General features: G+C 67.7%; 49 protein-coding genes and 1 pseudogene (2 of these 50 only partly in view). 22 read left to right on the top strand and 28 right to left on the bottom strand.

Annotation, left to right across the window (positions count from 1 at the left end):
• From ASE31_RS17555 to ASE31_RS17540, 4 genes are all read left to right on the top strand, one after another.
• A protein-coding gene (locus ASE31_RS17555; RefSeq protein WP_057203105.1) for a tripartite tricarboxylate transporter substrate binding protein crosses the window boundary here: on the top strand, positions 1–94 show its end. 884 nt of this gene lie to the left of the window's left edge; only the last 94 of its 978 coding nucleotides appear in the window; the start codon falls outside the window, past its left edge; its stop codon occupies positions 92–94.
• Between the two features lie 41 nt (positions 95–135).
• On the top strand, positions 136–801 hold the full coding sequence (locus ASE31_RS17550; RefSeq protein ID WP_007857476.1) for a GntR family transcriptional regulator: 666 nt from the start codon (positions 136–138) through the stop codon (positions 799–801).
• 177 nt (positions 802–978) lie between these two features.
• The gene (locus tag ASE31_RS17545) at positions 979–1,959 is read left to right on the top strand and encodes a tripartite tricarboxylate transporter substrate binding protein (protein WP_057203264.1); all 981 of its coding nucleotides are present in this window, start codon (positions 979–981) and stop codon (positions 1,957–1,959) included.
• 102 nt (positions 1,960–2,061) lie between these two features.
• The gene (locus ASE31_RS17540; protein WP_057203104.1) at positions 2,062–3,435 is read left to right on the top strand and encodes an MmgE/PrpD family protein; all 1,374 of its coding nucleotides are present in this window, start codon (positions 2,062–2,064) and stop codon (positions 3,433–3,435) included.
• Positions 3,436–3,459: 24 nt separating this feature from the next.
• Here the strand turns inward: ASE31_RS17540 and ASE31_RS17535 are convergent, their stop codons facing one another.
• The 14 genes from ASE31_RS17535 to atzF are packed head-to-tail and all read right to left on the bottom strand — an operon-like array spanning position 3,460 to position 16,971.
• The gene (locus ASE31_RS17535) at positions 3,460–4,206 is read right to left on the bottom strand and encodes a GntR family transcriptional regulator (RefSeq protein ID WP_057203103.1); all 747 of its coding nucleotides are present in this window, start codon (positions 4,204–4,206) and stop codon (positions 3,460–3,462) included.
• 16 nt (positions 4,207–4,222) lie between these two features.
• Complete coding sequence (locus ASE31_RS17530) at positions 4,223–4,909, bottom strand: cysteine hydrolase family protein (protein WP_057203102.1); 687 nt, start codon at positions 4,907–4,909, stop codon at positions 4,223–4,225.
• Complete coding sequence (locus ASE31_RS17525; protein ID WP_057203101.1) at positions 4,906–6,522, bottom strand: ABC transporter ATP-binding protein; 1,617 nt, start codon at positions 6,520–6,522, stop codon at positions 4,906–4,908. The genes ASE31_RS17530 and ASE31_RS17525 overlap by 4 nt, the downstream gene beginning before the upstream one ends.
• A 17-nt stretch (positions 6,523–6,539) precedes the next feature.
• Entirely contained in the window at positions 6,540–7,241 is a 702-nt protein-coding gene (locus tag ASE31_RS17520) for a cysteine hydrolase family protein (RefSeq protein ID WP_057203100.1), read from the bottom strand.
• A 21-nt stretch (positions 7,242–7,262) separates the two neighbouring features.
• A complete protein-coding gene (locus tag ASE31_RS17515; RefSeq protein WP_057203099.1) occupies positions 7,263–8,183 on the bottom strand; it encodes an ABC transporter permease in 921 nt (306 codons plus the stop codon).
• On the bottom strand, positions 8,180–9,280 hold the full coding sequence (locus ASE31_RS17510; protein ID WP_057203098.1) for an ABC transporter permease: 1,101 nt from the start codon (positions 9,278–9,280) through the stop codon (positions 8,180–8,182). Before ASE31_RS17510 ends, ASE31_RS17515 begins: the two co-directional genes overlap by 4 nt.
• A 13-nt stretch (positions 9,281–9,293) precedes the next feature.
• The gene (locus ASE31_RS17505) at positions 9,294–10,433 is read right to left on the bottom strand and encodes a BMP family ABC transporter substrate-binding protein (RefSeq protein ID WP_369819467.1); all 1,140 of its coding nucleotides are present in this window, start codon (positions 10,431–10,433) and stop codon (positions 9,294–9,296) included.
• Between the two features lie 49 nt (positions 10,434–10,482).
• Entirely contained in the window at positions 10,483–10,863 is a 381-nt protein-coding gene (gene hpxZ, locus ASE31_RS17500) for an oxalurate catabolism protein HpxZ (RefSeq protein ID WP_057203096.1), read from the bottom strand.
• Positions 10,864–10,876: 13 nt separating this feature from the next.
• On the bottom strand, positions 10,877–12,295 hold the full coding sequence (locus tag ASE31_RS17495; protein ID WP_057203095.1) for an AtzE family amidohydrolase: 1,419 nt from the start codon (positions 12,293–12,295) through the stop codon (positions 10,877–10,879).
• A complete protein-coding gene (locus ASE31_RS17490) occupies positions 12,292–12,501 on the bottom strand; it encodes a DUF4089 domain-containing protein (protein ID WP_057203094.1) in 210 nt (69 codons plus the stop codon). The genes ASE31_RS17495 and ASE31_RS17490 overlap by 4 nt, the downstream gene beginning before the upstream one ends.
• Positions 12,498–13,319, bottom strand: coding sequence for an ABC transporter ATP-binding protein (locus ASE31_RS17485; protein WP_057203093.1), 822 nt, complete (start codon positions 13,317–13,319; stop codon positions 12,498–12,500). The genes ASE31_RS17490 and ASE31_RS17485 overlap by 4 nt, the downstream gene beginning before the upstream one ends.
• Positions 13,316–14,146 (bottom strand): ABC transporter permease, encoded by an 831-nt coding sequence (locus ASE31_RS17480; RefSeq protein ID WP_057203092.1) that lies wholly within the window; start codon positions 14,144–14,146, stop codon positions 13,316–13,318. The genes ASE31_RS17485 and ASE31_RS17480 overlap by 4 nt, the downstream gene beginning before the upstream one ends.
• An 11-nt stretch (positions 14,147–14,157) precedes the next feature.
• Positions 14,158–15,177 carry an ABC transporter substrate-binding protein gene (locus tag ASE31_RS17475; protein WP_057203091.1) on the bottom strand — a complete coding sequence of 340 codons (1,020 nt, stop codon included), beginning with the start codon at positions 15,175–15,177 and terminating at the stop codon, positions 14,158–14,160.
• A 51-nt stretch (positions 15,178–15,228) separates the two neighbouring features.
• Complete coding sequence (atzF, locus tag ASE31_RS17470; protein WP_157412539.1) at positions 15,229–16,971, bottom strand: allophanate hydrolase; 1,743 nt, start codon at positions 16,969–16,971, stop codon at positions 15,229–15,231.
• Positions 16,972–17,322: 351 nt separating this feature from the next.
• Between atzF and ASE31_RS17465 the strand changes: the two genes are divergently transcribed.
• The 5 genes and pseudogenes from ASE31_RS17465 to ASE31_RS17445 all read left to right on the top strand — a co-directional run bounded on the left by ASE31_RS17465 (position 17,323) and on the right by ASE31_RS17445 (position 20,638).
• Entirely contained in the window at positions 17,323–18,369 is a 1,047-nt protein-coding gene (locus tag ASE31_RS17465) for a histone deacetylase family protein (RefSeq protein ID WP_057203090.1), read from the top strand.
• A pseudogene (locus ASE31_RS17460) lies at positions 18,366–19,389 on the top strand (NAD(P)/FAD-dependent oxidoreductase). The gene ASE31_RS17465 and the pseudogene ASE31_RS17460 overlap by 4 nt, the downstream one beginning before the upstream one ends.
• A 156-nt stretch (positions 19,390–19,545) precedes the next feature.
• Positions 19,546–19,851 (top strand): DUF883 family protein, encoded by a 306-nt coding sequence (locus ASE31_RS17455; protein WP_057203089.1) that lies wholly within the window; start codon positions 19,546–19,548, stop codon positions 19,849–19,851.
• Between the two features lie 65 nt (positions 19,852–19,916).
• Positions 19,917–20,312, top strand: a complete 396-nt coding sequence (locus tag ASE31_RS17450) for a phage holin family protein (protein ID WP_057203088.1) — start codon at positions 19,917–19,919, stop codon at positions 20,310–20,312.
• A complete protein-coding gene (locus ASE31_RS17445; RefSeq protein WP_057203087.1) occupies positions 20,312–20,638 on the top strand; it encodes a hypothetical protein in 327 nt (108 codons plus the stop codon). Before ASE31_RS17450 ends, ASE31_RS17445 begins: the two co-directional genes overlap by 1 nt.
• A 48-nt stretch (positions 20,639–20,686) precedes the next feature.
• On the opposite strand, the gene ASE31_RS17440 is transcribed toward ASE31_RS17445, so the two are convergent.
• The gene (locus ASE31_RS17440) at positions 20,687–26,266 is read right to left on the bottom strand and encodes an alpha/beta fold hydrolase (RefSeq protein ID WP_082604220.1); all 5,580 of its coding nucleotides are present in this window, start codon (positions 26,264–26,266) and stop codon (positions 20,687–20,689) included.
• Positions 26,267–26,364: 98 nt separating this feature from the next.
• Between ASE31_RS17440 and ASE31_RS17435 the strand changes: the two genes are divergently transcribed.
• Complete coding sequence (locus ASE31_RS17435; RefSeq protein WP_057203085.1) at positions 26,365–28,107, top strand: hybrid sensor histidine kinase/response regulator; 1,743 nt, start codon at positions 26,365–26,367, stop codon at positions 28,105–28,107.
• A 15-nt stretch (positions 28,108–28,122) separates the two neighbouring features.
• Here ASE31_RS17435 and ASE31_RS17430 read toward each other — a convergent pair whose 3' ends face one another.
• Together ASE31_RS17430 and ASE31_RS17425 are read right to left on the bottom strand one after the other, a co-directional pair.
• Positions 28,123–28,773: a response regulator transcription factor gene (locus tag ASE31_RS17430; protein ID WP_057203084.1), complete on the bottom strand. Its 651-nt coding sequence runs from the start codon at positions 28,771–28,773 to the stop codon at positions 28,123–28,125.
• A 184-nt stretch (positions 28,774–28,957) separates the two neighbouring features.
• Positions 28,958–30,013, bottom strand: a complete 1,056-nt coding sequence (locus ASE31_RS17425; RefSeq protein WP_057203083.1) for a quinone-dependent dihydroorotate dehydrogenase — start codon at positions 30,011–30,013, stop codon at positions 28,958–28,960.
• Positions 30,014–30,060: 47 nt separating this feature from the next.
• Here ASE31_RS17425 and rpiA point away from each other — a divergent pair, with 47 nt between their 5' ends.
• On the top strand, positions 30,061–30,750 hold the full coding sequence (gene rpiA / locus ASE31_RS17420) for a ribose-5-phosphate isomerase RpiA (protein WP_057203082.1): 690 nt from the start codon (positions 30,061–30,063) through the stop codon (positions 30,748–30,750).
• Positions 30,751–30,826: 76 nt separating this feature from the next.
• On the opposite strand, the gene ASE31_RS17415 is transcribed toward rpiA, so the two are convergent.
• The 5 genes from ASE31_RS17415 to ASE31_RS17395 form a co-directional block, all read right to left on the bottom strand.
• Positions 30,827–31,477 carry a glutaredoxin domain-containing protein gene (locus ASE31_RS17415; RefSeq protein ID WP_057203081.1) on the bottom strand — a complete coding sequence of 217 codons (651 nt, stop codon included), beginning with the start codon at positions 31,475–31,477 and terminating at the stop codon, positions 30,827–30,829.
• Between the two features lie 37 nt (positions 31,478–31,514).
• A complete protein-coding gene (locus ASE31_RS17410) occupies positions 31,515–33,560 on the bottom strand; it encodes a M3 family metallopeptidase (RefSeq protein WP_057203080.1) in 2,046 nt (681 codons plus the stop codon).
• A 41-nt stretch (positions 33,561–33,601) separates the two neighbouring features.
• Complete coding sequence (folD, locus tag ASE31_RS17405; protein ID WP_057203079.1) at positions 33,602–34,456, bottom strand: bifunctional methylenetetrahydrofolate dehydrogenase/methenyltetrahydrofolate cyclohydrolase FolD; 855 nt, start codon at positions 34,454–34,456, stop codon at positions 33,602–33,604.
• Between the two features lie 66 nt (positions 34,457–34,522).
• The gene (locus ASE31_RS17400; protein ID WP_007848524.1) at positions 34,523–35,149 is read right to left on the bottom strand and encodes a response regulator transcription factor; all 627 of its coding nucleotides are present in this window, start codon (positions 35,147–35,149) and stop codon (positions 34,523–34,525) included.
• On the bottom strand, positions 35,146–37,707 hold the full coding sequence (locus ASE31_RS17395; RefSeq protein WP_057203078.1) for a PAS domain S-box protein: 2,562 nt from the start codon (positions 37,705–37,707) through the stop codon (positions 35,146–35,148). The genes ASE31_RS17400 and ASE31_RS17395 overlap by 4 nt, the downstream gene beginning before the upstream one ends.
• 239 nt (positions 37,708–37,946) lie before the next feature.
• Here ASE31_RS17395 and aceE point away from each other — a divergent pair, with 239 nt between their 5' ends.
• The 5 genes from aceE to ASE31_RS17370 all read left to right on the top strand — a co-directional run bounded on the left by aceE (position 37,947) and on the right by ASE31_RS17370 (position 46,186).
• Positions 37,947–40,664, top strand: coding sequence for a pyruvate dehydrogenase (acetyl-transferring), homodimeric type (gene aceE, locus ASE31_RS17390; protein WP_057203077.1), 2,718 nt, complete (start codon positions 37,947–37,949; stop codon positions 40,662–40,664).
• A gap of 17 nt (positions 40,665–40,681) precedes the next feature.
• Positions 40,682–42,361 (top strand): dihydrolipoyllysine-residue acetyltransferase, encoded by a 1,680-nt coding sequence (gene aceF / locus ASE31_RS17385; RefSeq protein WP_057203076.1) that lies wholly within the window; start codon positions 40,682–40,684, stop codon positions 42,359–42,361.
• 15 nt (positions 42,362–42,376) lie between these two features.
• Complete coding sequence (lpdA, locus tag ASE31_RS17380; protein WP_057203075.1) at positions 42,377–44,215, top strand: dihydrolipoyl dehydrogenase; 1,839 nt, start codon at positions 42,377–42,379, stop codon at positions 44,213–44,215.
• A gap of 235 nt (positions 44,216–44,450) precedes the next feature.
• Positions 44,451–45,650 (top strand): hypothetical protein, encoded by a 1,200-nt coding sequence (locus tag ASE31_RS17375; RefSeq protein WP_057203074.1) that lies wholly within the window; start codon positions 44,451–44,453, stop codon positions 45,648–45,650.
• 17 nt (positions 45,651–45,667) lie between these two features.
• Positions 45,668–46,186 carry a DUF4274 domain-containing protein gene (locus ASE31_RS17370; protein WP_057203073.1) on the top strand — a complete coding sequence of 173 codons (519 nt, stop codon included), beginning with the start codon at positions 45,668–45,670 and terminating at the stop codon, positions 46,184–46,186.
• A 14-nt stretch (positions 46,187–46,200) separates the two neighbouring features.
• On the opposite strand, the gene ASE31_RS17365 is transcribed toward ASE31_RS17370, so the two are convergent.
• The 3 genes from ASE31_RS17365 to ASE31_RS17355 all read right to left on the bottom strand — a co-directional run bounded on the left by ASE31_RS17365 (position 46,201) and on the right by ASE31_RS17355 (position 49,209).
• Positions 46,201–46,977, bottom strand: a complete 777-nt coding sequence (locus ASE31_RS17365; RefSeq protein WP_057203072.1) for a hypothetical protein — start codon at positions 46,975–46,977, stop codon at positions 46,201–46,203.
• A gap of 125 nt (positions 46,978–47,102) precedes the next feature.
• Positions 47,103–48,077 (bottom strand): tripartite tricarboxylate transporter substrate binding protein, encoded by a 975-nt coding sequence (locus tag ASE31_RS17360; protein ID WP_057203071.1) that lies wholly within the window; start codon positions 48,075–48,077, stop codon positions 47,103–47,105.
• A 19-nt stretch (positions 48,078–48,096) separates the two neighbouring features.
• Entirely contained in the window at positions 48,097–49,209 is a 1,113-nt protein-coding gene (locus tag ASE31_RS17355) for an ABC transporter substrate-binding protein (RefSeq protein ID WP_162261405.1), read from the bottom strand.
• A 92-nt stretch (positions 49,210–49,301) separates the two neighbouring features.
• Here ASE31_RS17355 and ASE31_RS17350 point away from each other — a divergent pair, with 92 nt between their 5' ends.
• On the top strand, positions 49,302–49,817 hold the full coding sequence (locus tag ASE31_RS17350) for a MarR family winged helix-turn-helix transcriptional regulator (protein WP_057203069.1): 516 nt from the start codon (positions 49,302–49,304) through the stop codon (positions 49,815–49,817).
• Positions 49,818–49,838: 21 nt separating this feature from the next.
• On the opposite strand, the gene ASE31_RS17345 is transcribed toward ASE31_RS17350, so the two are convergent.
• Complete coding sequence (locus ASE31_RS17345) at positions 49,839–50,813, bottom strand: DMT family transporter (RefSeq protein ID WP_057203068.1); 975 nt, start codon at positions 50,811–50,813, stop codon at positions 49,839–49,841.
• A 169-nt stretch (positions 50,814–50,982) separates the two neighbouring features.
• Between ASE31_RS17345 and ASE31_RS17340 the strand changes: the two genes are divergently transcribed.
• Both ASE31_RS17340 and ASE31_RS17335 read left to right on the top strand, forming a co-directional pair.
• Positions 50,983–51,888, top strand: coding sequence for a LysR substrate-binding domain-containing protein (locus ASE31_RS17340; protein ID WP_057203262.1), 906 nt, complete (start codon positions 50,983–50,985; stop codon positions 51,886–51,888).
• Positions 51,889–52,001: 113 nt separating this feature from the next.
• Positions 52,002–52,181 carry a CsbD family protein gene (locus ASE31_RS17335; RefSeq protein ID WP_057203067.1) on the top strand — a complete coding sequence of 60 codons (180 nt, stop codon included), beginning with the start codon at positions 52,002–52,004 and terminating at the stop codon, positions 52,179–52,181.
• 81 nt (positions 52,182–52,262) lie between these two features.
• On the opposite strand, the gene ASE31_RS17330 is transcribed toward ASE31_RS17335, so the two are convergent.
• The gene (locus tag ASE31_RS17330) at positions 52,263–53,021 is read right to left on the bottom strand and encodes a DeoR/GlpR family DNA-binding transcription regulator (RefSeq protein ID WP_057203066.1); all 759 of its coding nucleotides are present in this window, start codon (positions 53,019–53,021) and stop codon (positions 52,263–52,265) included.
• Positions 53,022–53,090: 69 nt separating this feature from the next.
• Here ASE31_RS17330 and ASE31_RS17325 point away from each other — a divergent pair, with 69 nt between their 5' ends.
• A complete protein-coding gene (locus tag ASE31_RS17325; protein WP_057203065.1) occupies positions 53,091–53,498 on the top strand; it encodes a hypothetical protein in 408 nt (135 codons plus the stop codon).
• On the top strand, positions 53,495–54,115 hold the full coding sequence (locus ASE31_RS17320) for an NUDIX domain-containing protein (RefSeq protein ID WP_082604215.1): 621 nt from the start codon (positions 53,495–53,497) through the stop codon (positions 54,113–54,115). The genes ASE31_RS17325 and ASE31_RS17320 overlap by 4 nt, the downstream gene beginning before the upstream one ends.
• A 9-nt stretch (positions 54,116–54,124) precedes the next feature.
• Here the strand turns inward: ASE31_RS17320 and ASE31_RS17315 are convergent, their stop codons facing one another.
• On the bottom strand, positions 54,125–54,616 hold the full coding sequence (locus ASE31_RS17315; protein ID WP_057203063.1) for an EVE domain-containing protein: 492 nt from the start codon (positions 54,614–54,616) through the stop codon (positions 54,125–54,127).
• An 88-nt stretch (positions 54,617–54,704) separates the two neighbouring features.
• On the opposite strand from ASE31_RS17315, the gene ASE31_RS17310 reads away from it, so the two are divergent.
• Positions 54,705–56,198, top strand: partial view of a DUF3592 domain-containing protein gene (locus tag ASE31_RS17310; protein ID WP_057203062.1) — the 5' portion only. 312 nt of this gene lie beyond the right edge of the window; the window shows 1,494 of its 1,806 coding nt (coding positions 1–1,494); its start codon is at positions 54,705–54,707; the stop codon falls past the right edge of the window.

The raw sequence follows: 56,198 nt of genomic DNA, 5'->3' as shown, positions 1-56,198 counted from the left end.
GTCCGGCTCGCCGGCGGACTTCGGCCGGTTCCTCGAAGAGGACGGCAAGTTCTGGGTCGGCCTGGTCAAGAGCGCCAATGTGAAGGTCGAATGAGCGCACGGTCTCCGCAACGGGCGCAGGTACGATCCACCCCCATGACGACATCCCCTTCGGTCCCCCGCGGCGCAGGCCTTTCGAACTCCATCGTGGAGCAGCTCAAGCAGCTGATCTACACGGGGGAGTTCAAGCCGGGCGACCGCCTCAACGAGGCGGCGCTGGCCCTGCGCATGGGCACCAGCCGCGGCCCCATCCGCGAAGCCGTGCGGGTGCTGGCCGGGCTGGGCATCGTCACCGCAGTTCCGAACAAAGGCGTGTACGTGCGCCAGCTCACGCTGCGCGAAGCGCTGGAACTGTACGAACTGCGCGCCCTGGTGTTCGGCTATGCGGCCGAGCGCGCATGCGACCACATGACCGAAGAACACCGCCAGCGCTGCGAGGCGCTGCTGGCGGGCATGGACCAGGCCTGCGAGGCAGGGGAGGGCACCGTCTACTACGAGCTCAACCTGCAGTTCCACGCGCTGATCATGCAGCTGTCGAACAACCGGCGTGCGCAGCAGGCCTATGACGACTATGTCAAGGAGTTGCACCTGGTGCGGCGCCGCTACTTCAATGCGCCGGGCAACATGCGGCGCTCCAACGTCGAGCACCGCGCGATCTTCGACGCCATCGCGGCCAACAACGCCGCGCGGGCCCGCGCCGCTGCCGAGCGCCATGTGCAGGCGGGGCGCGTGCGGCTGATGGCCTTCTTCGAAGACAGCTGATGGAGCCAGGTGCCTGGCGCGCCACGCGGCGTGCCAGGGCCTCTGGTGGATGGAAAGAAAAGGTGCTGCCTGTTCGGGCACCTCGGCGACGCACGGGCTGAGGGCACAGCCTCCCCGCGATGGCAGTCTGCCCTGCAAGGCCGCCACGCAGAACCACCACAGGAGACAGACATGAGCATGCAACGACGGCGCATTCTGCAGGCGGCCCCTGCCTTGATCGTCCCGGCCGGGCTGGGCTGGCAGGCCGCGCGGGCACAGGCCTACCCGGACAAGCCCATCCGCTACATCGTGCCCGTGGCGGCCGGTGGCGGCAGCGACCTGATCGGCCGCACCGTCACCGAGCGCTGGGGCCGCTCGCTCGGGCAGCAGTTCGTGGTGGAGAACGTCGGCGGTGGCGGCGGCGTCATCGCCTGCCAGAACACGGCGCGCGCGCCCGCCGACGGCTACACGCTGATGCAGGGCTACGTCGCCACCCACGGCACCAGCCCTGCCACGCGCAAGCTGCCGTACGACCCGGTCAAGGACTTCACGGCCATCGGCATGATCGGCGCCACCCCGAACGTGCTGATCGTGGATGCCAACCTGCCGGTGAAGGACTTCAAGGGCTTCGTCGACTACCTCAAGGACAACCGCGGCAAGGTGAGCTACGGCTCGGCAGGTGCCGGCTCGCTCACCCACCTGACCATGGAGCTGCTGACCCAGCAGCTCGGCACGCCGCTGACCCACGTGCCCTACCGCGGCGTGGCGCCCGCCATCACCGACGTGATCGGTGGCCAGACGCAGGCCTGCTTTCCGGGCCTGGCCGCCGCACTGCCGCACCTGCGCTCGGGCCGGGTGCGGGCCATCGCCGTCACCGGGCTGGCGCGGGCGCAGCAGATCAAGGACATTCCCACCTTCGAGGAACTGGGCTTGAAGAACCTGGATGCCGTGCAGTGGTACGGCGTGGTCGGCCCCGCAGGCCTGCCCCCGGCCATCGTCGCCCGGCTCAACGAGACCCTGGGCGCCGTGCTGCGCGCCCCCGAAATGCTCGACAAGCTGGCTGGCGAGGCCGTGGAGCCATCGCCCATGGGATCCGCAGAGTTCACCGCCTACATCCGCAACGACGTGGCGCGCTGGACGGCCCTGGCCAGGGAACGCAAGATTTCGCTGGACGCATGAGCAGCGCTTCCGGCTGCGACTGCCTGCGGGAACCCGGCTTATGCCGCTGAGTGCCTGGCGCACCGGCCCCGTTTTTTCATCCAATCCCAAGTCACACATACCATGGCACGCAATACCCAGGTCGCCGCCGACCACAACGCCCCTCCCATCACCCGCATCCTGGCCGAGTACGTCGCGCAGCATCCCTCGCGCGGCTGGAGCGACGCCGTGGAACACGAAGCGCACCGCACCTTCCTGAACTGGCTGGGCTGCGCCATCGGTGCTGCGCGCCACGAAACCGCCGACATGGCGCTGGCCGCCATCGCCGTGCTGCAGCCCGCGCCCCAGGCCACGGTGGCCGGGCGCAGCGAGCGCGTGGACATCGCCAGCGCGGCGCTGGTCAACGGCATCACCTCGCACACCTTCGACTTCGACGATACGCACCTCAAGACCATCATCCACCCGGCAGGCCCGGTGGCTTCTGCGGCGTTTGCGCTGGCAGAGCACACCGGTGCCAGCGGCCGCCAGCTGATCGACGCACTGGTGCTCGGCATCGACGTGGCCTGCCGCGTGGGCAACACCATCTACCCGGACCACTACGACCGCGGCTGGCACATCACCGGCTCCACCGGCATGCTGGGGGCCGCTGCGGCCTGTGCCCGCCTGCTGGGGCTGGACGTGCGCCAGACCCAGATGGCCCTGGGCATCGCCGCCTCCCAGCCCGTGGGCCTGCGCGAGCAGTTCGGCACCATGACCAAGCCGTTCCACCCAGGCGCCGCAGCGCGCGCGGGCCTGATGTCGGCGCTGCTGGCGCAGCAGGGCTTCACCGCCAGCGCGCGGGCGCTGGAGGCACCGCGCGGCTTCGTGCAGGTGATCTCGCCCAAGGCCACCTGGTCGGAAGTGACCGACGAACTGGGCCAGCGCTTCGAGATCTCGTTCAACGCCTACAAGCCGTTTGCCTGCGGCATCGTGATCCACCCCAGCATCGACGCCTGCGTGCAGTTGCGCGCCCAGGGCGTGCGGGCAGCCGACGTTGAACGCATCGAGCTGAGCGTGCATTCGCTGGTGCTGGAGCTCACCGGCAAGAAGGAGCCGGCCGACGGCCTGGCTGCCAAGTTCAGCGTATACCACGGCTGCGCGGCCGGGCTGCTCTTCGGCAAGGCCGGCGAGGGCGAGTACGACGACGCCATCGTCAACCGTGAGGACGTGGTGGCGCTGCGCCGCAAGGTGCTGGCCACCGTGGACGACTCCATCGACGAGGCTGCGGCGGACGTGACGGCGGTGCTGCGGGATGGCCGCCGCGTGCATGTGCGCGTCGACCATGCCATTGGCTCGCTGCAGCGGCCCATGACCGATGGTGACCTCGAAGCCAAATTCAATGAGCTGGCCGCTGCCGTCATCGGCGCGCAGCGCTCGGTTCAGTTGATCGCTTCGTGCTGGCAGCTCGGCCATCTGGCGGATGTGCGCGGGCTGGCGCAGAGCGCCCGGCCGGCATAGGCCGGGCGGACGCCGCAGGCCCGTCTAACCTGCGGCGAGCGGGGCGTTGCGCGCCATGTGCACCTGGTGCAGCGTGATCTTGCGCACCTCGGCCTGGCTGGTCTGGATGTGGGCGCGCAGCAGCATGGCGGCCTGGTCGCCGCGGTGCGCGCGGATGGCCTTGAGGATGGTGGCGTGTTCGTCGTAGGTGGCATCGATGCGCGCCTGCTGCGTGAAGTCGAGCCGGCGGATGATGCGGATGCGCTCGGTCACGTCGCGGTGCACGCGCGTCATCTCGGCATTGCCGGCGGCGCGCACCAGCGCGCAGTGGAAGGCCTCGTCCCAGGCCGCCACCTGCAGGGTGTCGGTGCTGCGCTGGTCCGGCGGCACGAGCCAGATGGTGTTGAGCTCGTCGAGCAACCGGTGGTCGACCTGGATGGACTTGAGCGCCCCTGTGCCTTCGTCGCACAGGCGGTGCACGGCGGTGGTCTCCAGCACCATGCGCAGGTCGTAGAGCTGCTCAAACTGGTCGAAGTCGAAGGGCAGCACGCGCCAGCCGCTGCGAAACAGCACCTCCACGTACCCCTCCTGCTGCAGCCGCACCAGGGCCTGGCGCACGGGCGTGCGCGAGACGCCCAGGCGTTCGCAGATCTCGTTCTCGGTGAAGCGGTCGCCCGGCACCAGCTTGAACTCGCCCACGTCGCGCTTGAGCTGGGCGTACACATCGTCGGCGCGCGAGCTGCGCACCGGCTTGGGCTTGGAAGGAGGGGAGGCGGGGCGGGGGGTCTGCACAAGGCGACTTTAGCAACTACGGGGCCAGTACCGCGTCGGCCAATGCCGACAGCAGCGCGGCCGATGGCGCGGTCCACCCGACGATGGCGCCCTGGGCGCGCAGCATCTCGATGGCAGCTGCCTTGAAATGGGGGAAATAGCTCTCGGTGCAGTCTTCGAGCAGCAGGCCATCATACCCGCGGTCATTCGCCTCGCGCATGCTGGTCTGCACGCAGACCTCGGTGGTCACGCCCATGAAGACCAGGTGGGTGATGCCGCGCGCCTGCAGCGTTTCGTGCAGCCCCGTGGCGTAGAACATGCCCTTGCCAGGCTTGTCGACCACGATTTCGCCATCGACCGGGGCCAGCGCGGGGATGATCTGGTTGCCTGGCTCGCCCGCTACCAGGATGCGGCCCATGGGCCCCGCGTCGCCGATGCGCAGCTGCGGGTTGCCGCGCAGGCGCTTGGCGGGCGGGCAGTCGGAGAGGTCGGGCCGGTGCGATTCGCGCGTGTGCACCACCAGGCCGCCCGCAGTGCGCCAGGCGCTCAGCACAGCCTGGCAGGCCGGCACGATGGCTTCGAGCAGGGACACATCGTTGCCCAGCGTCTCGCCAAAGCCGCCGGGCTCGATGAAGTCGCGCTGCATGTCGATGATCACCAGCGCGGTGTGCGCCAGCGCGAAGCGAAAGGCGAAAGGGTTGGCGTGGATGGTCGTCAGGCTCATGCCGCTTCCTGGTGGGGTGTGTGATCGTGCCCGCCGCCCATGTAGGCGCCCAGCACATGGCGCTCGGCGATGGCGGCCGGGGTCTCGTGGACGATGCGGCCTTCGCTCATGACGACGATGCGGTCCGCCAGCTCCAGCAATTCGTCCAGGTCTTCGCTGATGAGCAGCACGGCGCCGCCGCGCTCGCGTACGCCGAGGATGCGGCTGTGGATCTCGGCCACGGCGGCGAAGTCCAGGCCGAACACCGGGTTGGCGGCGATCAGCACATTGATCTCGCCCGCCAGCTCGCGCGCCAGCACCGCGCGCTGCACGTTGCCGCCCGACAGGCTGCGGATGGGCGCGCCCTCGCCCTGGGTCTTGACGCCGTAGCCGGCGATCCACTCGCGCGCCCGGCTGCGCCAGGCCGAAAAACGCAGCACGCCGCCCCGCGACAGCGGCGGCTGGTCGAAGTCGCGCAGGGCCATGTTCTCGGCCACCGAGAGGTCGCCCACGCAGGCATTGCGCAGCGGCTCCTCGGGCAGGCTGCGCACCTTGAGCTCACGGTTCTGTGCGCGGGTGGCCGTGTAGTCCCGGCCCAGCACCTGCACCCGGCCCGTCAGGCGCGGGCGCTGGCCCACCAGCGCCTCGACCAGTTCGCGCTGGCCGTTGCCCGAGACGCCGGCCACGCCCAGCACCTCGCCCTTGCGCACCGACAGCGCGAGGCCATGCAGGGCGAGGGTGCCACGGTCGCCCAGGGCCTGCAGGCCTTCCACCTGCAGCGCCACCTCGCCGGGCGGCACGGGTTCAGTCGCTGCCGGCGCCGCCCCTGGTACGGGAGCGTCCTGCCTTTGCGTGGGAGCGCCTGGCGGCGCAGCGCTGTCTCCCATCATGGCCTGGGCCAGCGCCTGCGGGCCGGTGTCGGAAACCCGGCAGTGGTGCACGGCCTGGCCACGGCGCAGCACGGTCACCGCGTCGGCATAGGCCATCACCTCGCGGAACTTGTGGGTGATGATGACCACGCTGCACTGGCCGCTGCGCGCAAAGGCTCGCACATGGCCCAGCACCTCGTCAGCCTCCTGCGGGGTCAGCACCGAGGTGGGTTCGTCCAGGATCAACAGGCGCGGGCGCAGGTACAGCTGCTTGAGCAGCTCGAGCTTCTGCTTTTCGCCGGCGGCCAGCTCCGAGGGGCGTGCGTCCAGTTCCAGCTGGAAGGGCGTGGTGGCCAGGAAGGCCTGCAGTTCGGCGCGCTTGGCGCGCCAGTCGATCAGTGCGGGGGTCTGGCCGCCGGCCAGCAGCAGGTTCTCGGCCACCGTCATGCCCGGGGCCAGCGTGAAGTGCTGGTAGACCATGCCGATGCCCAGGCTGCGTGCGACGATGGGGTTGGCGATGGCCTGCTCGCGCCCGTCCAGCAGGATGGCGCCTTCCTCGGCCCTCTGGAAGCCCGCCACGCACTTGACCAGGGTGCTCTTGCCCGCGCCGTTCTCGCCCAGCAGGGCGTGCACGCTGCCGGGCTCCACGCGCATGTTCACGCGGTCCATGGCGGTGAAGCTGCCAAAGCGCTTGGTCAGGTTCCAGGTCTCCAGCGCCAATGCACCTTTGCCTGTGGGCAGTGCGCCTATGGGTTGTTCGGACATGGGAGCTTCCTTTTCCTTCAGGCCAATGCGGCCAGCAGCGCGCTGGAGGGCGCATGCGCGCCGAACACTCCGCCCTGCATGGTCACCATGTTCAATGCGGCCTGGTGGTTGGCCGGGTCGGTTGCAGCCGTGCAGTCGGACAGCAGCAGGCACTCGTAGCCGCGGTCGTTGGCCTCGCGCATGGTGGTGTGCACGCAGACATCGGTGGTGATGCCGGCGAGGATCAGGTTCTGCACACCCGCCAGGCCGAGCACCATGTCCAGGTCGGTGGCGTAGAACGAGCCCTTGCCGGGCTTGTCGATCACTACCTCGCCGGGCAGCGGCGCCAGTTCCGGGACCAGCTCCCAGCCGGGCTCGCCGCGCACCAGGATGCGCCCGCACGGCCCGGCGTCGCCGATGCCCAGGCCCTCCTTGCCGATCTGGCGCGAGCGCCAGCGCTTGTTGGCCGGCAGGTCGGCGAGATCAGGCCGGTGCCCTTCGCGGGTGTGGATGACGCGGTAGCCCTGCGCGCGCAGGGCCGGCAGCAGGCGCTGCAGCGGGGCGATGGGCGCGCGCGTGAGGGCGATGTCGTAGCCCATCACGTCCACATAGCCGCCGATGCCGCAGAAGTCGGTCTGCATGTCGATCACGATCAGCGCGGTGTTGTCCGGGCGCAGGTCGCCGTTGTAGGGCCAGGCATAGGGGTTGGCCTGCACATGGCGGGTGGTTGGGGTGGTCACGAGGGCGGTTCCTTCGGAGGGTTATTTGCTGGAAGAGAGTTCGCCCGGGCTGCCAGCGGCCACGCTGCCGGGCTTGCAGGTCAGCACCAGGATCAGCAGGGTCAGCACATACGGCACGGTGTTGAACAGGTGGTAGCCCCAGCCCACACCCACCGACTGCAGCGCCGGGCCGATGGCGCCGGCCCCGCCGAAAAGCATGGCGGCGACCATGCAGCGCAGCGGGTTCCAGCGCGCGAAGATCACCAGTGCGACGGCGATCAGGCCCTGGCCGCTGGAGATGCCCTCGTTCCAGCTGCCGGGGTAGAACAGGGTGAGCGAGGCGCCGCCCAGCCCGGCGATGAAGCCGCCCGCCGCCGTGGCCGCGATGCGGATGCCGGGCACCGAATAGCCGAGCGCGCGCGTGGCGTTGGCCGAGTCGCCCGCCAGCCGCACCAGCAGGCCCCAGCGCGTGCGCGCAAAGGCCCACCACAGGACCACGGCCAGCACCATGCCCAGCGGCAGCAGGGCGTTGACCTGCAGGGCCGACTGCACCACGGGCGAGTCGCTCCAGCCGCCCAGCGGCAGCGCGGGGATCTGCGGGGCCTGGGGCTGGATCAGCGGCTTGCCCAAGTAGAAAGCCAGGCCCGTGCCCAGCAGCATCAGCGCAATGCCGGTGGCCACGTCGTTCACGCGGGGCAGCGAACACAGCACGCCGTGCAGCGTGGCCAGCAGGGCGCCCGCCGTGGCCCCTGCCAACACGCCCAGCCAGGGCGAGCCGGTCAGGTAGGCGCCGCCGAAGGCTGCCATCGCCGAAAGCACCAGCACCCCCTCCAGCCCGAGGTTGATGCGGCCGGATTTTTCGGTGAGGCACTCGCCCAGGCTCACGAAAAGGAAGGGCGCGCCCACGCGCAGGGCCCCGCCCACGATGCCGGCCACCAGGGCAATCCATTGGTCTGCGGTCATATGGGCTCCACATTCGCGGTGGGAGGGGCGCTTGGAGTCGTCGTCTCGGCGGGCCGGCTGCGCCGCTGGGCCCACAGGGCCCGCCAGTCCACGTCACGCAGCGCCTCGCTGGCCAGTATCAGCACGAAGGCAATGCCCTGCAGCACCATCACCGAGGCATCGGGCAGGCCCAGGCGGCGCTGCAGCAGGCTGCCCGCCGCGCCGAAGCCGCCGAACAGGATGGCCACCGGAATGATGGCGATCGGGTTGTGCCGCGCGATGAATGCCACGAGGATGCCGGCGTAGCCGTAGCCCGCGATCAGCGCGCCGTTGGCATTGGTGTGCACCGCCGCCACCTCCACGGCACCGGCGAGGCCTGCCGCCGCGCCGCCCAGGGCGCAGGCCACCAGGATCAGGCGCGTGGCCGGCAGGCCCACAAGTTGCGCGGCGCGCGGGTTGCCGCCCACCACGCGGATCGAGAAGCCCGAAGCCGTCCAGTGCAGCCACAGGCCCAGCGCCACGCAGGCCAGCACGCCCAGCACCAGGCCCCAGTGCACGTCCGAGCCGGCGATGCCACCGATCAGCAGGCCCGGATCGAGGCTGGGCGTGGCCGGCTTGTTCAGGCTGGCAGGGTCGCGCAGGGTGCCCTCCACGAAGTGCTTGAACAGGCCGATGGCCACGTACGACAGCAGCAGGCTGCTGATGGTCTCGTTGATGCCGCGGTACTGGCGCAGCCAGCCCGCCAGCATGATCCACAGCGCACCGGCCACGGCGCCTGCGGCGCAGGCCAGCGCCGTGCCCGCCACATTGTCGGGCAAGGCCACGGCCATGGGCAGCGCCGCGGCGGCCAGGCCGCCGAGCACCAGTGCGCCCTCGCCCCCGATGATGGTCAGCCCCGCCCGCGCGGGCAGGGCCACGCACAGGGCCGTGAGCATGAGTGGTGCGGAGCGCTGCAGGGTGTTCTGCCACGAGAACCAGTCGCCGAACGCACCCTTGAACAGCGTGGTCCACACGTCAATCGGGTTCACGCCCGCAAAGCCGACGAAGCCGCCGAACAGCAGCAGAGCCAGCCCGATGGCGACAACGGGCAAGAGGACGTCCTTGGCGGCCGAATGCATGGCAGTCCCTTGCTTAGAACGAGCCGAGGACGCCTTCGACCAGGTAGTCCATCTTTTCCAGCTCCAGGTCGGTCTGCTTGAACGACTTGCCGCTGGCGATGACCTCCTTGCCCTTGTTGTTCTTGAGCGGGCCCTTGAAGATGTCGAAGCCGCCCGCGATCATCTTGGCCTTGGTGTCGTCGGCCTGCTTCCTGGCGGCTTCGCTCACGGCCGGGCCGTAGGCGGACATCTTCACAAAGCCTTCCTTCAAGCCCCCGCGCAGGAAGTTGGGGTGCGGCTTGCCGGTGCGGGCCGCCTCGATGATGGTGGTGTAGGCCGTGAGCCAGTTCCATTCGGCCCCCGTCAGGTAGGCCTGGGGCGCCAGCTTGGCCTGGCTGGCGTGGTAGCCGCAGACCATCTTGCCGCGCTTGGCCGCGGTCTCGACAATGACCTTGGGCCCGTCCACGTGCATGGTGAACACGTCGCAGCCCTGGTCGGCCAGGCTGTTGGTGGCCTCGGCTTCCTTCACGGCCATGGACCAGTCGCCCGTGAAGATGACGCTGCAGGTGACGCCCGGCTTGACCGAGCGCGCCCCCAGCGTGAAGGCATTGATGTTGCGCAGCACCTGCGGGATGGGCTTGGCGGCGATGAAGGCGATCTTGCCGCTCTTGCTCATGTGGCCGGCCACCACGCCGTTGAGGAACTGGCATTCGTCGATGTAGCCGAAGAAGCTGCCCGCGTTCTTGGGGTGCTTGCCTTCGGTCCACATGCCGCCGCAGTGCGAAAAGCGCACCTCGGGGTACTTGGCGGCCAGTGCCAGCAGGTGCGGGTCGAAGTAGCCGAACGAGGTCGGGAACAGCAGCTTGGCGCCGTCCTGCGCGATCATGCCGGTCATGGTCTTTTGCACGGCGGCGGTCTCGGGTACGTTCTCTTCTTCCACCACCTTGATGCCGGGCATCTTCTTGAGCTCGGCCGCGGCCTGGGCATGGGCCTGGTTGTAGCCGTAGTCGTCGCGCGGGCCGACGTAGATCACGCCCACGGTGAGCGGGGCCTGCGCGTTGGCTTGCATTGCCCACCCGCCCAGGGTGCCTGCAGCGCCCAGCGCCGCAAGGGCTTGCAGGGATTCGCGGCGGTTCGGGTTGGCAAGGCGGGACATGGGTTTCTCGTGTTTCATGGCGGTCCTTTCGGCAGGGTGGTTTTGCAAGGGGGAAAGAGGATCGGGGTCAGTCGAGCAGGCTCACGTGGGCTGCGACAACGCGCCAGCCGGCCTCGGTGCGCAGCCAGGTCTGGCTCTGGCGGCCGGTGCGGGCGCTGCCCTCGCGCTGGAACTCGGCATTGGCGGTGGCGAAGTCGCGGCCATAGGTGGTGATCACGGTCCTGAGCAGGCGCCGCTGCAGCCCCTGGGCCGGGCGCCCGGCGCGAAAGGCCTGTATCTGCGCGTAGCCGTAGAGGTTCTCGGTGGCGCCGTAGCGCAGGGTGTGGGGGTTGTCCCAGAAGAGTTCGTCGAGCACCTGCACCTTGTTGTGCACGAGGGCATGTTCGTAGCGGGCGAACACGGCCTCGACCTCGGCGAGCACCTCGGGCTGGTTGATGGTGTAGGGCATGAAAAGATGGCTTTCACAAAGTGGCGATGGGCGCGCGGCAGATGCCCGCAGCCTCCAGCACGGCGGCGGCGCGCAGCGCAAGGTCTTCGCGCCAGGGCGCAGCGATGATCTGCACGCCGATGGGAAGGCTTGCGTGCGCGCCCCACACCGGCACGGCGCACACCGGCAGGCCGATGCACGAGAGGGGCTGGGCCAGCAGGCCCATGTTGGGGCGCAGCGGCAGGTCGCGCCCATTCAGGTCGAAATGCTCGGTGCCGATGGGCGTGGCCGCGCAGGGCGTGGCGGGGGCCAGCAGCAGGTCGTAGCGCGACAGCACCCGTGCGGCTTCGTGGGCATAGCGGCTGCGCACGCGCTGCGCGCGTGCCACCCAGGCGGCAGGGATCAGCGCGCCGGCCAGGAAGCGGTCGCGCGACAGCGGCTCGAAGTCGGCTGCGCGCGTGCGCAGGTTATCGAGGTGCAGGGCCCCGGCCTCCGCGTTGGTGATGAGGAACGCCGCCGCACGGCCGGCCTCCACCAGCGGCAGCTCCACCGGTTCGGCCTGTGCGCCCAGCGCCTGCGCCACCCGGGCCACGGCGGCGCGCGCTTCAGGCAGGGCATTGTCGGCAAAGTAGCCACCCAGCACGCCAATGCGCAGGCCGGTGATTCCCTTGTCCAGGTCGCGGGCCACCGGCTGGGCCGGCCGCTGCGCGCAGCCGGCATCGGTGTGTGCGGCAGGTGCTTCGGGGCCCTGCATGGCGTCATAGGCCAGCGCCAGGTCGCGCACACTGCGTGCCATGGGGCCCAGGTGGTCCAGGCTGGAGATGAAGGGAAAGCTGCCCGTGCGCGGCAGCCGCCCGAAGGTGGGCTTGAGGCCGAACACGCCGCACAGCGAAGAGGGCACGCGGATCGAGCCATTGGTGTCCGATCCGAGCGTGATGGGCACCTGGCCCGCAGCCACGGCAGCGCCGGAGCCGCCCGAGGAGCCACCCGCGATGCGGCCGAGGTCGTGTGGGTTGTGGCAGGCGCCCTCGTGGCTGTTCTCGGTCGTGAAGCCGTAGGCGTACTCGTCCATGTTGAGCGCGCCCACGAGGATGGCGCCCGCAGCCTCCAGGCGCTGCACCAGCAGGGCATCGGCCCTGGCGGGAGGGTGCTCGCGTTCGATCTTCGAGCCGGCCAGGGTGGTGAGGCCCGCCACGTCGAACAGGTTCTTCACGGCAAAAGGCACGCCCAGCAGGGGCAGGGCGGCCTGCGTCCCCGCAGCCAGACCGGCATCGATGCGGGCGGCGCGCGCCAGGGCCCGTGCCCGCAGCACGGCGGTGAAGGCGTTGACGCGGGCGTCGGTGTGCTCGATGCGGTCCAGGCTGGCCGTCACCAGCGCGGTGGCGGTCACGTCGCGCGCCGCCACGGCCTGTGCCATGCCGGCTGCGTCCTGTTGCCACCAGGGCGCCGTCATGCGCGGCCTCCCTCGGCCGGCAGCACCGGGACGAAGGCAATGGCGGGCTCGTCCGTCGCGTCCAGCGGCACGGCGTTGACGGTGTCGGCAAAACCGCTGGCCAGCGCCAGGTAGCCGAGCACGGCCGCGCGGTGCTCGGCCGCGATGGGCAGGCCGACGGCCGTGGCCGCGGCGTCGAGGTAGCGTTCGAGCTCGGCCGCGTTCATCGGCGCACCTCGCGCTGAAAGATCTCCAGGCTGAGCTTCTTCATGGCCACGAAACTGGGCTCGCTGAGCGTGGCCAGCGTGCGCGGGCGGGCATCGTCGTAGTGCAGGATCTCGGCCACGCGGGTGGGGCGCTTGGTCAGCAGCAGCACCTCGTCGGCCAGGTAAACGGCTTCTTCGAGGTCGTGCGAGACCAGCAGCATGGTGGTGCCGGTCTGCGTGAAGACCTCCTGCAGCTTCTCGCGGATGAACAGCGTCATCTCGAAGTCGAGTGCCGAGAACGGCTCGTCGAGGAACAGCACCTCGGGGTTGGGTGCCAGCGCCCGCATGATGGAGGCGGTCTGCTGCTGCCCGCCCGAGAGTTCGTAGGGGTAGCGGTTGAGGTCGAACTTCACGTCGAACGAGGCCACCAGCTCGGCCATGCGGCGGTCCACCTCGGCCTTGCTCTTGCCTTCGAGCTTGAGCGGGTAGGCGATGTTGTCGATGGTGCGCATCCACGGGAACATCGCTTCGCGGTAGTTCTGAAAGACATAGCCGATCTTGGTGTCCTTGAGGCTTTTGCCGTCGAACAGGATCTCGCCGCTGTCGATGGGCACGAGGCCGGCGATCATGTTGATCAGCGTGCTCTTGCCGCAGCCGTTGGGGCCGAAGACCGAGACGATCTTGTGCTTGGGGATGTCGAGGTCGAAGTCCTCGTACAGCGGCCAGCCGGCGAAGTACTTGGTCAGCCCGCGGATGGTGATGTGGGTGCCTGCCGGGCCGGGTGTGAAAACACGCTTGGGCACATCGGCATACACGGCGCCATTGACGACGGTGTTCATCGGCCGCTCCAGTGAACGATCCTGCGTTCGGCGACGAGGAACAGGATGTTGAGGGCATAGCCCAGGGCGCCTGCAGCCAGGATGGCGGCGTACATGCTCTTGACGTTGAGCACCTGCTGCGCATCGATGATGCGATGGCCCAGGCCGTTATCGGAGCCGATGAACATCTCGGCCACGATCACGATGACCAGCGCCATCGACACGGCCGAGCGCAGGCCGACGAAGGTGGGCTGCAGGCTCTCCCAGACCAGCACGTCCTTGAAGATCTGCCAGCGCGACGCCCCCATGACCCGCGCCGCCATCACGCGCTGCTTGCGGGCATTGATCACGCCGTAGGCGCTGTTGAAGATCACGATCAAAAAGGCGCCGAACGCGGCGATGGCCACCTTGTTCACGTCCGACACGCCGAAGATCAGGAGGAACAGCGGGATCAGTGCCGACGAGGGCGTGGAGCGGAAGAAGTCGATCAAGAACTCCACGCTGCGGTAGGCGCGCTCGTTGCTGCCCAGCAGCACCCCGAGCGGCACGCCGATCACGGCCGCGATCAGGAAGGCCTGCACCGTGCGCCAGACGGTCACCGCGAAGTCCAGCAGCAGCGGCCCGCCCGCCAGGCCGGTGACCAGCGTGAGCACGGTGGCGCCGGGTGGTGGCAGCAGGATGGGCTTGATGAAGCCCAGCCGCACCACCAGGTCCCAAAGGATGAACAGGGCCAGGGGGCCGACGAAGGGAAGCAGCTTGTCCCAGGCGGGCGTCTTGGGCGCAGCGGATGCCGCCTTGCCTGCGGGCGGCGACCAGGCGCCGGCGGTGGTGGAGGTGGTTTCGGCCATGGCGCGCCCCTTCAGGCCTTGTAGATCAGGCTGTCGACCACGACCTTCTTCTCGAAGATGCCCTTTTCGGTGAACAGGTCGTAGAACTTCTGGAAGTACGCCAGGTCGCTGGGCTTGAACTCGTTGTGCAGCATGTACGAGGCCAGCGGCACCTCGGCCGTGAGCGCGCCCTCGATGGCGGTGTAGCCCTTCATGAACTGCCGCGCCTCGTCGGGCTTGGTGCGCACCAGCTCGATGCCGCGGGCGTAGGCGGCGATGAACTTCTTGGCCACCTCGGGGTTCTTCTTGATGAATTCGCTGGTCAGGCTGGCTGCGCCGCCGTGCCAGGGCGCCATCGCGTCGCCCAGGATGTATTTGGCGACCACGCCCGATTCGATGATGCGCGTGGTGCCGTTCATGCGGCCGATGGTGCCCGTGGGCTCCAGGGTGTAGCAGGCGTCGACCTGGCCGGCGACGATGGAGGCGATGTGCTGGCCAATGGGCAGCTCGGTCACGGTGGCACCCGTCGCGCCGGCACGTTCCAGCATGGTCTTGCACAGCGTCATGTTCTGGATGCCGGGGCCCGAGGCGACCTTCTTGCCTTTGAGGTCGGCCATGGTCTTGATGGCGCTGTCCTTGCCGGTGATGAACTGGTCGAGCACGAATGTGGCGTTGCTCGGGTTCGTCGCGAAGATCTTGAACAGGCCGGGCTGGGCGATTTCGCCGATGGCCAGGTTGGCCGAACCCGTGCCGTTGGAGCTGCCGTCGGAGCGGCCCGAGAGCATGGCCTCCATCACCTGTTGGGCGCCCGCGAACTTGAGCGCTTCCACGTCCAGGCCAGCCTCCTTGAAATAGCCTTTCTCCACCGCTGCGAAGAAGGGCAGCCCGGCCGCCACGGGCCAGAAGCCGATGCGGACCTTGGGGCCGGACTGGGCGCGCACCAGGGCAGGGGCTGCGAGCATGCCCAGCGTGGCGGCCGAGGCGGTGAGGACGCGGCGGCGCGAAGTGCTGGTGATAGTGCCGGTGGAGGGGATGGAACTGTGGGATGTCATGGCAGGCTCCTGCAGCAAGGTTGAAAGATGAGGGGATGGAAGGGGCATGGGTCAGTTGCCGGCCTTGAGGGACGCGATGTACGCCCGCCAGCCGCCGAAGCCGCTGATGTCGCGCGCACCGGCCAGCGCCAGCGGCTCGCAGATGAAGCCCTGCACGCTGCTGCCGTCGGCCAGGGTGAGCGTGCCTATGCCCAGCGGCTGCGGGATCAGCGCGACGAAGCTGCCGTAGTGCGCGGCGGGCATGCGCCAGACTTCGACGGCGATGCGCGTGCCCTGGCTCGGCGCCACGCGCAGCAGGCCGGGCTTGGGCGGCACGGTGCCGGGCAGGGCGTAGAGCTGGTAGTCGGCGGCTGTCTCGGTCGCCAGCTCCAGCGTGGCGCCGCGTTCGGTGAGCTGGCCGTTGAGCGGCATGCCGCTCAGGTGGGCTCCGACCACGGCGACCCTTACGGTGGCGGGCGCCTGCATCCCCGCGATGGGCTGGGGCGCGGGCAAGGGCGTGCTGCCGGCGGCCTGGGGCAGGCCGGTGGCGTGGTGGTAGCGCTGGCCCAGGTCGGCCAACTGCCAGTCGCTGCCGCAGGGGCCGATGAGGGTGATGCCGAAGGGCAGGCCATCGGCGCGCAGGCTGCTGGGCACCGAGATGGCGGCGTAGTCCAGCAGGTTGACGAAGTTGGTGTAGGCCCCCAGGTTGCGGTTGAGCACCACCGGGTCGGCCTGCATGGCGGCAATGGTGTAGTGGGTGGGGGCCGTGGGCACCAGCAGCAGGTCGATGGCCTCGGGGCCCTGCCACATCGGTGCCACCTGCTGGCCCAGGGCGCGCAGCCGGGTCTGTGCATCGCACAGGTCGGCCGCGCTGTAGCGGCGCCCGCTGGCCAGGATGCTGCGCACCGGCTCCACCACCTGGTCCTCATGCTGGTCGAAGAAACTGCGCACGGCGGCATAGCGTTCGGCGACCAGCGCGCTTTCATAAAGCAGGGCTGCTGCCTGGGCCAGTGGCGCGTAGGGGATGGGCACCGGCGTGCCGCCCAGGGCCTTGAAGCGGGCCACGGCCTCGGCGAATGCCGCCTCGGCCGCTGCATCGCCAAAGAACTCGAGCACATCGGGCACGCCGAAACGGAAGCTGGCGGGCAATGGCTCGGCGGCCAGGGTGAGCTGCCGCCCATAGGGGTCCTGCGCGTCATAGCCCTGTGCGACCTGCAGCACCTGGGCCGCCACATTGACCGTGCGCGCGAAGATCGAGACACAGTCGGCGCTCTGCGCGGCCGGAACGACGCCCCGGGCGCTGACCAGACCCTTGGTCGGCTTGATGCCCACGATATTGTTCAGCCCGGCCGGTATCCGGCCCGAACCGGCCGTGTCGGTGCCCAGCGCGAAGTCCACCTGCCCGGTGGCCACCACGTAGGCCGAGCCTGAACTGGAGCCACCCGACACGTAGGCCGGGTCCAGCGCATTGGGCACCGCGCCGTGCGGCGAGCGCGTGCCGTTGAGCCCGCAGGCGAACTGGTCCAGGTTCGTCTTGCCCACCAGCGTTGCGCCGGCGTCGAGCAGGCGCTGCACCACCGCCGCATGGGCTGTGGCCATGTAGGCAAAGGCAGGGCAGGCGGCGGACGTGGGGTAGCCCGCCACGTCGATGTTGTCCTTGACCGCAAAGCGCAGGCCGCTGAGCGGGCCGCCAGGCCTGCCGGCGACGGCGGGCTCGCAGCGCACCAGCCAGGCCTGCTCAGCCAGCGGGAGGGGCGGTGAACCGTCAGGCACAGGAGGAAATTCGGCCACCAGGGAGTTTGTTGCTTGCACCATTTTGAAGAATTCAATCTTGGATACAAGAAGAGATGCAAGCGCTGTGCCAGGGCGGCCGGGTCCGCAGCGGATCGGTCAGGTCCATGTGCCGCAAGGGGGGAAGTCCGGCAAGAACCGCCTAGCGCTCAAAGGGAAGCCCGTGGCTTTTGCGCCCGGACCAGGCCTGGTGCCGGCGCGTGAGGCGCGGCACATGCGGCCGGCTGCCGGCGCTGACGGGCGCCCGCTTTTGCTGCGGTCTGGTGCATGGGCAGCGTTTCGAGCGGTGTGGGACGCGCTAAAGTGGTGAGCCCTGCCGGCCTCCGTGGGATGCATCGACGGACGCGGGCAAAATCATTTCCTGTCTGTGCCCGCATGATTTCCTTCCACAACCCCTTGCACTACCGGCATGCGCCGTTCCATGAGTTCTACCGTGGCGAGCGCGTGCCGTGCTTCGAGAAGCCGGTCCGTGCCCAATATGTGGAGGACGCCCTGCTGGAGCGCGGCCATGGCCTGCTGGTGCCCGACGTGGACAGCACGCCGGTGCTGGCCCAGGTCCATGCGCCGCGCTACCTGGCTTTCTTGCAGAACGCATGGTCGCAGTGGCTGGCGCTGGATGCGGCCAACGCCTCGGTCCAGCCCTTCCCTTCGGTGTGGCCGGTGCGCAGCCTGCGCAGCGACGTGGAGCCGGACAACTTCGTGGCCAAACTGGGCCTGTACTCCATGGACAACGGCACGCCCATGGCCGAGGGGACCTGGGAGGCCGCCAAGGCCGGGGCCGACGCCGCTGCCAGCGCAGCGGCCCGCGTGGCCCAGGGCGCGCGGGCCGCGTTCTGCTGTACCCGCCCGCCGGGCCACCATGCGGGGCCCGACTTCATGGGCGGCTACTGCTTCCTCAACAACGCCGCCGTGGCGGCCCAGTGGCTGCGCAACCAGGGCAGCCAGCGTGTGGCCCTGCTGGACGTGGACTACCACCACGGCAACGGCACGCAGAGCATCTTCTACGACCGTGCCGACGTGCTGTTCATCAGCATGCATGGTGACCCGCTGACCGAGTACCCGTTCTACCTGGGCCATGCCGACGAAACCGGCGACGGCGAGGGCGCAGGTTTCAACCTCAACCTGCCGCTGCCCGCAGGCACCACGGCTGATGAATGGTTTGCCGCGCTGGAGCAGGCCTGCGTGCGCATCGCGCAGTACCGGGCGGACACGCTGGTGGTCTCGCTCGGGCTCGATGCCTTCGAGGACGACCCGATCTCCAAGTTCGCGCTCAAGACCTCGGACTTCACGCGCCTGGGCGAGCGCCTGGCGGCCCTGGGGCTGCCCACGGTGTTCGTGCTGGAAGGGGGGTACGCGGCGGCGGAACTGGGCAACAACGCCGTGAACGTGCTCGACGGCTTCGATCACGCAGCGGCGCGATGAGCGATACCGTCGACTGCGTGGTGGTGGGTGCCGGCGTGGTGGGCCTGGCGGTGGCCAGGGCCCTGGCTCGCGCAACAGCGAGGTCATCCACGCTACGCTACGGGCTCGCTCAAGGCCCGGCTGTGCGTGCAGGGGCGCGATCTGCTGTACGCCTACTGTGCTGAGCGCGGCGTGCCGCACCGGCGCTGCGGCAAGCTGATCGTGGCCACGTCCCCAGAACAGATCCCTGCGCTGCAGGGCATCGAAGTGCGCGCCCGTGCCAACGGCGTCACTGACCTGCAATGGCTCGATGCCGAGGCCGCGCAAGCGCTGGAGCCCGCGCTGCAGTGCGTGGCGGCGCTGCACTCACCCAGCACGGGCATCGTCGACAGCCATGCGCTGATGCTGGCCCTGCAGGGCGACCTGGAGCATGCGGGCGGCCTGGTGGCGCTCAACTCGCCGCTGGCCCATGCCCGCTGCACGGCCCAAGGCATCCACCTGCAGGCCGCCGACGGCACCGAATTGCTGGCACGTACGGTGGTCAATGCGGCGGGCCTCGCCGCACCCGGCCTGGCGCGGCGCTTAGAGGGCCTGGACGCCCGCCATGTGCCCACGCCGCACTACGCCAAGGGCAGCTATTTCACCCTGGCCGGGCGGGCGCCCTTCAGCCGCCTCATCTACCCCGCGCCCGAGGCCGCCGGCCTGGGCGTGCACCTGACGCTCGACATGGGCGGGCAGGCCCGTTTCGGCCTCGACGTGCAGTGGGTGGACGACCCGGCCGACCTGCAGGTGGACCCTGCCCGGGGCGATGCCTTCTACGCCGAGGTGCGCAGGTATTGGCCTGGCCTCAAGGACGGCGCGTTGGTTCCAGCCTATGCCGGCATGCGCCCCAAGATCAGTGCCCCGGGCGAGCCTGCGGCCGACTTCGTGATCCAGGGGCCGGCAGTGCATGGCGTGCCGGGCCTGGTGAACCTGTTCGGCATCGAGTCGCCGGGGTTGACCAGTTCACTGGCCATCGGCGCGCACGTGGCAGCGCTGTGATGCGTGTCAACTCCATGCCAGTCGTAAGCCATTGCGTCCAAGTCCTACAAGGGTTTTGGCGATCTGTCCGCTAAGATGGTACTGAGCGCCACATCATTGGCCGGTAGGCGGACAGGGGATGTGATTTTTTCTTTTGTACACAGAAAGGTTTGCCATATGAGCGTTTCCGACTCCATCTCCACGACCCAGGCCGATCTGGAAAAACTCGTCTCTGATCTGCGCGGCCTGCTGTCGAGCAAGGACCTTGATTCCGTGCCAGACATCAAGCTGTTGCGCCAGAAGCTGGACGATGGCCTGCAGACTGCACGCGAATCGGCAGTGCGTGCCGCGCAGGACGCAGCCCGCCAAGCCAAGGACGCAGCGCTCGCGGCAGACCGTTATGCTCACGACGAGCCGTGGCGTGTCGCCGGTGCAGCATTGGCTGTCGGTGCGCTGGTGGGCTTCGTGCTGGCCCGCCGCTGAAACGACGACGCTCTGACATTGCACAGACACCGCTTGTCTCCACTTCGTAGAACCCAAGGACACTGATGAACTGGCTTGCTCTTCTGGGCCTGGATGCGCTGGTGGCGCGCTGGCGCGCTAATGTCATAGAAGGGGCCATTGCAGCCGAAGACCGGATGGATCTGGCCCGCCTGGAATGGCGGGACCAGAAGCAGCGCCTGCAGCAACTGCTGGTGCTGACCATTCTGCTCGGCGGGCTTACGGTGGTGGCACTCATCATGCTGTCCATGGCGGTGTTGGTGCATTTCTGGGATACCGAACACCGCGTGCTGGTGGGCTGGCTGGTGGCCGGGGCCTGGTTGCTGGGCTGGGGTGGCACGCTGCTCAGCCTCGTGTCCGTTGCAAAACGGGCCGGCAACGGCTTTGCGCTGACCCGCCAGGAGCTGGCCCAGGACTGGCGCGACATCAAGGAGCGCCTGTGATGGCTGCCGACAACCAAGCCTTTGTTCCCGAACCCACGGCCGAGCAGCAGCGCGTGCTCGACCGCATTGCCAAGCAGCGCGAGCGCATCCGCGCGCGGCGCATCGCACGCGCCCAATCGGTGGCGCTGGCCCAGTCCGCGCAGCAGGCCTCGTCGGAGGAGCCGTTTGCGCTGCGGGCTGCGGCTTTTGCCAAGCAGCACCCCGCAGCGGTGGCTGCCCTGGTGGGTGTGGCCCTGGTGGCGGGGCCGCGCCGCCTGGTCCGATGGGTGGGCCTGGCGATGCCGCTGGTCACCCGGCTGCGGCCCTTTCTGGCGCGCAGGGCCTGACGGCCTCCCTCAGGTGGCCTCGGAACAGGTCCGGGGCTCTTTCGCACGCTAGCGAAAAGTGGGGGAGACACTCCCGACAGCCAGTTGCGCCTGCAGTTCCTTGACCAGGACATTGCCAGGCTCGTAAATGCCCATGGCGACGGTTGCGGTGCCGCTGGCCGCAGGGTCTTGTGTGATCGTGATCTTGGAGAACTGCCGCAGGGCACCTGACGCGAAGCGCGCGGTGGAAACCACGGCTGCGTCCGTGTCGCTGCCTGGCGCGCGCACCGGTGTGTCGAAGGTGAAATCGGCTTGCTGCGCGTTGGCGAAGGGCAGGCTGGCATTCCACGCCGAGCACACGAGATTGAGCGCAGTCGCGGACTTGCCCTGGCTGGTGAGTTCAAGCTCGACCAGGGCGCTCAGGTGGTAGTCACCGGCCACGAAGATCAGCCCCTCGATGTCGTTCTCGACAATGAACCGGACCAGCCTGCGCCAGCTGGCCGGGTAGCCGAGCCAGTTGTCCGCAGCGATACAGGTCGCCGGCTCGGCAACGAAGCGGTTCTCGGGCAGGGCGAAGACGCTGCCGCTGCACAGCAGCTTGGGCCCCTTGGGGTGGGCGAGCAACCAGCCTTCGATGGCCTGCATCTGCTCTTCCCGCATGATGTGCACACCCTTCCAGCCGTACAGCGTGCGGGGTGCGCGTTCGGTGCGCGTATCGGCGGCGAAGGCGGGGATCCCGCCGACCTCGAACGCATGCCACAGGCCGTGTTCCACGGTCCATCCCTGGGGGGGCAGGGACAGCCTGGGCAGCTCCTTGCGGTGAAAGCGTGACTGGTAGGCCGTGGCCGCCAGGAAACCGCTGTAGAAACGCTGCCCACGCAGGGAGTCCGCCGTGGCACTGTCGGCCCCATCGAGGTTGTCCTCGAACTCATGGTCGTCCACCACCAGCCAGACGGGCAGGCATGAAAACAGTTGCCGCGTCGCGGCGCTGCCCCAGCTCTCACGGTAGCGCTGTGCACCGCGCTCATCGCGCTCCGTGGTTTCTGCAATATTGGCCGTGGCATCGGCATAGATCTGGTCGCCCAGCAGCAGCAGGGCCTGCACAGGCGCTGGGGTGTGGGCGATGTGCTGCTCCATGTCGCCGGCCAGCGCGTCGATCGCGCGGCGCTCGAAGGCCAGGCCCGGCCAGCGGCAGGAGGTGGCCAGGAAACTGGTGCTGGCGTGCGCCTGGTCATCTGCGGTCCAGCGCTGCCACCAGGGCAGTTCGGCCAGATCGAGAACGATGGGCAGCGACATGCTTGGCGCAGCGCCCGGCGGCGGGCCGTCGGTTTCCATGGGCCGGGCCGTGCTCGATTCCTGTGGACTGCAGCGCAGCGTGAGGCTGATCTGCGGCAGATCGGCAAACCGCAGCTTCTCGCTTTCCTCGACTACACAGGTCCAGTAGTAGCCCTGCCCGGTGGGCGGGGGGCTTGGCAGGGCCGGTGGGGAGCTGGGTTCCAGCACGCCGGGAAATCCTTTCACCTCTACCGAGTCGCACAGCGCGCCGCCGATCCGGACCTCCGGCACCATCGGCGTGCTGGTGGTGTCGAAATACTGTTCCACCCAGACCACCAGCCGGCGCTTCCCGTGCGGTTCGCGTTCCGTCTGCAGCATGGGGCCGGTCAGTGGCCGGATGGGTGCGATGAAGTCCCGGTCGGCCAGATCCGTGTCGCTGGACTGATCGTCCGGGCATGGCAGGTCGGGGTCGATGTGGCAGCCATCGGCGATGTCCTTGAACGCGGCGGGATTCTCCAGAAAGTCTGTGAGATGCGGGTAAATGTCCGTATGGGCATGTTTGCCGAACAGAAAATCCATGTGGCCGTAGCCCTTGCGGATGAAGGTGCGGACCACCCTCCCGGGCTGGTGCGCGAAGACCCTGCGCAACCGGTTCCAGGTGCGTGCCGCTCCGCGCGGATCGAACACCTGGTTGTCCAGGCCATGCACGAACAGCGTGGGAAAGCGCCAGTTCCTGAGGAAGTTGTCTTCCAGGAGGTAGCTGTTCTCCCCCTCGCGGTTGGTGAGCCGCTCGCGCAGCACGATGAAGTACAGCTGGCGGAACACCTCGACCCCCGCCGCCCCCACGAGTTCGCCCAGCCGCTCATGCGTGCGCGGATCCAGATTGGCATGCACCCATTCGCGCCCGTAGAAGGCGGTCATCCGGTTGCAGATGGCGCACCCTGCGCCAGGCGAGTCGCGGTGCGCTTCGTGCAGGCTGCGCTCTTCATCCGACCAGGCCAGGGTGGCCGCGAACCGGTCCAGCAGTTCATCTGCTGCACCCGGCTTGGCCGGGGGGAGGGGGTCGATCAGTTCGCGGCCCGTGAGCAGGTTGCGGTAGAGCGCGGCCAGCGCTCCCGAGAACCGGTTGGACACGGACGGCACCACCCAGGGGTGCACCGCATGGATGATGGCCGCGCGCACCTTGGCGGTGTCAAAGCGCGCCTGCAGCGCCGCCATGGCGAAGGCGCCCGCGCCCACGCAGTGCGCGAAGACGTCGATGGGCTGGCCGCCTGCCTGGGCATGGACGCGGTCGACGGCGGCCGGAATGTCGGTGTGCGCGATGTCGTCCATGGTGTGTGCATCGCGCGCGTAGTCCAGGCGATTGGACATGCGGTTGTCCAGCAGCCAGACGGTATAGCCCTCGCGCAGGAAGTGGCCGGCCAGGTTGGTATCCACGGTGTCGGTCGCATACACGCCGCTGCCGTGGGCGAGCCCGTGGATGAAGAGGACATGCCGCGCGCCCTGAGGGTGGCGGTAGACCGTCAGCTGCAGGTCGATCTGATCCGTTTCTCCACTGCGGCGCGCCACCTTCAGCACCTCGGCCTGCGGCCGGACATCAACGCCCCCGGCTGTTTTCAGCGAAGGATGCGGCGGCAGCGCGGGGCGCGTGTACTTCGCGTAGTCCAGGCCGCGCAGTGACCAGAAGTGCGTCTGCATCACCGCGCGCAGCCACAGGGAGGCGAACGACACCAGCGCGACGATGGTGGCTGGCGTGCTCGATGCTTCACGGACCTGCAGCCGCAGCCGGCTCACGAGGTCTGCCAGATCGACGCGCAGCGCCAGCTTCCAGGGCGCCTTGTCCTGCCACCTCAGGTCCAGGTCCAGCATCGTGAGGGCGTCCCACAGCGTGCGCGCGCCATTCCGGTAGGCCAACAGTTTGCGGCCCTGGGCGACGACCGCCATGGCCTGGCCTGCGGCACCGCCTTGGGGTACCAGCGTGAAGTGGTAGTCGAGTGTGCGGTATTGGGTATGCAGCCAGCCCGCACGGGCCAAGCCGAGCAGTTTTTTGCGCCAGTCGGGGCCCACATGCTGGGAAATGCCGCCGGGCCGGCGTTTCAGATAGGCGCTGAATGCGAGCACGCCGCGCCAGGCCCGGCGCAGGAAGCCGGCATGCTCGAGCGCGAGCAGGGACACTTGCCCCGTGCCGCGCAGCAGGGGTTCGCCCTTCAAGGCGTCGGCGTGGATTGCCGGCCAGCCGGGGATGGGGTTGGCATAGATCGCCAACGAGGCATCCCATGGGGTCGAGGGGTTGGCCAGCCATTGGTGCAGGTCGACTGTGACCTCGACGGCTGCGATGAACGCGCGCGGCTGCGTGGCTGCCCCAGGGGGCAGCGGTGTGCCGTGCCGGGACAGGAGCCGCTGGGCCCAGTCGGGCAGGTGGGCTTTGTCGGTGCTGCCCAGCAGGTGCTCGTGGATGCGAAAAAGCACCACCCCTGTGTCGGATGCGGTCTGTCCCGCATCTGCCACACGGGGCTGCGACCTGGAGCCCTGTGCCGCAGCAACAGGCGCTGCGCTGTCCGCGTTTGGTTGCGCCAGCCCGCTGGCGATGTCCCGGGCCGCGAGCATGGACAGGGCGGAGATCGTGACGAACGGGTTGACGCCCAGGGCGCGCGGAACGATGGCTCCGTCCAGCACATGCAGGCCCGCGTGGACTTCATTCCCCCGGCCCTTGAACACCGCACCGCGCCAGTCGACGGCCCCTTGCGTGCCATCGTCGCCCATGGGGCAACCGCCGAGCGGGTGGACCGTGATCGATTTTTCTCCCTGGCCGCCTGCGATGATGTCGGAAAACCCCTCGGGTGTCGGGTGCCACAAGGGGTTGGGGAGGTAGTCGCCCCCATCGAAGCCGCCGGCCGCATGCGCCTGGCTGAATGCCCGGTGCACAGCCTGGTAGTAGTCGGCATGCCCTGCTGTGGAGCTGGAGCTGCTGGAGGGCCACCTGACATCCAGTTCCAGGGTGTCTGGATCCCCGGGGCTGGTACCGGAGGGCGGGCGCAGGGAGATGGTCCCGTTCGATGCGTCATGGCCCATGGCCAACAGCAATTGCGCGTGCCGCGCCGCCCCACGTGGAAGGGCCAAGGGGTCGTCGGTGCCTGGAAACCGCGCGTCCACATCGTGCACATAGCGGTGCAGGGTCGACAGCGCGTGGCCCAGTGTGCTCGTGGCCTGGGCGAGCGCAGAAGGGATGGCGCCGTCCTGCACCAGGATTTCCTGCCCTACGCCCTCCACATCCAGCGGCACGCGCAGCGTTCCACAGATCGTCGGTCCGACGTCACGGCTGGGTGCCGTGCTGTCCGCTTCGGGGGCCGAGACGGCATTGACGGCCCGGTGCTGTCGCCAGCCCATCGCGAGCACGTCGCCATTGGTGGAAAAGGCCGAGCCCAGCGCCTCGGAGTGCGGTACATGGAAGGACCGCAGCAGCAACTCCGTGCTGCCCAGGCTGCCGGCGCTGACGATGACGGTGTGGGCGTCGATGCTGAACTCGACGGGCGCTGTGTTGCGGCTGCCCGTTGAACACTGGAAGTGCACACGCCAACGCAGGCTGCGCCCGTTCGCACTGCGTGCGGGTGTCTCCAGGGGCTCCACCCGCAAAGCGTTGCCGCCGACGAAAAAACGTGCGCCACGACCGTGCGCCGCCGGGATGAGGTTGGTGGCCAGCGTGCCCTTGGCGCCGATGTTGCAGCCGGTGAAGCAGTTGCCGCAGCGCACGCAGGCCTGCATCTCCACCCCGTGCGCGTTGGTGTGCTGCGTGTTCGAGATGGTGAGGGGGACCGGCTGCGCGCCGCCTGCGTGCAGCGCACCTCCCAGGCGCGACAGCGCCTGGAATTTGGAGAGGTCTGCCGCGCGCTCCAGTGGTGCCGCTTGCAGCGCCGATACGACTTCGTCCAGGGCCTCCATCAGGGCCTCCCGCCGTGCGCCACCGTGTCGGTACATGCTGGGCCAGTGCTCCTGGTCGAAGGTCTTTGCCGCCGGCTTGAAGGCCACGCCCGCGTTGACCAGGGAGCCGCCGCCCAGGCCGCTGCCGGTCAGCACCGCCACCTCGTCGAAATTGCGGACGTTGAGAAGTGCCTGCGCGTTGCCCAGGGCCTTTCCGCTGGCGCCGCGCTGCATCCGCAGGTGGCCAGGGAGGTGGCCGATATCCTCGGGGAACTCACCGAGGGCGTATTCCTTGCCGCGCTCGACGACCCAGGTTTCCACGCCGGGACCGGCCAGTTCACGTGCCGCGAAGCTTCCCCCGTAGCCAGAACCGACAATGAGCACGTCGCATTGGGGCGCCGGGTGGGCCTGCAACATCGTTTCGATGGACTCTGACCAGCGAGAATGGGTCGCCATGGTGCCTTTCCGTGGATGTCCGTTATTGAGTAACAATTACTTACATGCGTCTTTTACCGCCCTTTCCCGTTGATGCCAATCACCCATTGGATGTAGCCATGGCGCGCGAGTCGCTGCGGCTGCGCGCACTGCAGTCCGTGAAAGCGCGCAGCATGGTGGTCGTGGCGGCTGTGGTTGCTGCGATCTGTTTTGGCTTCACCACCCCGGTCTGGCGCGTGCTGGCGTGGATGTTTCCAGTGCTGCTCATGGCCCAGATCAATGCGGTGCTCAGCGCGCGCGCGCTGGCAGCGCTTGATACGTCGGACGCAGCAGCGCTGACCGAACAACAAACCCACCACTGGTGGATCACCGTGGCCAACCAGACCCTGATGGGGGTGACGGTCTGGTGGATCGGGTATGGCAGCGCCGGAGGTTCGGCCACGTTTGCCACCGCGCTGCAACTCATCTACCTCGGGGGGGCGCTGGTGAATGCTTCGACGCACCCGCCGACCTTCATTGCGGGCGCGTGGATCAACCTCGCTTTTGCGGCGCTCTTCTGGCTTACCCAGGGCGGCACCAATGGCCTGCCGCTGGCGCTGGCACTGTTCGGTGTGGGCCTGGTCATCGCCGCCTCGTCGCGGCAGACGGCGCAGGCCTTTCGTGATTCGCTGCAGATCCGCTTCGAAAATGCAGATCTGCTGCGCCAGTTGGGAGAGGAGAAACAGGTGGCAGAAGAAGCGAATGCCGCCAAGTCGCGGTTTCTTGCTGCGGCAAGCCATGACCTGCGACAGCCCCTGCATGCCTTGCTGGTCTTCTCGTCCCTGTTGCACCGCCATGAGACGCCGCAGACCTCGCAACTGATCGCCCACATCCGCGACGCAGCGGGATCGCTGGACAAGCTGTTTTCGGGCCTGCTCGACCTCTCCAAGCTGGAGACCGGCTCCATCGTGCCGCAGATGCAGGCCCTGAACATCGCCGCCATGGTCCGGGACCTGGTCAAGGAGTTCCAGCCGCGATGCACCGCCAAAGGGATTTCCATGGAAGCCGAGGGAGCCGATGAAGCGTGGGTGCTGAGCGACGCGTTTCTGCTGGAGCGCATCCTGCGCAATCTGGTGGACAACGCGGTGAAGTACACCAACGAAGGTGGCGTGGTGGTCTCGGTGCTGGCGCAGGAGAGCGTGGTGCAGCTGCAGGTGCGCGATACCGGCATCGGCATCGCCCGCGAATCGCAGGCCCGCGTTTTCGAGGAGTATTTCCAGGTCGGCAATCCGTCGCGCGACCCTGGGCAGGGCAGTGGCCTGGGCCTGGCCATCGTGCGCCGCCTTGCCAACCTGCTCGGGCTGGAAATGGGCATGCGGTCCGATGCTGGCCGGGGAACCGCGTTTACCCTCGTCTTGCCCCAGGCTCCGATTTTTGAAAACATGGGCATGGGTGCCGTTTCCGCACCCGCCCAGCCCGCGTTGACCACGGCCGTGGACGTCTGGCTCGTCGAGGACCATGCCCTGGTGCGGATGGCAACCACGCAGGCTCTGGAGTCGTGGGGCTGCAAGGTCACGCAATGGGAGGGCATGCCCCCGGATGCCGCGATGAATGCGATCACCACGCCCCCGCATGCGCTGATCGCGGACTACCGGCTCGCGGGTGATGCCAGCGGTCTGGACGTGGCGCAGCGGCTGCGCTCGCGCTGGCCCGGGCTGCCGGTGGCGATCATCACCGGGGACCCCGGCATCAACCTCCACGAGGTCGAGCGGCTGGGCAATATTGCGATGTGGCAAAAACCGGTTCTGCCCTCACTGCTCATCGACTGGCTGGCCGAACTCAGTGAGCAGGCCGTGGTTCCGGCTCCGGCCCAGGTCGACTGAGGCCGCTGGGCGGACTCAGGCGATGCGCACGCCTTGTCGTGCGCAGACGTAGACTGCCTCGGTGCGGCTTTGGACGTTCAATTGGCGGAATATGACGCTCAGGTGCGACTTCACCGTCTGGTCGCTGATATTGAGTTCGCGCGCAATCACTTTGTTCGGTAAACCGCGCAGGATGGCGGCCAGAACATCCCCCTGGCGCTGGGTGAGCTCGGGGAACGCCTGGGTGAGATCGCTGGGCAGGTTGGTGTCCGAGGGCGCAGCCGTCCTGCCAGGCCCTGAGAGCAGGGTGGCAGGCAGGTAGATGCCACCCGAGGCGATGGTGTTCAGGGCCAGCAGCAGGGTTTCGGGTTCGGAGTCCTTGGCGATGAAGCCGACTGCGCCGTTGTCGATGGCTGTGCGGACCAGGGCGGCGCTCTTCTCGCCCGACAGCACGATCTGGCGTGCCTGGGGCACCAGTTCACGGATGGCCACCATGGCCTCGGCGCCCGAAAGGCCTTCCATGTGCCAGTCCAGCAGCACGATGTCCGCAGGCTGCTGGCGCAATTTTTCGAGGCCTTCTTCGCAGCTGCCGGCGATCTGGGTGTTGATGCCGAAGCCGAGCTCGGCGAGCAGCAGGCGAAGCCCCTCTCGAAACAGGGAGTGATCGTCAATGACAAGAACATTCATGGGATGGGAATACGGGGCATCGCCGTGACGCCACCAAGGCGGCATGCACAGTCAAAATGGATTGGATTGCCATCGGCTGACACATCTGGTATCACACCGACTATGCCATGGTCTTGGCGTCCATGCATTGCGACATCCCAAGTTTTACCACTTGGTGGAATGTTAACCGCCAGCAGCGCTGCTTTCAGCGCATGGCCTTGATGGCCTGCGCCGCCCGGGTCACGAGCGCCGGACCTTCGTAGATCAACCCGGTGTAGATCTGCACCACGTCCGCGCCTGCGCGCACCTTGCTCACCGCGTCCTCGGCGCTCATCACGCCGCCCACGCCGATGACGGGGAAGCGGCTGCCCAGCGCGGCACGCAGCTGGCGTATCACCTGGTTGCTGGCCTCCAGCACGGGCGCGCCGCTCAGGCCACCGGTCTCCTCGGCATGGCGCAGGCCCTTGACGGTATCGCGGCCGATGGTGGTATTGGTGGCGATCACGCCGTCCATGCCGTGGCGCTGCAGTGTGGCGGCGATCACCGACACCTGCTCCTCGGTCAGGTCAGGGGCAATCTTCACGAAGATGGGCGTGCGCTTGCCGGTCTGCCTGGCCAGCACCTCGCGGCGCTCGGCAATGGCGCCCAGCAGGCCGTCCAGCGCCTCGTCGCTTTGCAGCGCGCGCAGGTTCTGGGTGTTGGGCGAGCTGATGTTCACCGTCACGTAGTCGGCATGGGGGTATACGCCGTCCAGGCAGGTCAGGTAGTCGCTGGTGGCGTTTTCGATGGGGGTGCTGGCGTTCTTGCCGATGTTCAGCCCCAGCAGCATGCGCGGGCCGCTGCGTTGCTGGTCGCGAAAGCGCGACTGCTGCACGTTGCGCAAAAAGGCGTCGAGCCCTTCGTTGTTGAAACCCAGGCGGTTGATGAGGGCACGCTTCTCGGGCAGGCGGAACATGCGTGGCTTGGGGTTGCCGGGCTGGGCCTTGGGGGTGACCGTGCCCACCTCCACGAAGCCGAAGCCCATGGCGCCCAGGGCGTCGATCACGCGGGCGTTCTTGTCCAGCCCGGCGGCCATGCCCACGCGGTTGGGGAAGGCGAGGCCGGCCAGCTCCACCGGGTCGTCCACCCGCGTATTGCACCAGGCCCACTGCAGCGGCGTGCGCTGCCCGCGCGCCAGCATGTCCATGGTGAGTTCATGCGCGGCTTCGGCATCCAGGCCGAAGAGGAAAGGGCGGGCGAGGGCGTAGGGGATCAGGGACATGGGGGTATGACAAGGGATAATTGCGCAATTACCTCCGATTTTCCCCCATGACGACATCCACTCCCCTGACCCAAGACGAACTCAAGGCCCTCGTAGGCCAGGCAGCCCTGCAATACGTGGTGCCTGGCGAGATTGTGGGGGTGGGCACGGGCTCCACCGTCAACAAGTTCATCGACGCGCTGGCCAGCATGAAGGGCGACATCAAGGGCGCCGTGTCGAGCTCGGTGGCCAGCACCGAGCGCCTCAAGGCCCTGGGCATTCCCGTGTTCGACGCCAACGAGGTCGAGGCCCTGTCGGTCTACATCGACGGCGCCGACGAGATCGACGGCCAGGGCCACATGGTCAAGGGCGGCGGCGCCGCACTCACGCGCGAGAAGATCGTGGCGGCGCTGGCTGGTCGCTTCGTCTGTATCGCCGACGAGTCCAAGCTGGTGCCTGCACTGGGCAAATTCCCCCTGCCGGTGGAGGTGATTCCGATGGCGGCCCAGAACATTGCGCGCCGTTTCGCGGCCCTGGGCGGCAAGGCCTCCATCCGCCAGAAAGACGGTCAGCCCCTGGTGACCGACAACGGGCAGCACATCCTTGACGTCACGGGCCTGTCCATCACCGACCCGCTGGCCTTTGAATCCGATGTCAACCAGTGGCCCGGCGTGGTCACGGTGGGTGTGTTTGCGTACCAGAAGGCCTCGGTCTGCCTGCTGGGTACGGCGCAGGGTGTTAAGACGCTGAACTATTGAGCAAAGACGGCACTGCCGGCATCGATTAAAAAATGGGCCGCAGTTGCGGCCCATTGTCATGTCGGAGTGTGGCTGGTCAGAACCGGATGCCTTGCGGGTTGGTGGGTGATGGCCCTTCAGTGGATGGTGCCGGGCGCGCACGTGGCGACGCCGTTGCTGCAGGCACATCCGAGGCGGCGGCTGCAGGGGCTGCTGCTGCCGGGGCGGCGGCCGTCAGTGGCGTGGCTGCAGGGCGCCGGTAGCTGGCCGTCAATTGGGATGCCTTGGGATAGCCCGCCACATCCAGGTACTGCGTCCACTCCGTGTCCTGGAAGCCGACCATGCGCTGGCCACCGATGGTGCCGTAGGGCAGCGAGGTGTCTCCGCTGAGCTTGCGCAGTGCGTCGAGGTCCTCGTTGGTGCTCACGGTGCGCTCGGTGAAGGGTACGCCCCGGTTCACCAGCAGGCTGCGTGCGCTGGTGCAGGGGGCGCAGTCGCTGCCGGTGTACAGGGTGACGGGAAAGCGCTGGGCGATCCGCGAAAGCTCCGGCGGCAATCCGGTTGTGCTTCCCACGGCACCCGTCGCCGGGTTGGTGGTGGTGGCCGTGGACTTGGTCGCATTGTCGGGCGCCCGGTCCGAGAAGGTGACCTTGCCGTCGGGCCCGACAATGCGGTACACCGTTTGCGCCTGCGCGGCGGTACAGGCCAGCAGGGCCAGCATGGGCAGGGACAGCAGGTTTTTGCGCATCGTCTTTCTCCTCGGGGTCGGTTTGTTGTGGGGCGCGTCAGGCCGCAGCAGGCTCGGCCATACCCTGGTGGCGCATCAGGGCATCCAGGCGCGGTTCGCGGCCCCGGAATGCCTTGAACGACTCCATCGCCGGGCGGCTGCCCCCGGCTTCCAGAATCGCCTCGCGGTAGCGGCGGCCGGTCTCGGCGCTGGGCTGGCCATCGCTGCCCACGGTCTCTTCAAAGGCTGCATAGGCGTCGGCGCTCAGCACCTCGGCCCATTTGTAGCTGTAGTAACCCGCAGCATAACCGCCCGCGAAGATGTGGCTGAAAGTGTGCGCGGTTCGGCTGAACGCCGGCGGCTGCAGCACCGCCACTTCGGCGCGCACCTGGCCCAGCAGCGGCATGATGTCCTTGGCCGGATCGTGCTCGGTGTGCAGCAGCATGTCGAACAGCGAGAACTCGATCTGGCGCAGGGTCTGCATGCCGCTCTGGAAGTTCTTGGCAGCGATCATCTTGTCGAACAGCGCGCGCGGCAGGGGCTCGCCCGTGTCCACATGGGCGGTCATGTGCTTGAGCACATCCCACTCCCAGCAGAAGTTCTCCATGAACTGGCTGGGCAGCTCCACCGCATCCCACTCCACGCCGCCGATGCCCGAGACGTCGCGCTCGTTCACCTGGGTCAGCATGTGGTGCAGGCCGTGGCCGAATTCGTGGAACAGCGTGATCACGTCATCGTGCGTGAGCAGGGGTGGCTTGCCGTCCACGCCGCTGGCGAAATTGCACACCAGGTGCGCCACCGGGGTCTGCAGCACGCCGGTGTCGGGGCGCAGCCAGCGGGTGCGCACGTCGTCCATCCAGGCGCCGCCGCGCTTGCCGGTGCGGGCCGGCTGGTCCAGGTAGAACTGGCCGACCAGCGTGTTGCCACGCTCGATGCGGTAGAACTCCACGGCCGGGTTCCACACGGGAGCGCTGTCGCGTCGGATCGCCACCTCGAACAGCGTCTCGATGATCTTGAACAGCCCGGCCAGCACCTTGGGCGCCGTGAAGTACTGCTTGACCTCCTGCTCGCTGAAGGCGTAGCGCGCCTCCTTGAGCTTTTCGGCCACGTAGGGCCAGTCCCAGGCCTGCGGATTGGCCAGCCCCAGGTCGCCAGAAGCAAAGGCGCGCAGGTCGGCCACGTCCTTTTCGGCATAGGGGCGGGCGCGGTGCGCCAGGTCGCGCAGGAAGGTGACCACCTCGGCGGGAGAATCGGCCATCTTGGCCACCACCGAGACTTCGCCAAAGTTGGCGTAGCCCAGCAGCTGTGCCTCTTCCTTGCGCAACGCCAGGATCTCGCCGATCAACGCCGTGTTGTCGTACTTGCGGGCATCGCCCTCGGCCTGGTCGGAGGCGCGGGTCACGTAGGCGCGGTAGAGCTTTTCGCGCAGGGCGCTGTGGTGGGCGAACTGCATCACCGGCAGGTAGCACGGCATCTTCAATGTGAGCTTGTAGCCGTCCTTGCCCTCGGCCTGGGCGGCGTCGCGCGCGGCCTGCAGCACGTCGGCCGGCACGCCATCCACCTCGGCGTCGGTGGCGTAGTAGGCAAAGGCGTCGGTCGCATCCAGGGCGTTTTCGCTGAACTTCTGGCTCAGCTCGGCCTGGCGCTCCTGGATCTGGGCAAAGCGCTCCTTGGCCGGGCCGGCCAGCTCCGCACCGCTGAGCACGAAGTTGCGCACGGCATTCTTGTGTGCCTGGCGCTGCTCCACGCTCAGCGCGGCGGGGTCGATGGCCTTGTACTTGGCGTACAGGCGCTCGTCGGCGCCCAGGCGCGTCCAGTACTCGGTCACGCGCGGCAGGGCGGCGTTGTAGGCGGCGCGCAGTTCGGGCGTGTCGGCCACGCTGTTGAGGTGGCTTACGGCACCCCAGGCCGTGCCCAACTGCTCGGTGGCCACGTCCAGCACCTGGGCGATGGCGTCCCAGCGCGCGGGGAAGTCGGGGGCGGTCACCGTCTCCAGCGCCACGTTGGCGCGCTCGAGCAACACGTCGACGGCGGGTGCGACGTCGCCTGGCGTGATGCGGTCAAACTGGGGAAGGCCGGAAAATTCGAGAAGGGCGTTGCTCATGCGGTGTAGATGGCGCCTCGGGGCGTTGGTTCAAGGGTTTTTTACCGTGCAGCCGTGCGCTCGGCCGCCTCGATGGTGTTCACCAGCAGCATGGTAATGGTCATCGGGCCAACCCCGCCAGGCACGGGGGTGATCCAGCCGGCCACTTCCTTGACGCCCTCGAAGTCCACGTCGCCGCAGAGCTTGCCTTCGGCGTTGCGGTTGATGCCCACGTCGATCACGATGGCGCCGGGCTTGACCATGTCGGCTGTGAGTGTGTTGGCGCGGCCCACGGCCGCCACCACCACGTCGGCCTGGCGCGTGTGGTAGGCCAGGTCGGGCGTGCCGCTGTGCGTCACGGTCACGGTGGCGTTGGCCTGCAGCAGCAGCAGGGCCATGGGCTTGCCCACGGTGTTGCTGCGCCCGATGACCACGGCATGCTTGCCCTTGAGCGACTGGCCGGTGGATTCGATCAGCTTCATGCTGCCGTAGGGCGTGCAGGGGCGAAAACCCTCCAGCCCGGCCATCAGCTCGCCAGCGGACAGCACCGAGTAGCCATCCACGTCCTTGGCGGTGGAAATCGCCTCGATCACCTTGTGCGGGTCGATGTGCTTGGGCAGGGGCATCTGCACCAGGATGCCGTGCACGCTCGGGTCGGCATTCAGCGCGGCGATGCGGGCCAGCAGGTCGGCCTCGCCCAGCGTGGCCTCGTACTTCTCGAAGATCGAGCGCACGCCGCTGTCCTCGCAGGCCTTGACCTTGTTGCGCACATAGACGGCCGAGGCCGGGTCTTCACCCACCAGTATCACGGCCAGGCCGGGCTGGTGGCCACGGGCGGTGAGGGCAGCGGCGCGCTGGGCGACTTCGCTGCGCAGTTGGCGGGAGAGGGCGGTGCCGTCGATGATGTGGGCTGTCATGGCTGGAATACGGATCGAAAAGGGCGCCGGGTGGCGCCCTGGTGGGGGATTGGGCGGCGGGCGGGCTTAGCCTTTGGGCGCGTTCTGGCCTAGGGCGATCTTCAGCAGATCGGCCACGGTATTGGCGTTGAGCTTTTCCATGATGTTGGCGCGGTGCGCCTCCACCGTCTTGATGCTGATGCCCAGGTCGTCGGCGATCTGCTTGTTCAGTCGGCCGGCGACGATGCGCTCGAGCACCTGTGCCTCGCGGCTGGTGAGCTTGGACAGCAGGGCATCGCGGCTGGCCGCCTGCTGGTAGCCTGCAAAGGCCTCGCGTGCGTGGTCCAGCATGCGCTCGACCAGGCCGACCAGCTCTTCCTCGTCAAAGGGCTTCTGGATGAAATCGAGCGCACCCTTCTTCATGGTGTTCACGGCCATGGGCACGTCGCCGTGGCCGGTGATGAAGACGATGGGCAGGGGCGACTTGCGCTCGATCAGGCGGTCCTGCAGCTCCAAGCCGGTCATGCCGCCCATGCGGATGTCGACAATCAGGCAGGCCACTTCGCGGGGGTCGTAGCGCGACAGAAAGGTCTCGGCCGAATCAAAGCAGCGCACCCGGTAGTCCTTGCCTTCCAGCAGCCATTGCAGGGAGTCGCGGACCGCTTCGTCATCGTCCACGACGTATACGGTGCCTTTTTTCGGAATCAAGCTCATGCAATTGTCCTTGGAGTATGTGCGTTTGCTACAGAATTTGTAGTGTCATCGGCAGGCTTGGCAAGCGGCAACCAGAAGGAGAACCTGCAGCCCGTGACGTCTGAACCATTGTAGATGTTCTCCGCCTGCATCCGGCCGTGGTGCGACTCGACGATGCTGCGGCACAGATTGAGGCCCATGCCCATGCCTTCCTGCTTGGTGGAGAAGAAGGCCTCGAACAGCCGCTCCAGCACCTCGGGCGCCAGGCCCTTGCCGGTGTCCAGCACCGAGAATTCGACCACCTCGCGCTCCTCGATGGTCTTGGGCACCACGCGCAGCTCCACGCTGCGGCCCGCCGTCGGGCGGTTGGCGTGCTGTATCGCCTCGGCGCCGTTCTTCATCAGGTTCACCAGCACCTGCTCGATCAGGATGGTGTCGGCCATCACGGGCGGCAGGCGCGCGGCGATGTACAGCGTAAGCCGCACATGGTGGCGGCGCAGCTCGATGTCGGCCAGTTCCACGGCCTCGGTCACCATCAGGTGCACGTCGGCCAATGCCCGGTTGGGCTCGCTCTTCTTCACGAAGGCGCGGATGCGCTGGATGATCTGCCCGGCGCGCTGCGCCTGGTGCGCTGTCTTCTGCAGGGCCGTGAGCAGGGCTTCCTCGGTCAGCTGGCCGCTCTGAATGCGCGAGACCATGCCGCTGCAGTAGTTGTTGATGGCCGTGAGCGGCTGGTTGAGCTCGTGCGCCACGCTGGACGCCATTTCGCCCATGGTGATCAGGCGGCTGACGGACTGCGCACGCTCGGCCTGGCGCGAGGCCTGCTCCTCGGCCTGGCGGCGCGGCGTGATGTCGGTGGCGATCACCATCTGCGCCAGGCGCCCGTCCACCCAGTTCAGGTAGCGCGAGCGCACCTCCAGCCACTTGCCCAGGTCGGGCAGGAAGATCTCGGCGTTTTCGGTGCGCGCACTGGTGAGCGTATCGGTGGGCAGGCCCATCAGGCCGTCCTCGTCGTCCACCCCCGAGCTGGTGCTGCCCGCCACGGGCACCACGCCGGCCTGGGCCACCAGCTGCAGGTGGCCGCCCGTCTGCGAGCCGAACCACTGGCGGTACAGCTTGTTGGCAAACAGCAGCTCTTCGCTGCCCAGCGGCGCCACGGACACCGAGGCATCGAGCGATTCGAGCACGATGGTAAAGCGCTCGTGCGACGCCGAGAGCTGTTCGCGCACCCGGTTGGGCTCGGTGATGTCGGTCATCGACGTCATCCAGCCGGTCTGGTGGCCATGGGCGTCGATCAGCGGCGACACGTACAGCCGCGCGTCGAACAGCGTGCCGCTCTTGCGCCGCACCCGCACCTGGAAGCCGCCGACGATGGTCTTGCCGCTGAGCTCGTCGCGCAGCTTGGCGTGCAGGGCCTCGTGGTCCGAGTCGGGCCAGTAGGGGAAGGGCGCCTTCAGGCCCACCAGCTCGGCCTCGCTCCAGCCCGTCATTTGGCAGAAGGCGGCGTTCACATAGGTGATGCGGCCTTCCATGTCCAGCGCGCGCATGCCGGTGAGGATGGAGTTCTCCATCGCCCGGCGGAAATTGGTTTCGGCCACCAGGGCCTGTTGGGCTTGCATGCGCCGGCGCGTGTGGCGCCAGGTGGCGATCAGCATCCAGGCCGTCATGGCGCTGAGCGTGCCCACCAGCCAGAACAGGCCGCTGCCCACCACGCCCAGCGAGGTGCGGTAGGCCTGGGCGCGCAGCACCAGCCCGTTGCCCACGGGGGACACGGGCACCTCGTACTCATTGGCGCGCGGGCTCCAGGGCAGCAGCTGGGTGGCCGGGTTGCGCGGGCCCAAGGGGGTGCCCGCAAGCACCTGGTTCTTGCTGTCCAGCAGGGTCACCGCGTAGCGCGCCAGCACCTCGGTGGGCGTGCCGTAGCGCAGCAGGCTGTCGATGGAGTATTCGCCCAGCACCACGCCGCTGAACTTGCCCTGGTTGTTCAGCGGCACCTGCAGTTGCAGCAGGGGGGTGATGTCGCCCGCCGTGGCGGCCGGCTGGGCATACACGGGCTGCTGCAGGTCACGCGCCAGGCCATAGGTGTCGGCCGTGTCGCCGGCCTTGAGCACCTCGCCGGCAATGCGCAGCTCGCTGCTGGCCAGGGTAGGTGCAGCGTGGCTGGCGCGGATGCGGCGGCGCTCGTCGATCCAGGTGATGGCCTGCAGCTCGGGGTATTGGCTGATCAGCGTCTCGGCCCGGCTCACGAACTCGGATTTTTCGAGCTCCTGGTTGGACAGGTCGCGCGCAATGCGCATCAGTTGCTCCTGCCGCTCCAAGAGGCGCAGGCGCACCCGCTGCTGGGCGTATTCCACGTCACGGCGCAGGGCTTCCTGCTCGCGCTCGGCCTCTTCGGCGCGCAGGTACCAGAAGGCGGCCACGATGGCCGCCAGGAACATCAGCACCGCCGCCAGCGGCGCAAGTGCAGCAAACCGGTCCTGCCGGGTGGGCGAGAGGCTGCGCCACCACTTGCGCCACCAGCGCGCAGGGGCCGCGATGGGCGAGACCGTGGTGGGGGGCGCTGGGTCGGTGGGATGCATGTCCCTCAAGTGTAGAGGAGGCGCACACCTGGTAACGGACAGCAGGGACAAACCTGTCCACGATCCCTGGCAGTGCGTTTTTCGGACAGGCCGCGGATCATTTGCGAACGCTCGTTCTTGTGCGTCTGCAGCAAATTCTCATAATGTGATATCAATGGGCACCATTTGAAATTCGCAAAAAGTTGTGCGAAACTAGGGGCAGTGTTCTAAATTGCTGCCACACCTATAGGAGACAAAGCATGTCAGCTCAGCCCGACCCTCAGGCCGCTTTTGGCCTCGGTACCGACGTCGATCAGCAGGAAACCCGCGAATGGATGGATGCGCTGTCCGCCGTGATCGACAAAGAGGGCCCCGAGCGTGCCCATTTCCTGCTGGAACAGCTTCTGGAGCACGCGCGCCAGAGCAGCATCGACATGCCGTTTTCGGCCAACACGGCCTACGTGAACACCATCGAAGCCGACCAGGAAGCCCACTGCCCCGGCAATATCGCGATTGAAAAGCGCCTGCGCGCCTATATGCGCTGGAACGCCATGGCCATGGTCGTGCGCGCCAACCGGCTGAACCCCGCCGACGGCGGCGACCTGGGCGGCCACATCGGCTCGTTCGCATCGGTGGCCAGCATGTTCGGTGCCGGCTTCAACCATTTCTGGCATGCGGCCAGCGAAGACCATGGCGGCGACCTGCTGTACATCCAGGGCCACAGCTCGCCCGGCATCTACGCCCGCGCCTACCTCGAAGGCCGCCTGAACGAAGAGCAGCTCGACAGCTTCCGCCAGGAAGTGGATGGCAAGGGCCTGTCGAGCTACCCGCATCCCAAGCTGATGCCCGAGTTCTGGCAGTTCCCCACGGTGTCGATGGGCCTGGGCCCGCTGATGGCCATCTACCAGGCGCGCTTTCTCAAGTACCTGCACGCCCGTGGCATCGCCAACACCGAAAACCGCAAGGTCTGGGTGTTCTGCGGCGACGGCGAGATGGACGAACCCGAATCGCTGGGCGCCATCGGCCTGGCCGCGCGTGAAAACCTGGACAACCTGGTCTTCGTGATCAACTGCAACCTGCAGCGCCTGGACGGCCCGGTGCGCGGCAACGGCAAGATCGTGCAGGAGCTCGAAAGCGAGTTCCGCGGCAGCGGCTGGAACGTCATCAAACTGCTGTGGGGCAATGGCTGGGACACCCTGCTGGCCCGCGACAAGACCGGCAAGCTCAAGCAACTGATGATGGAGACGCTGGACGGCGACTACCAGGCCATGAAGGCCAATGACGGCGCCTTCGTGCGCAAGAACTTCTTCGGCCGCCATCCCGAGACGCTTAAGCTCGTCGAGCACATGACCGACGACGAGATCTTCGAGCTGCGCCGTGGTGGCCATGAGCCCGCCAAGGTCTACGCCGCCTTCCACGCTGCCAACGCGCACAAGAACCAGCCCACCGTGCTGCTGGTCAAGACCGTCAAGGGCTACGGCATGGGCAAGGCCGGTGAGGGCAAGAACACCGTGCACCAGACCAAGAAGCTCTCGGACGAGGACATCAAGTACATCCGCGACCGCTTCAGCATCCCGATCCCGGACAGCCAGCTGGCCGACATCCCGTACTACAAGCCAGCCGACGACACGCCGGAAATGCAGTACCTGCAAGAGCGCCGCAGGGCCCTGGGCGGCTACCTGCCCAAGCGCCTGCCCAAGGCCGAAGAGAGCTTCACCGTGCCCTCGCTCGACACCTTCAAGGCAGTGCTCGAACCCACGGCCGAAGGCCGCGAGATCTCCACCACCCAGGCCTACGTGCGCTTCATCACGCAGCTGCTGCGCGACCAGGCCCTGGGCCCGCGCGTGGTGCCCATCCTGGTGGACGAGGCCCGCACCTTCGGCATGGAAGGCCTGTTCCGCCAGATCGGCATCTACAACCCCAAGGGCCAGCTGTACACCCCGGTCGACCGCGACCAGGTGATGTACTACCGTGAAGACAAGGCCGGCCAGATCCTGCAGGAAGGCATCAACGAAGCCGGCGGCATGGCCAGCTGGATCGCAGCCGCCACCAGCTACAGCACCAACAACCGGATCATGATCCCGTTCTACGTGTACTACTCGATGTTCGGCTTCCAGCGCATCGGCGACCTGGCCTGGGCAGCGGGCGACATGCAGGCCCGCGGCTTCCTGCTGGGCGGCACCTCCGGGCGCACCACGCTCAACGGCGAAGGCCTGCAGCACGAAGACGGCCACAGCCACATCCTGGCCGGCACCATCCCCAACTGCGTGAGCTACGACCCGACCTTCGCCCACGAAGTCGGCGTGATCATGCACCATGGCTTGAAGCGCATGGTCGAGCGCCAGGAAAACGTCTTCTACTACATCACGCTGCTCAACGAGAACTACCCCATGCCCGGCCTGCAGCCCGGCACGGAAGAGCAGATCATCAAGGGCATGTACCTGTGCAAGCAGGCGCCCGCCCTGGCCGCCGATGCACCCACCGTGCAACTGCTGGGCAGCGGCACCATCCTGCGCGAATCGTTCTTTGCCCAGGAACTGCTCGAAAAGGACTGGGGCGTGGCCGCCGGCATCTGGAGCTGCCCGAGCTTCAACGAACTGGCCCGCGACGGCCAGGACGTGGAGCGCTGGAACCTGCTGCACCCGACCGAAACGCCACGCGTCTCCTTCGTGGCCGAGCAGTTGGGCAAGACCGCAGGCCCCGTGGTCGCCTCCACCGACTACATGAAGAACTATGCGGACCAGATCCGCTCGTTCATCCCCGCCGGTCGCACCTACAAGGTGCTCGGTACCGACGGCTTTGGCCGCAGCGACTTCCGCAGCAAGCTGCGTGAGCACTTCGAGATCAACCGCCACTACATTGTCGTCGCGGCCCTGAAGGCGCTGTCCGAAGAAGGCAAGGTGCCCGCAGCCAAGGTGGCCGAGGCCATCGCCAAGTACAACATCCAGGCCGACAAGGTCAACCCGCTGTACGCGTAAAAGAACCGGAGACAACAATGGCATTGGTAGACATTCAAGTTCCGGACATCGGAGACTTCGACGAAGTCGGCGTGATCGAATTGCTGGTCAAACCCGGCGACACGGTCAAGGCCGAGCAATCGCTGATCACGGTCGAATCCGACAAGGCGTCGATGGAGATCCCGTCGAGCCACGCTGGCGTGGTCAAAGAGGTCAAGGTCGCCATCGGCGACAAGATCAAGCAGGGCTCCGTGGTGCTCACGCTGGAAGTGGCGGGCGAAGCGGCCGCGGCGCCTGCTGCTGCTGCACCCGCGCCAGCCGCGGCGTCCCCCGCACCGGCCCCCGCCGCTGCGACGCCCGCCCCAGCGGCTGCTGCCCCTGCAGCAGCCTCAGGCCCGGTGGAAGTGCGCGTGCCCGACATCGGCGACTTCAAGGACGTGGCCGTCATCGAGATGCTGGTCAAGGTGGGTGACACCATCAAGCTCGAGCAGTCGCTGTTCACGGTCGAGTCCGACAAGGCCTCCATGGAGATCCCTTCGCCCGCCGCCGGCGTGCTCAAGGAGCTCAAGGTCAAGATCGGCGACACCGTGAATATCGGCGACCTGATCGCCGTGCTCGAAGGCTCTGCCCCGGTTGCAGCCGCGCCCGCACCGGCACCCGCCGCTGCGCCTGCTGCAGCAAGCCCAGCGCCGGCCCAGGCCGCAGCGGCCCCAGCGCCCGCAGCGCCCGCAGCAGCCGCCGTTGCAGTGCCGGCCCACCAGCCAGGCGCCCCCACGGCAGGCCTGCCCCACGCATCCCCCTCCGTGCGCAAGTTCGCCCGCGAACTCGGTGTGCCGCTCGAAGAAGTCAAGGGCACCGGCACCAAGGGCCGCATCAGCCAGGACGACGTGCAGGCCTTCACCAAGCAGGTGATGAGCGGCGCCACCCAGACCAAAGCCCAGGCCGCCAAGGCGCCCGCAGGCGGCGGTGTTGGTTCCTGCGCAGGCCTGGACCTGCTGCCATGGCCCAAGGTCGACTTCAGCAAGTTCGGCGCTGTCGAGCGCAAGGACCTGTCGCGCATCAAGAAGATCAGCGGCGCCAACCTGCACCGCAACTGGGTGATGATTCCCCACGTCACCAACAACGACGAGGCCGACATCACCGAGCTCGAAGCCTTCCGCGTCTCCACCAACAAGGAGAACGAGAAGAGCGGCGTCAAGGTGACCATGCTGGCCTTCGTGATCAAGGCCGTGGTGGCCGCGCTCAAGAAGTTCCCCGAGTTCAACACCAGCCTGGACGGCGACACCCTGGTCTACAAGCAGTACTACAACATCGGCTTTGCGGCGGACACGCCCAATGGCCTGGTGGTGCCCGTGCTCAAGGATGCCGACAAGAAGGGCATCATGCAGATCAGCACGGAAATGGGAGACCTCGCCAAGAAGGCCCGCGACGGCAAGCTCGGCTCGGCCGACATGCAGGGCGGCTGCATGTCCATCAGCTCGCTGGGCGGCATCGGCGGCACGCACTTCACCCCCATCATCAACGCGCCCGAAGTGGCCATCCTGGGCCTCTCCAAGGGCCAGATGAAGCCGGTGTGGGACGGCAAACAGTTCGTGCCGCGCCTGGTGCTGCCGCTGTCGCTGTCGTACGACCACCGCGTGATCGACGGTGCCAGCGCTGCGCGCTTCAATGCCTATCTGGGCCAGGTGCTGGCGGACTACCGCCGCATCCTGCTGTAACGAGGAGACCCTGGTATGGCAATCATTGATATCAAGGTTCCGGACATCGGCGACTTCGACGAAGTCGGCGTCATCGAAGTGCTGGTCAAGCCCGGCGACACCATCAAGGCCGAGCAGAGCCTGATCACCGTGGAGTCCGACAAGGCCTCCATGGAGATCCCCTCCAGCCACGCTGGCGTGGTCAAGGAGCTCAAGGTCAAGATCGGTGACAAGGTCGCCCAGGGCGCCGTGGTGCTGACGCTGGAGGCAGCGGACGCAGGTGCCGCCGCTCCCGCACCGGCGGCTGCGCCTGCAGCAGCAGCCCCGGCCCCGGCCGCCTCGGCAACCCCTGCCGCACCCGCACCCCAGGCATCAAGCTTTGGAGGCACGGCCGACCTCGAGTGCGACCTGCTCGTGCTCGGCGCCGGCCCCGGCGGCTACAGCGCAGCGTTTCGCGCGGCAGATCTCGGCCTCAAGGTCGTGCTGGTCGAGCGCTACGCCACCCTGGGCGGCGTGTGCCTGAACGTGGGCTGCATCCCATCGAAGGCGCTGCTGCACGTGGCGGCTGTCATGGACGAAGTGAGCCACATGGCCGACCTGGGCGTGAGCTTCGGCGAGCCCACGCTGGACATCGACAAGCTTCGCGGTCATAAGGAAAAGGTCATTGGCAAGCTGACCGGCGGCCTGGCCGCCATGGCCAAGATGCGCAAGGTCACCACCGTGCGCGGCCTTGGCCAGTTCGTCGGTGCCCACCACCTTGAAGTGGAGGAAACCAGCGGCGCCACCGGCCAGGAGAAGACGGGCAGCAAGAAGGTCATCGCCTTCAAGAACGCCATCATCGCCGCCGGCAGCCAGGCCGTGCGCCTGCCGTTCATGCCCGACGATCCGCGCGTGGTGGACTCCACCGGCGCGCTGGAATTGAAGGAAGTGCCCAAGCGCATGCTCATCCTGGGCGGCGGCATCATCGGCCTGGAAATGGGCACGGTGTACAGCACCCTGGGCGCGCGCCTGGACGTGGTGGAAATGCTGGACGGCCTGATGCAGGGCGCCGACCGCGATCTCGTCAAGGTCTGGCAGAAGATGAACGCCAAGCGCTTCGACAACATCATGCTCAAGACCAAGACGGTGGGGGCCAAGGCCACGCCGGAAGGCATCGAGGTGACGTTTGCCGCAGCGGAAGAGGGCGGCACGGCCCCCGCACCGCAGACCTATGACCTGGTTCTCCAGGCCGTGGGCCGCACCCCCAACGGCAAGAAGATCGCTGCCGACAAGGCGGGGGTATCGGTCACCGACCGCGGCTTCATCAACGTCGACATCCAGATGCGCACCAACGTGCCGCACATCTTCGCCATCGGCGACATCGTGGGCCAGCCCATGCTGGCGCACAAGGCGGTGCATGAAGCGCATGTGGCGGCAGAAGTCATCGCCGGCGAGATCCAGGGCAACAAGGAGCTGGCCAGCGCCGCCTTCAACGCCCGCGTGATCCCGAGCGTCGCCTACACCGACCCCGAAGTGGCCTGGGTGGGCCTGACCGAAGACCAGGCCAAGGCCCAGGGCATCAAGGTCAAGAAGGGCCTGTTCCCCTGGACGGCCTCAGGCCGGGCGATTGCCAACGGCCGCGACGAGGGCTATACCAAGCTCCTGTTCGACGACAGCCCCGAGGCCCATGGCCACGGCAAGATCCTGGGCGGCGGCATCGTGGGCACCCACGCCGGCGACATGATCGGCGAGATCGCGCTGGCCATCGAGATGGGCGCGGACGCAGTGGACATCGGCAAGACCATCCACCCGCACCCGACGCTGGGCGAGAGCATCGGCATGGCGGCGGAGATTGCGCACGGCAGCTGCACGGATGTGCCGCCGCAGAAGAAGTAAGTAGGCAGACGAGCCGCTTCACTCCAGCAAAAAGCCGCGCATGCCTTTGGGCACGTGCGGCTTTTTTGTGCCCGGCTACGCACTGATCTAGCGTGCGCGGCTACAACATGGCTTTCTACAAGCCGTTGTGCGAATGCATCGAGTCCCATGCAGGCGGGGTTTTCCGGTAGCCGCCCGGCGCGCCATTGCGCACAATCCTCTGATCCCGTTACATATTCGGGCGCCTGCCGTTTCCATGAGCACCATCGTCCAGATCTTCGACCGCATCACGGCCACCGACGTGCCCACGGCCCTGGCCGCGTGCCAGCGCGACCAGCGGGCCACGCCCCGGGTGGTGGCCATGTTCGACCAGTTCTTGCGCGAGGTGCAGTGCTACTACCCGCTGGCCGCCGGTGCCAACGGCGTGGAGCAGCCCCTGATCTGGACCGAGGGCCTGCCGTTCGGGCCGCTGGACCACTGGCCCCTGAACCTGGGTGTCGATGTGCAGGCACTCGACGCCACAGTGCTCTCCACCCTGGGCCATGTGGCGGCCGACGCCGGGCTGCAGCTGTTCGAGCCGCAGGGCGGGGCGCTGTACCGGCTGGACCGCCAGGTGGTCTACGAGGACGGCACGGTCGAGCCCTTTGCCGAACGTTCCCTGCGGGTGGAGCCGCCCAAAGTCCATGCAGCGCCCGGCAGCTTTGCTCCGGCGCGGGTGCCCCATAGCCTGGATGTGCTGTGCGGCGCACTGATGGAGCGGCTTGCGCCGCTGGGCTTCGAGGTCCATCCCCATCCGGTGAACTCACGCGCACGCCTGGTGCAGCGCAGTTTCGGTCCCACCGTGCAGGCGTTTTTCATACAGGTGCAGCCGGAACATGACCGGCAGTACATCCATTGCGCCGTGCACTGGTGGCTGCCCAGCGTGCGCGAGGCCTGGCTGGCGCGCCTCGATGAGATCGGCGGCCCCGAACTGCGCAGCCGCATCAAGGCCTTCATCCCTGACTACGAGCGGACCCTGAGCGATTTCCAGCAGATTCCCTGGCACCGCAACCCGCGCCTGGGCCAGAACGACCTGCGTAGCGCGCACGACCTGGACGAGTTTGCCAAGGCCCTGGCCTTCTGGGCCGCCGAGCGCGCCATCCTCTGGCAGGATGCGCCCAAGGACATGGCGGCCCTGGGCAAGCTGCTGCTCTCGGTGGACCAGGTCAGCCGCGTGCTCAGGGACGGCGAAAGCGGCGTGCACGGCCTGTTCACCTTGCAGGAGCAGATGGCCCTGCTGGTGCTGGCATTGCACTGCAAGACACCCCTGCGAGAGGTGTGGATCGAAACCCTGCGCCATCGCCAGCGTGTGACGCAGCATGTGCAGTGGAAGCCCGTCAGCGGCAACGATGGCAATGCCTTGTTCGACGCCATCCTCCAGAGCCTGATCGAGCGGCCTCCTGTGCTGGGCGCCTGATCCAACCAACTTTTTGCATGACTTCCGACAACGACATTGAAGCCCGCGCCTGGAACCTGGTGCACGCCTACCTGGCCGATGCATCTCCCGCCGCATGGCATGTGTTCGCCGCGCGCTCCAACTACGACGGCAACAAGCAGGCCCTGCGCTGGCTGCTCGACCAGCCCACGCTGGACCGGGGCACTGCGCTGCTGATCTACTGGTACCTGGGGGCCGCGTGGCATGTGCAATTCACCTCGGCAGAGCAGGCCTTGAGTCCCGACACCTTTGACCTGCTGCGCCTGATCGAGGAGCGCTATGCGGAGGGTTTTTATCAAGCCGGCAATATCTGGTTCGACCCGCACACCTCCGAAGGCGGCCGGCCCGATGACTACCCTGGTGTGGCTGTGGCGCGGCCCGTGCCTGCGCTCATGCTGAAGCCCGTCAACGGCAGCGAGTTGGTCGAGGTCTCGGAAGACCCGGAGGGCTTTGACGAGGGGCTCCCACTGAGCGTGGCTGTGTCGCTGTATGCGTTGTTCGAGGAGAGCGAAGACTGACAACGTCCTCCGGTTCAGCGTCCCGGGCCGTCGATCGTGTCGCCGTCTGCGCGGTGTGAGCCCACCCCGACACCCAGGGCCATGCCGCCCATGCCGGCCCCGCCGGAGCCACCACCGCCTGCACCTCCTCCACGCCCGCCGCCGACTTCGCCATTGCCACCGCCTCCCGCGCGCTTGCCTGCGGCACCGCCGCTCCCGGCTGGCCTCAACGGGCCCTGGTTGGGTATGTTCACGGCGGCAGGAATGGGCTCCAGGTCCAGCGCCGCGCGGATGAAATGGCGCAGCGACACCACCAACTGCGCGGTCTCGATGCTGCGGCCGGCCACCATGTCCTGCGCGGCCTTGGCGGCCAGTTCCACCTGTTCCTCGGTGCCGAGCAGGATCACGTCGGACAGGGCGGCCTCCACCGCATCGCGCATGCGGCGCTGGCGTTCGGTGCTGGTGAGGGTCGGAGAGGGCAGGTCCGATTCCTCCGCTTCGGATGCATCGGTTTCCTGTGGGGTGGCCATCGCCATCTGCACGGCACTGTCATGCACCTGCTGGCGCCGCAGGTCGCGCATGTGCGTGGGGTGCACCTGCAACTGCCCGGTGAAGGATCCACCCAGTGTCTTGTACGCAGCGATCAGCGTCTTGAGCCGTTCGTTGATCTGCCGGTTCTCGCGCTCGCGGCGCTTCTGGATGGTCTGCATGAACACCAGGCGCGTGCCCACCATGACCAGGGTGGCCAACAGCAGGCCCATCAGTGTGGTGAGCAGGGTGGACCAGGAGGTGAAGTCGAGCAGGTTGCGCATGCGGAAAGCTGAGGGCGAACGGTGCGCCCATCCTAAAGGCAAGCCGGCTGCCGCCCTGTAGGCCGGCGCCCCAGCCAGCCCCATGGATGCTTTGCGAAGGGCGCAGGTCGTCACCCCCCCGGTTCTCAATCGGCCGTCAGCCCCAGGCGCTTCACAACGGGTTCCCAACGGGCCATTTCCTGGGTCAGCGTCGTCTGCGCCTGCGCGCTGGTGGTCCCCAGGGCCGTCACATCGCTGTTTTGCAGCTTGGCACGCACCTCCGCCAGTTTCATCACCTCCTGCGCCCGTTTCGCCAGTTCGGCGATGACGGCGGGCGGCGTGCCCTTGGGGGCCTGCAGCACCAGCCGGAAGCTCACGTCCAGGCCTGGCTGCTTCAGGGCCTGGGCCAGCGTGGGAACCTCGGGCGCCAGCGGCGATGGCGTGGCCGAGGAGACGGCCAGTGCCGTGAGCTTGCCGGCCCGCACATGCGGCAGCACGGTGGGCGTGGCGAGGAAGCCGCATTGCACTTCGCCGGCCAGCACCGCCTGCGTAGCGGGCGCGGGCCCGCGGTAGGGGATGTGCTCCATGCGTGCGTGCGCCGCATCCAGGAACATTTCGGTCGCCAGGTGCCCGGGCACCCCCGGTCCACCGGATCCGTAGAGGATGCGCTCGGTCTTGCTCTTGGCCACCAATTCGCTGACCGTCTTCACACCCACCGAAGGGTGGCACACCAGCATCTGCGAAAAGCTGCCGATGATGGACACGTTCACCAGATCGGCCTTGGGATCGAAATCGCGGTTCTTGTAGATATGCGGGTTGACCGTGAGCACGGTGTCCGGGCTGAGGACCAGGGTGGCGCCGTCGGGTTCCGCCTTGGCTGCCGCGATGGCAGCCAGGTTGTTGCCGGCGCCAGGGCGGTTGTCCACGATCACGGGTTGCTTGACCAGCCTGCCCAATTGGTCGGCGAACAGCCGCGCCGTGATGTCCGACGGGGCGCCGGGCGGCGAGCCCACGAAGAGGCGCACCGGTCCGGTGGGCCAGGCCTGTGCCAGCGCGGCGCAGGGCGCCAGCGCAATGAGGCCGATGGCACCGGCGCTGCGGATCGTCTTGAAAATGCCCATGGTTACTCCTTGTCGAAGCTCAGTACATCAGCTGGCCGCGGCGGTTCACGACGCCGATGTCCACCCACTGCGTGCCGATGTTCTGGCCATCGGTGAAATCGAGCGGCAGGCCCCCCAGGTCCATGCGCAACTGACGCAGCGCGGCCGTTACCTTCTCGGGCGTGGGGGATGCGCCAGCGCGAGAGATGGCCTCCACTGCGACCTGGGCGGCCACGTAGCCGGTCAGGTGCGGGTTGGACGGCTCGGATTTCGGATAGTGGGTGCGCATTGCGGCACGGAAGTCCCGCGTCAGGCGGGTCTTGTCGGCAGAGGCATTGGGCAGCACCTGCGCCACCCCCACGCCGATGGCCGATTCCAGTGGCGTCTTTTCAATGATGGCTTCTGCCGGCACGTAGGACATGCCATAGATCGGCGTGCGGTCAGAGGCTGCACGCACGTCGCGAACCAGCGCCGCGCCGCTGTTGCGCACCAGCACCATCACATAGGCCTGCGCGCCTGTTGCCTGCAGCTGTTTGGCCGTGGCCGCGAGCTGCTCTCCGACTGGGGGCACGGGCACGCGGCCGACGACCTCGAGCTTGAACTCCGCAGCCGCTTCGTTGAAGTGGCCCAAGCCGCTCTTGCCCATGGGGTTGTCTTGGTGGGCGACAGACACCTTGCGGATACCGAGCGTGGACAGGTGCTGCAGGATGTGGCGGATCTGCGCGCGGTCGCCCGCGCCCACATGGAAGATCCACGGGCTGCCGGGGTTGCGCATGGCTTCCGCGCCCGGGGTGGCGCCCACGGCCGGGGTCTTGATGCGCTCCAGCACCTTGCTCGATTGCAGTGCCAGCACATTGGCCGAGCCGAACAGGTTAATGAAGGCCAGCGGTTTGTCGCGCCCGGCGATCATCTCGACCAGGCGCACGGTATCCTCTGGCTTGTACTGGTCGTCCTCGTGCACGAAGCGGACCTTCTGCCCGTTGACACCGCCCTTGGCATTCACGGTGTTGAAATACGCCATGGCCCCCTCGTAGTTGCCCACGGCTGTCACCGCCAGGGGGCCCTTGGTGGGCGAGACCTGGGCGATGACGACGTCCGCGTGGGCGGTGGTCACCTGAAGGGCCGCGAAGAGGATGAATGTACGAATGGGCAAGGGCTGACTCCGACGGCATATGGAACTCTGCGGAGAATTCTTGGGCCTCAGCCGATGGTTCATCTAATGAAGAAAAGAGGAGACATTCCCTGATGTTGCGCAATCCCCGTGTGCCGGACGATTTCGTGAATTATCGATTGCTGCGGCTGTTCGCACTGGCGGGCGCACCTGTCGTGCGCCTGTGCGAAGGGCGCTACGGTGTGACACGGCGCGAATTCCGCCTGCTGTGCCTGGTGGTCGACGGCGGCCCCGTATCGCCGTCGCGCCTGAGCGAATTGGCGCACCTGGACCCGGCCCGCGCGTCGCGCGTCATCGCGGCACTGGCCAGGAAGCGGCTGGTGCGCCGCGAGGTGCAGAGTGGCGACCGCCGGTTCGCGCTCATTGCAGCCACCCGCGAAGGCGTGGCGCTGCACAAGGAGCTGTTTCCGCAGATCGCCGACATCAATCGGGGGGTGGTGTCGGTGCTCGATGCAGGGCAGGTCAAGGCGCTGGATCAGATCCTGTCGGTGCTCACGCGCCACGCCGAGGTGGTGAACAGCTCCATCGTGCTGGATGTGGGTGCGGACCGCCAGCGCGGGCGGCGCAGCCCTGATGACGACTTTGCATAGGACTGCAGGCAGGGCGGGGCGTCAGCCAGGCTTGCCCGCCGCCGGGCCCCAAGGCGCCACTGCAGCGGCGGAATCCGCCGGCTTGCTGCGCTTGCTGACCAGCAGCACCCCCGCCAGCACCAGCCCGGCGCCCGCCATCTGCCACCAGGACAGCGGTTCGTTCAGCAGCCAGCAGCCGAAGAAGATCGTCAGCATGGGCCCCAGGTTGCCGATCAGCGCGGTGCGGGCGGCGCCGATGCGGCGGATGGCGGCGGAGGTCATGAACACCGGCAGCACGGTGGAGAAGACGGCCATGCCCAGGGCATGCAGGTACACGGGCGCGGGCTGCGCCAAAGCCGCGACCGGCTGGGTCGCGATGAAGTGGGCCAGCGTGGCGACAGTGGACACCAGCATGGCCAGCGCGGTGAAGCGCGCTGCGCCCAGGGTGCGGATGGCCGGCTCGCTGCCGGCTTGGTAGAAAGCGTACGACACGGCAGAGCCGAAGACGAAGCCCGCGCCGATGAGCACGGCCCGCGCATCGCCGGCCACATGCAGGTCGTGCGCAAAGGCCAGCCCGATGCCCGCGTACGACAGCAGCAGCGAGCCGATTTCGCGCCGCGATGCCCGTTCGCCCATGAAGAGCACGCCGATCACGATGGTGAGCGTGGGGTAGGTGAACAGAATCAACCGCTCCAGGCTGGCCGTGATGTACTGCAGGCCGATGAAGTCAAGAATGCTGGCGCCGTAGTAGCCCAGCAGACCCAGCGCGATGACCAGCAGCCAGTCGCGCCTGGCCAGCGATGCCAGGCTGCGGCTGGCGCGCCAGCCGACCCAGGCAAACACCGGCAGCGAGAACGCCATGCGCAGGGCGAGCAGGGTGACCGAATCGACCGGCGTGGCCTGCGGCACGGCATAGGCCAGCTTGACGAAGATGGCCTTGAACGAGAAGCCCAGGGCGGCGAGAACGGCCAGGGCCAGGCCGATGCGTTCGGCGGGCCAGTGTTTCCAGGAAGGCATGGGGAAGTCTTGTGACATGGTGCATGCGGCTACTGCGAACGTTATGCATGCATGCGATAGGGGGAGGGCAAATCGGTGAGGCCATGGTGCCCGACGATGTCGCGGTGCACAATTGCTATTCCCGCAAGCCTGCGTTCGTTTTTGCCGAACGATGGCGGGGCCTTTGTTCATGAACTACGACCTCATTGACCTGCGCCTGTTTGTCGCCATTGCCGAAGAATGCAACCTTACCCGCGGGGCTGCCCGCGCCTGCCTGGCCCCATCGTCGGCCAGCCACCGGCTGCGCCGGCTGGAAGATGCACTCCACACCACCTTGTTCGAGCGGCAGACGCGCGGCGTGCAACTCACCCGAGCCGGCGAAGCGCTGCTGCGCAATGCGCGCCAGGTGCTGGCCAGCCTGGAGCAGATGCATGCCAACCTCTCGCCCTTTGCCACCGGCATCCGCGGCCATGTGAGCCTGTGGGCCAACACGCATGCCACGCACACCTTTCTGCCGGACGATCTGGCTGGCTTTCTCAAGCAGCACCCGCAGGTCAGCGTGACACTGGAGGAGCGCACCAGTGCCGAGATCGTGGTGGCCGTGGCCAGTGGCGAGATCGAAGTGGGTGTGCTGGCGGACAGCGGCCACAGCGCGGGCGTGGAGCTGGCCCCCTACCGGCAGGACCGGCTGGTGCTGATCGTGCCCACCGGCCATGCCCTGTCGTCTCGTACGCAGGTCGGCTTTGCCGAGGTGCTGGACCACGCCTTCGTCATGCTGCATGCGGGATCGGCCATCCACACCTTCACGATGAATGCGGCCGCCGCTCTGGGCAGGCACCTGGATGTGCGCATCCAGGTGCGCAGCTTCGAGGCCGTCTGCCGCATGGTGGGCGCAGGTGTGGGCATCGGCATGGTGCCGCGCAGCGCCGTCAAGCTGGCGGGTGTTGGCGATCTGCCGGTGGTCGTGGAAATGGACGAGCCCTGGGCCCGGCGCGACCTGCAGATCTGCGTGCGCAGGGGAGCAGAGCCATCGGGCTTTGCGGCCGCGCTGGTCGAGCACCTGCGCAGCAGTCGTGGCGCGCGCCAGGGGGTGTAGGTGGGTTCCGACGGCTTTGATCGGCATTGGCCCGCTTCGTGCGCCAAGGTGCCTGCGTAACCTTGGGGCCATGCAAAGCGATCCTGCTCTGCTCTACCACCCAAGGAACCAATATGAACACCGATCAAGTCAAGGGCGCATTGAAAGAAGCAGCTGGCAAGGTTCAGCAAAAGACCGGGGAGGTGATCAACAGCCCCGAGCAGCAAGCCAAGGGCGCCGCCAAGCAGGTGGAAGGCAACATCCAGAAGAACTATGGCGACGCCAAGGAAGCGGTCAAAGACGCCGTGAAGTGACGCCCAGCGGGTGCGCCCGCTTGCCGCACGTGAAGCCCCGGATGCAGTGATGCCCCGGGGTTTTGCGTTTTCAAAGCAGGCTCAGTCTGCCAGGAACACGTTTACGCCCGTGGCGCGCAGTTCCTTCTGGATGCGCGTGGGTGCGGTGGCGGGCACCACGAGCGCGGCCAACTCCTTGAGCGGTGCCACGGTGAAGGGCGATGCGGCCCCAAGCTTGTCCAGGGAAGCCAGCACCACGGTTTCCGCCGCGCGGCGGTGCAGGGCGCGCTTGACGGTGGCTTCCTCGAAGTCGCCGGTGGTGAGCCCTGCCTCGGCGTGCACGCCCGTCACGCCCATCAAAAACAGGTCGGCGCGCAGGCGCTCGGCCGCCTCTACCACGCTGGCACCCACGTTCACCATCGAGTGCCGGTACAGGCGCCCGCCCAGGCTCAGCACCTCGATGTGCGCGTGCCCGGCCAGCGCGGCGGCCACCACGGGGCTGTGGGTCACCACCGTGGCGCGCAGATCCAGCGGCAGGTGCTGCACCACCTGCAGCGAGGTGGTGCCGCCATCGAGGATGACCACCTGGCCGGGCCGCACCAGTGCCGCCCCGGCACGCCCGAGCAGGCGCTTTTCGTCGGGCGCCAATTCTTGGCGCACTCGCAGGTCGCCCACGGCGGCCGAGGCGGGCAGGGCGCCGCCGTGCACCCGCTGCAGCTTGCCCTCGGCGGCCAGTTCGCGCAGGTCGCGGCGCACCGTGTCTTCGGAGATGCCCCATTCGTCGCTGAGCGCCTTGGCCACTATCTGGCCCTCCTGTGCGAGGCGCTGGAGGATGAGTTGCTTGCGCTGGGTGGTGAGCATGGGCTGGCCGATTGCATGAAATTCTATGAAAATGCATGATACTGCACGAATGCGTTTTTGGAGAAACCCATGCCCGATCCCATGGCGGCTGACCGCCCCCTGCTTGTGCTCATCGCCGGCCCTTATCTCTCGGGCACCGATGGCGACCCCGTCCGCATCGCCGCCAACCGCGAGCGGCTGGAGGCCGCCGCCTTGCCCATCTACCAGCGCGGCCACCTGCCAATGCTGGGTGAATGGCTGGCGCTGCCCATCATCCACGCGGCCGGCGGCCGTGAGCAGGGCGATGCGGTGTTCCATGCCTACCAGTACCCGGTAGCCGAACGCTTGCTCACGCGCTGCGATGCGGTGCTGCGCCTGCCGGGCGCATCGCGCGGTGCCGATATAGACGTGGCACGGGCGCAGGCCCTGGGTTTGCCGGTCTACCACCATATCGACGAACTGCCGGTGCACCAGGCTGCAGAGGGGGTGGCGGCATGAAGCGGCCCCAGCCCATGCCACTGCCGGGCGATACGGACAATGTCCGATTGGTGGATGCCCAGCTGCTGTCGGACAGCTGGTACACCCTGCGCAAGATCAGCGTCGAGCTGCGCCGCCGCGGCGGCCAATGGCAGCGACTCAGCCGCGAGGCCTATGACCGGGGCAACGGCGCGGCCCTGCTGCTGTGGGACCCGCGCCGCAGCACGGTGGTCCTGACCCGGCAGTTCCGCCTGCCGGCCTTTCTGAATGGCTCGCCCGACGGCCAACTGATCGAGGCCTGCGCCGGCCTGCTCGATGGCGACGAGCCCGAGGCCTGCATCCGCCGCGAGGCCGAGGAGGAGACCGGCTACCGCATCCGCACACCGCGCAAAGTGTTCGAGGCGTACATGAGCCCGGGCTCGGTGACCGAGAAACTGCACTTCTTCGTGGCGGAGTACGAGCCCGGCGACCGCGTGCGCGCGGGCGGCGGCGTGGTGGAAGAGGGCGAAGACATCGAGGTCATCGAGATGCCCCTTGCCGAAGCCCTGGCCGCCATCGCCTCGGGGCGCATCCAGGATGGCAAGACCATCATGCTGCTGCAGCATGTGGCGCTGGTGCTGGCGAAAAGCAACGGCTGATGCCCGGTATCAGCCTTTGCCGTCGAGCAGCGCGACGATCCGGTTCCAGTGGGATTCATCCACCGGCGTGATGGACAGGCGGCTGCCTTTTTGCAGCACGCGCAGGTCGGCCAGTTCGGGGTGCTGGCGCAGTTCGGGCAGGCCCAGGAGGCGGGTCTTGCGCAGGGCCTGCACGTCCAGCAGCAGCCAGCGCGGCGCGTCGGGTGGCGACTTGGGATCGTGGTAGGGCGATGCGGGGTCGAACTGCGTGGGGTCGGCCCGCGTACCGGACGCCACGCGGGCGATACCGACGATGCCTGGCTCGGCGCAGCTCGAGTGGTAGAACAGCACGCCATCGCCCACCTGCATGCCATCGCGCATGAAGTTGCGTGCCTGGTAGTTGCGCACGCCGGTCCAGGGCACGGTGGCTTTGGGGGCGGCCAGGGCGTCGTCGATGGAGCATTCCTCGGGCTCGGATTTCATGAGCCAGTGGCGGGGGGTGGCGCTGGAGGGTGATGTCATGGCACCATTCTGGCAAAGAGCCCGTTCGACCGCAAAACATCCATGAGGGAAAGGCGCTGCCGCCCAGACTGGGGCAGCGATACCAGCGATGCCAGAGCCATCCGACACCCCCAAAAGCAATGGTAAAGGCAAGAGCAAGGGCCCCGGCACCTGGGTGCTGGCGCTGTTCGGGCTGCCCTTTGCGGCCGCGGGCCTGGGCCTGCTGCTGCTGAGCGTGCTGCCCACGCTGGTCGACTGGTCGACCATGCAGGGCTGGCAGCCGGTGCAGGCCACGCTGGCCTCGGCCGAGACGGTGGCCAGCCGCAGCAGCAAGTCCACCACCTACAGCGTGAAAGCCGAGTACCAGTACCGCGTGGCGGGGCAGGAGTACACCGGGCGCCGCGTGGCCATCGGCTCGGGCAGCGACAACGTGGGCGAGTTCCAGAAGGAACTGGGCGCCCGGCTGGAAGAGGCGCAGCGCAGCGGCACACCGGTGCAGGCCTGGGTGAACCCCGACAACCCTGCCGAAGCGGTGCTGGACAGGAGCCTGCGGCCTGGAATGCTGGCCTTCAAGCTGGTGTTTGCGCTGGTGTTTGGCGGGGCGGGCCTGGGCATCATGCTGTTCGCATGGCGCATGCGGTCCGTGCTGTCCAGCGAGGAAAGGGTGGCTGAGCGGACCTGGGAAGCACGCCCCTGGGAGTCCCGCGCGCAATGGAAGGACAACCGCATCCGGGCGCGCCGGCGCATCGGGCGGTGGGTGCTGTGGGTTCTGGCCCTGGTGTGGAACGGGGTAGCGCTCCCCATGGCCGCCATGGTGGTGCCGCGCACGCTGGAGCGCGGCGACCATCTGCTGGCGGGCACCTTGCTGCTGTTCCCGCTGGTAGGGCTGGCGCTGCTGGTCTGGGCACTGCGCAGCGCTCTGCATGCACGCCGCTATGGCGATGTACGGCTGGAACTCGACCCGTTTCCGGGCTCCATCGGTGGGCACTTCGGTGCCATTCTGGCGGTGCCTGTGGCCTACAGTTCGGGGCTGCGCTTTCTGGCCACCCTGCAGTGCGTGCAGCACACCCGCTCCCGCTCGGGCGGCAAGACCAGCTACGACAGCCGCACGCTGTGGCAGGTGCGCGGCCTGCCGCAGGTGGAGGCGCAGGGCGAGGGCGTGCGCCTGGCCTGGCGTTTCGACCTGCCGGCGCACCTGCCCGCATCGGAAGACCCTGGCAGCGAGTACCACCGCTGGGAGTTCGAGGTCAAGAGCGTGCCGGGCACCTCGGGCGACAACCTGGCACCGGGGTTCGGGTGCAGCTTCGACGTGCCGGTGTACCTCACGAACCAGAAATCCGTCTGGCTGCAGCACGATGCGGCGCAGCACCCGCAACTGGGCGAGGTGGCCAAGACGGACGAGGAGGACGTCTCCGATGTGGAGCAGGTGGCCGGCGGTGTGCGGCTGTACTTCCCCTATGGGCGGCGCTGGAAGCAGATGCTGGCGCTGCTCGTGTTCGGTGCCATCTTCGCGGGCGCGGGCACCCTGCTGTGGAGCAGCGATGCACCGTTGCTGTTCGGTGTGCTCTTTGGCGGCATCGGCTGGCTGGTGGTGCTGGGCGCC

The sequence above is a fragment of the Acidovorax sp. Root217 genome, from assembly GCF_001428645.1.
Taxonomy (GTDB): Bacteria; Pseudomonadota; Gammaproteobacteria; order Burkholderiales; family Burkholderiaceae_C; genus Acidovorax.
This window is presented reverse-complemented; position numbering and strand designations above follow the sequence as displayed.

What these genes read in the sequence shown, in the direction of transcription:
- ASE31_RS17440 (WP_082604220.1), bottom strand. Translation starts at nt 26,266, where the DNA reads ATGGCGACCCATTCTCGCTGGTCAGAGTCCATCGAAACGATGTTGCAG.
- aceE (WP_057203077.1), top strand. Translation starts at nt 37,947, where the DNA reads ATGTCAGCTCAGCCCGACCCTCAGGCCGCTTTTGGCCTCGGTACCGAC.
- lpdA (WP_057203075.1), top strand. Translation starts at nt 42,377, where the DNA reads ATGGCAATCATTGATATCAAGGTTCCGGACATCGGCGACTTCGACGAA.
- ASE31_RS17335 (WP_057203067.1), top strand. Translation starts at nt 52,002, where the DNA reads ATGAACACCGATCAAGTCAAGGGCGCATTGAAAGAAGCAGCTGGCAAG.
- ASE31_RS17445 (WP_057203087.1), top strand. Translation starts at nt 20,312, where the DNA reads ATGGCTGCCGACAACCAAGCCTTTGTTCCCGAACCCACGGCCGAGCAG.
- ASE31_RS17345 (WP_057203068.1), bottom strand. Translation starts at nt 50,813, where the DNA reads ATGCCTTCCTGGAAACACTGGCCCGCCGAACGCATCGGCCTGGCCCTG.
- ASE31_RS17320 (WP_082604215.1), top strand. Translation starts at nt 53,495, where the DNA reads ATGAAGCGGCCCCAGCCCATGCCACTGCCGGGCGATACGGACAATGTC.
- atzF (WP_157412539.1), bottom strand. Translation starts at nt 16,971, where the DNA reads ATGGTGCAAGCAACAAACTCCCTGGTGGCCGAATTTCCTCCTGTGCCT.
- ASE31_RS17550 (WP_007857476.1), top strand. Translation starts at nt 136, where the DNA reads ATGACGACATCCCCTTCGGTCCCCCGCGGCGCAGGCCTTTCGAACTCC.
- ASE31_RS17370 (WP_057203073.1), top strand. Translation starts at nt 45,668, where the DNA reads ATGACTTCCGACAACGACATTGAAGCCCGCGCCTGGAACCTGGTGCAC.
- ASE31_RS17415 (WP_057203081.1), bottom strand. Translation starts at nt 31,477, where the DNA reads ATGCGCAAAAACCTGCTGTCCCTGCCCATGCTGGCCCTGCTGGCCTGT.
- ASE31_RS17540 (WP_057203104.1), top strand. Translation starts at nt 2,062, where the DNA reads ATGGCACGCAATACCCAGGTCGCCGCCGACCACAACGCCCCTCCCATC.
- ASE31_RS17515 (WP_057203099.1), bottom strand. Translation starts at nt 8,183, where the DNA reads ATGACCGCAGACCAATGGATTGCCCTGGTGGCCGGCATCGTGGGCGGG.
- ASE31_RS17395 (WP_057203078.1), bottom strand. Translation starts at nt 37,707, where the DNA reads ATGCATCCCACCGACCCAGCGCCCCCCACCACGGTCTCGCCCATCGCG.
- ASE31_RS17480 (WP_057203092.1), bottom strand. Translation starts at nt 14,146, where the DNA reads ATGGCCGAAACCACCTCCACCACCGCCGGCGCCTGGTCGCCGCCCGCA.
- ASE31_RS17475 (WP_057203091.1), bottom strand. Translation starts at nt 15,177, where the DNA reads ATGACATCCCACAGTTCCATCCCCTCCACCGGCACTATCACCAGCACT.
- ASE31_RS17360 (WP_057203071.1), bottom strand. Translation starts at nt 48,077, where the DNA reads ATGGGCATTTTCAAGACGATCCGCAGCGCCGGTGCCATCGGCCTCATT.
- ASE31_RS17525 (WP_057203101.1), bottom strand. Translation starts at nt 6,522, where the DNA reads ATGTCCGAACAACCCATAGGCGCACTGCCCACAGGCAAAGGTGCATTG.
- ASE31_RS17325 (WP_057203065.1), top strand. Translation starts at nt 53,091, where the DNA reads ATGCCCGATCCCATGGCGGCTGACCGCCCCCTGCTTGTGCTCATCGCC.
- ASE31_RS17350 (WP_057203069.1), top strand. Translation starts at nt 49,302, where the DNA reads ATGTTGCGCAATCCCCGTGTGCCGGACGATTTCGTGAATTATCGATTG.
- ASE31_RS17465 (WP_057203090.1), top strand. Translation starts at nt 17,323, where the DNA reads ATGATTTCCTTCCACAACCCCTTGCACTACCGGCATGCGCCGTTCCAT.
- hpxZ (WP_057203096.1), bottom strand. Translation starts at nt 10,863, where the DNA reads ATGCCCTACACCATCAACCAGCCCGAGGTGCTCGCCGAGGTCGAGGCC.
- ASE31_RS17340 (WP_057203262.1), top strand. Translation starts at nt 50,983, where the DNA reads ATGAACTACGACCTCATTGACCTGCGCCTGTTTGTCGCCATTGCCGAA.
- ASE31_RS17425 (WP_057203083.1), bottom strand. Translation starts at nt 30,013, where the DNA reads ATGTCCCTGATCCCCTACGCCCTCGCCCGCCCTTTCCTCTTCGGCCTG.
- ASE31_RS17505 (WP_369819467.1), bottom strand. Translation starts at nt 10,433, where the DNA reads ATGAAACACGAGAAACCCATGTCCCGCCTTGCCAACCCGAACCGCCGC.
- ASE31_RS17510 (WP_057203098.1), bottom strand. Translation starts at nt 9,280, where the DNA reads ATGCATTCGGCCGCCAAGGACGTCCTCTTGCCCGTTGTCGCCATCGGG.
- rpiA (WP_057203082.1), top strand. Translation starts at nt 30,061, where the DNA reads ATGACGACATCCACTCCCCTGACCCAAGACGAACTCAAGGCCCTCGTA.
- ASE31_RS17545 (WP_057203264.1), top strand. Translation starts at nt 979, where the DNA reads ATGCAACGACGGCGCATTCTGCAGGCGGCCCCTGCCTTGATCGTCCCG.
- ASE31_RS17315 (WP_057203063.1), bottom strand. Translation starts at nt 54,616, where the DNA reads ATGACATCACCCTCCAGCGCCACCCCCCGCCACTGGCTCATGAAATCC.
- folD (WP_057203079.1), bottom strand. Translation starts at nt 34,456, where the DNA reads ATGACAGCCCACATCATCGACGGCACCGCCCTCTCCCGCCAACTGCGC.
- ASE31_RS17400 (WP_007848524.1), bottom strand. Translation starts at nt 35,149, where the DNA reads ATGAGCTTGATTCCGAAAAAAGGCACCGTATACGTCGTGGACGATGAC.
- aceF (WP_057203076.1), top strand. Translation starts at nt 40,682, where the DNA reads ATGGCATTGGTAGACATTCAAGTTCCGGACATCGGAGACTTCGACGAA.
- ASE31_RS17410 (WP_057203080.1), bottom strand. Translation starts at nt 33,560, where the DNA reads ATGAGCAACGCCCTTCTCGAATTTTCCGGCCTTCCCCAGTTTGACCGC.
- ASE31_RS17490 (WP_057203094.1), bottom strand. Translation starts at nt 12,501, where the DNA reads ATGAACGCGGCCGAGCTCGAACGCTACCTCGACGCCGCGGCCACGGCC.
- ASE31_RS17430 (WP_057203084.1), bottom strand. Translation starts at nt 28,773, where the DNA reads ATGAATGTTCTTGTCATTGACGATCACTCCCTGTTTCGAGAGGGGCTT.
- ASE31_RS17375 (WP_057203074.1), top strand. Translation starts at nt 44,451, where the DNA reads ATGAGCACCATCGTCCAGATCTTCGACCGCATCACGGCCACCGACGTG.
- ASE31_RS17435 (WP_057203085.1), top strand. Translation starts at nt 26,365, where the DNA reads ATGGCGCGCGAGTCGCTGCGGCTGCGCGCACTGCAGTCCGTGAAAGCG.
- ASE31_RS17530 (WP_057203102.1), bottom strand. Translation starts at nt 4,909, where the DNA reads ATGAGCCTGACGACCATCCACGCCAACCCTTTCGCCTTTCGCTTCGCG.
- ASE31_RS17495 (WP_057203095.1), bottom strand. Translation starts at nt 12,295, where the DNA reads ATGACGGCGCCCTGGTGGCAACAGGACGCAGCCGGCATGGCACAGGCC.
- ASE31_RS17455 (WP_057203089.1), top strand. Translation starts at nt 19,546, where the DNA reads ATGAGCGTTTCCGACTCCATCTCCACGACCCAGGCCGATCTGGAAAAA.
- ASE31_RS17365 (WP_057203072.1), bottom strand. Translation starts at nt 46,977, where the DNA reads ATGCGCAACCTGCTCGACTTCACCTCCTGGTCCACCCTGCTCACCACA.
- ASE31_RS17330 (WP_057203066.1), bottom strand. Translation starts at nt 53,021, where the DNA reads ATGCTCACCACCCAGCGCAAGCAACTCATCCTCCAGCGCCTCGCACAG.
- ASE31_RS17450 (WP_057203088.1), top strand. Translation starts at nt 19,917, where the DNA reads ATGAACTGGCTTGCTCTTCTGGGCCTGGATGCGCTGGTGGCGCGCTGG.
- ASE31_RS17485 (WP_057203093.1), bottom strand. Translation starts at nt 13,319, where the DNA reads ATGAACACCGTCGTCAATGGCGCCGTGTATGCCGATGTGCCCAAGCGT.